Origin of the sequence: Vibrio sp. J502, assembly GCF_025397955.1 — a bacterium.
In the GTDB taxonomy this organism is placed as follows: Bacteria; Pseudomonadota; Gammaproteobacteria; order Enterobacterales; family Vibrionaceae; genus Vibrio; species Vibrio anguillarum.
Map to the genome: position 1 here is coordinate 1845487 of NZ_CP104554.1, position 57671 is coordinate 1903157.

Here is a 57671-nt window from a genome sequence, read left to right on the forward strand (position 1 = left end):
TTGAAAAATTTAAAATTATCTAATTCCCATAAATTTATTTTGGTAAAACTAAACAATAGTAATATAAATTGGATAAAGGCTTGTAATGGAATAAAAGCAATAACCCAATGATAATCAAATTCACTGAACACCGAAAACATCATATATAGAATAGCTATAACTCTTGAAACCAATGCAGATGAAGCAATTACTTCTGGTTTATTAATCGACTGGAAATATAATTTTAGCATTGTTGCTCTAGAAAAATAGACTGAAAGCAAAACTAAAAAAGTTATAATGATAATATCATTTTCTATCTTACCATTATAGATATAACAGAGTATAGAATATACAGCAAACATATGTATAAGAAAGCCGATGAATTGCATTGTCAGAACTGTAGATATATAGGTAATGTTTTTCCTGTCATTTGTTAAGTCACGGATAATGATATGATCTAAACCGAGTACAACTAAAAATAATGTGACGGATGATATTGCTTGTATCATACTCAATTTACCTAGGTTCTCCGGACCAAAAATCCTAGCTACTATAACAACACTGACTAAACCAAAAATAATTGTGGTTATATTTTCTACAGAATACCAAGCTGCCTTTTTTAAGTTATATATTTTAGACATTTACTCACCAAGTCTTGTCTTAGATATTGCCAAATTTGTTATTAAAATAAACAAGAACCATAGAATATTAATAGATAAAAGAAAAGTTGTTTCACTCACATTATGCAACAGAATAAAAGTTAATGTTGTAATCATGAAAAATTTAGAATTAACATTCTTTAACATTAAAACTCTTAAAAAAGAATTTGTTGTATAAAATAAAAATAGGAATAATCCAATAATTCCTATGGATATTATCAAATCTATATATCCACCATCCGATGCAGCCAAAGCCTCAACCCAAAGCGGGTTGTGCAAATAAAGATCTGTATCATATATTTCAGACCAATCACCCTTCCCCCAAACTGAATTAAACCCAAAGCCACTAATCAACTTATCTTCAGCATGAAGCAACATTGTTAGCCACAGTTTTCCTCTACCCGTCAAAAAATCATCATCAATATGATAATAAATATAATCCATAATATTAAACCTGTAATAAACCACAATGGAAAATAGTATTATTAGTAATATCATCCATGATAATGATGCCGAAAAAAAACTGTGACTGCTAATTTTAGATTTAGAAATTAAAAAACCAGAAATCAACGAAATAAAAAACAGTATTATCGAGGTTTTTGATAAGGAAAGCATCAATAGTAAAACAGAAATGATGAGAAAAAAAAGTATTGCTTTTCTTTTTTTCCAATCTTCATTAAATAATATAAACATTGAACATAGCGCCATGGCAAGACCAAAATTATTTTTATGATTATATATTCCTCGCATACCATTTGGACTAATAGCATCATTAAAAAAAACAATTATATAAGCAAAGTTAATCGTAACGACCGTTATCGCTGAATAAAATAAAAACCGAAGCACTTTATCCATAGTGAATAGATTAGATATAAGTAAGCAAGTAAGAAACATCAGCGTCTGTATTAATGTCTCTTCTATACTAGCAAAAGGCCATTGTGACCATGTTGCACTTAATGCACACCATAGCAATACAGATATTAAGGCAAAATTCGATATAAGACCTGAGATGATATAAGGAAGCTCTTTGATATTAGCAATAAGATATATGCAAAAAACAAGAAAAAGAACTTTTCTATCAAATAAGTTATGGCCTAACAACATCAATGTAAAAGTAAAATAAAGCACAATTGACATTAAATCAAGTCTATTAAAAATTCTATATATCACACATACTCTCATTGCTTATCATAATAACAAAATATAAACACTAATTAATCTATATTTATGCAACCACACCACGAGTATCAATCACGACTTTCTTGGCAAACGCCGTTTTATCTGCTTCTTTAAAATCTCGGTGATCAACCAGCACCACAACGATATTGGCTAACTCTAAAGCACGCTCTAGCGAGACTAGCTCAATATCATGTTCTGTTAACTTACCCGGTAATTGGTGGATATTTGGCTCTACCGCTAGAATTTGTCCAATATTGTCTTGTGCTAAATGCAAAGTGATGTCTAAAGCTGGGCTTTCACGTAAATCATCAATATCAGCTTTAAAGGCCAAACCTAAGCAAGCAATAACTGGTTTTTTGAACTGATCTGCCGCTTGTTTTACCTGATCAACGACCCAGTGTGGTTTACCATCATTAACATGACGAGCAGCAGCAATCAGTTTTGCTTCTTCTGGGCAGCTGTTAACAATAAACCAAGGGTCAACTGCAATACAGTGCCCGCCAACACCTGGTCCTGGGTTTAATATGTTGACCCGAGGGTGGCGGTTGGCCAATTTAATTAATTCCCAAACATTGATTTTTAATTTCTCACAAATAAGGGAAAGTTCGTTCGCGAATGCAATATTGACGTCGCGAAAGGAGTTTTCTGTTAATTTCGCCATCTCCGCCGTACGAGAGTTGCTGATGATGCATTCGCCTTTAACAAAGGTTTTATACAGAGCCATCGCTTTCTCGCTACAAGATTTACTCATACCACCAATCACTCGGTCATTACTGACTAATTCTTGTAGTACATAACCCGGTAAAACTCGCTCTGGGCAATGCGCTACTTTAATGTCAGCCGTATCACCTTTATGCTGTGGGAAAGTTAAATCAGGACGAGCCTCTGCTAGCCATGCGGAAAGCTTTTCTGTCGCACCGACTGGGGAAGTACTTTCCAATACCACCAAGTTGCCTTTTTCCAGAACTGGCGCAATCGCTTTGGCTGCGGCTTCTATATAGCTAAGATCAGGCTCGTGATTATCACCTTTAAATGGTGTGGGTACCGCCACTAAGAAAGCATCAGCTGGTTCAGCTGTCACAGTTGCTTTTAGTTTGCCAGTCATCACTGCACTTCGAACTACGATATCTAAATCCGGTTCGACAATGTGAATTTCACCTTTATTGATTGTATCGACAGCGTGTTGATTGACATCTACGCCAATCACTTCAATACCACGCGAGGCTATAACGGCAGCCGTTGGCAGGCCGATATACCCTAAACCAATCACAGAAACTTTATTAAACATCTTATTTTCCTTAAATCTTATCTTGCTAGAATGTCGGCGATACGTTGACAGGCTTTGCCATCACCGTATGGATTGTGTGCTTGACTCATGAGTTGGTAAGCGCGCTCATCACTAAGCAACCGGTCTAACTCTTCACAAATCAGTTGTGTGTTAGTCCCAACCAGCTTGACCGTACCCGCGCTTACCGCTTCAGGTCGTTCGGTGGTGTCTCTCATCACTAATACAGGCTTCCCTAGCGATGGTGCCTCTTCTTGAATACCACCGGAATCGGTTAAGATGATGTGTGCTCTGTCCATCAAATAGACAAAGGGCAAATACTGTTGTGGATCCACTAAGAAAATGTTTTCAATGCCTTTTAAAAGACGATTGACGGGCTCTTGAACATTCGGATTAAGATGTACCGGATAAAGAATTTGACAGTCAGGGTGACGCTTTGCTGTGATGGATAAGGCTTCACAAATACGCTCAAATCCATCACCAAAACTTTCACGGCGATGGCCTGTAACAAGAATGAGTTTTTTATTGTTATCAAGCATCGGAAACTGGTGTGCCAGCGTAGCATTGAGATCTTGCTCGTTGTGAATCTTGTTACGGATCATAAACAAGGCGTCAATGACGGTATTCCCAGTAATATGGATGTTCTCGAGGCAATAATTTTCATCCAATAAATTTTGTTGAGATGTTGCCGTTGGTGCGAAATGGTAGTGAGTCAATGCACCCGTAAGCTTGCGGTTCGCTTCTTCAGGCCAAGGGGAATAAATATTGCCGGTGCGTAATCCAGCCTCAACGTGGCCGACTGCAATTTGCTGATAATAACAAGCAAGTGAAGTCGCAAACGTTGTAGCGGTATCGCCATGAACTAAGACAATGTTTGGTTGAAAGTCTTTTAGAACCGTTTCCATACCGTTCAAGATTTTAGTCGTTACTGTCGTCAGTGTTTGCCCTGGTTCCATGATATTAAGATCAAAATCAGGCACCACTTCAAACAACTCTAAAACCTGGTCAAGCATTTCCCTGTGCTGGCCAGTGACGCATACTTTTGTGTCGAAGCGGTTATCTTGTTTAAGCTGATGAACTAGAGGCGCCATTTTAATTGCTTCAGGTCGTGTACCAAACGCAATGAGTATTTTTTTCACTTTATTTATTTCCTTGGGCTAAACTAAACGACTGTTAAGAACAAACTGTTCAACGCTATTTCTTCAAAAAGTAGATAAAAATGGTGAATAGCAACGGTTAAATACGCTACCGCCACTAGATGTCGCCTCTAGAATGCGCATTTTCTTCACATTTTTTGCTTTATGTATATAAGAGAAAACTTATTAACCACCCACATTTAATCACCTACCTACAAACTATGAGTAGAAATTAATTGCCAAACTGTTGCTTTGTTTTTTGGGGTGGGTAATCAAAAAGTCATATAAAACTTTCTATGTGTTACACACAAAGTTTCATTGCACTTTCCTTTAATTGATATTGTTTAGATATATGTTCGATGATCCCTTGGGCCCCGCTCTCTATCAGTTCCAAAACCCGTTCAAACATATGAATATTTCCTTTGTAAGGATCAGGGATTTCCGTGACACCGATGTGACTATGCGATAGAAACAGTGAAAGTTTCTCTTTATGTCTAGCAGGACAAATGTCAATCAGATCCGCTAAGTTAGCTTTATCTAAGGCAAAAATAAGATCAAATTTTTCGAAATCCTCAGAACAAACCTGCCTTGCTCTTAAATTTGACATTGAATAGCCACGCTGCTCAGCGACAGATATTGCTTTGGGATCTGGTTTTCGGCCCACTTGATAATTCACAGTACCAGCGCTTTCAACAAATAAATTAATTCCATGTTGTTGCGCTTTTTGGCTCAAAACAGCTTCAGAAAGCGGTGAACGGCATATATTTCCCATGCATACGATGAGGATAGAGAGTTTTTTATTTTCCATGGCCATTACTGATGCATTCACTTCATTTTGTCTCTGTATTAAAGAGGTGGATAGAGTATCGCAAGGCGCATTGCAATGGGTGTCTCAAAATTGAGTCTATCTATAATTAATACCTAAGATTTAAATAGGAAAAATGAACTGGCTATTTTGATGGATTATCGAAAATGGCATTAACCATTTGATATCTCGCTTGTATATTCAAATAACTTGATGTGATAAGCCGGCCGCATGTGATTTCATCTAATGGGCATAGATAACGGTGAATGGAATAGGTGTGAACGATGAACAAAGAAGAGCCTGCAGGGCGCAGGCTCTTGATACGTTAATCAGTGAACACTTCTGGTTTTAACATCATGCAGCAGTTCTTGATTAAGTTCAGCTTCAACATGACCTGGAGAGCGTGTTGATGCCGAGACCAAACGATACATAGCAGGGATAACAAACAGAGTGACTAAAGTGGCAAAACCCATACCGAAGAAAATCACTGTACCCACCGCAACTCGGCTTTCATAGCCTGCTCCTGTCGAGATAATTAATGGGATGGAACCTGCTAAAGTAGTAAAGGCGGTCATCATGATTGGCCGTAAGCGCCTTGCTGAAGCATCAATAATTGCTTTTTCAAACTCAACCCCTCGGTCACGCAGCTGGTTGGCAAATTCAACGATCAAAATGCCATTTTTGGTCACCATACCGATCAGCATAATCATCCCAATTTGGCTATAGATGTTGATACCTTGTCCCATAATTGATAGACCAAGAAAGCCGCCAAACACACCCATCGGCACCGTCAACATCACCACTAACGGGTTGATAAAACTTTCAAATTGGGCGGCTAGTACCAAATAAGCGACAAGCAGCGCTAACGCAAATACAATGGCTACGCTCGATTGGTTTTCTTTAAAATCTTTTGACTCACCTGAGTAACTAATGGAAATATCACTAGGTAGCGTTTCAATGGCTTTCTGATCTAGAAAATCAAGCGCTTCGCCCAACGTGTAACCAGCCGATAAATTTGCAGTAACCGTGATCGCCTTTTGCTTATTGTAATGAGACAAGCGGATTGATGATGCCACTTCTTCCACTTTCGCAAGTGCATCCAGTGTAACAAGCTCACCGGATGCGGTTCTCATGTAGATCTGGCTTAAATCGGAGGCGTTATTGAAGCTATTTTCGTCCCCACGGAGATAAACATCATACTCTTCGCCACGCTCAACAAAGCTGGTTTCACTCTTCCCGCCGAGCATCACTTCTAACGTATCTGAAATATCCGCGACACTGATCCCCAATTCCGCGGCACGCTGCCTATCAATCGTCACCACCAGTTCAGGTGTCTTTTCGGAATAATTGGTGTCAGCACCTTCCATAAAGGGGGAACTTTCAGCTTCCGTTTTTAACAATTCAGCCCATTTTTTTAGTTCAGGATAGTCTGACCCACCCAACACAAACTGAACAGGCTCGTTAGAGCCACCACGAAAGCCGGGCATAAAGGGCATAACTCGTACATCGGGAATTCCCGTTAGCGCTTTTTTTACCTGCCCTAATGCTTGTTGAGCGGTGATGCTTCGTTCGTTCCAGTCATCCAAAATCATGATAACAAAACCCGTCTGATCACCCGCTTGCCCACCGAACGCGGGCGATTGAATACTAAACGACTTGAGAAAACCTTTGCCAACCAAGGGCATTAACCGCTGCTCAACAAGATCCATATTGGCCGACATCCGGTTATAACTGGTCGCATCCGCTCCGCGCACAAAGGCAAAAATAACGCCGCGATCTTCTGAAGGCGTGAGCTGAGAAGGCACTTTCTGCATCAGAAAATAACTGCCACCAACGCATGTAAGGATGACGAGCGGTGCAGCCCATTTCCAACTGATAGCAAAACGTAAAGAGGATTTGTAACTCGCTTCTAAACGGCCAAAAACACGATCAACAAAGCGATTAAAACGGTTTGGTTTGACATTGACCTTTAAAATCTTACTACCGAGAACGGGCGTTAAAGTTAACGCTATTAGCGATGAAAAGAGAACCGACATGGCCAAAAGTACAGAGAACTCGGTGAACAACAGGCCGACCATACCGTCCATAAAAGAGATCGGTAAAAAGACCATCACTAATACCAATGTGGTGGCAATCACGGCAAAGCCGACTTCGCGCGTCCCTTTATAAGCCGCCAGCAGTGGCTTCTCTCCCTGTTCTATGTGATGAAATATATTTTCCACCACCACAATCGCATCATCAACAACCAAACCGATGGAAAGAATCAGCGCCATCAAGGTGATAAGGTTAATGGAGAATCCGAAATAGTAAGCGGCAATAAAAGAAGAGATCAATGATACTGGCACAGTAACGGCTGGGATTAGCGTTGCCCGAACTTGGCCGATAAAAATGTACAGTACCAAAATCACTAAACCACCCGTGATAAACAGTGTGCTATACACTTCCGAAATTGAGCGATCAATAAAGACGGTCGAGTCGTAGTCAATGGCCAAGCGCGTTCCTTTGGGTAGAAACTGCTGAATATTATCGACTTCTTGATGGACACGCTGCGCCACATCCAAGGGGTTAGCATCTGACTGTGGCACAATGCCCATGCTCACATTAACCACACCGTCGCTTTTGAAGGTTGAGTTTTCGTTCTCAGCGCCGATGAAGACATCCGCGACATCTTTTAAGTAAATCGGCGAATTGTCACTTGCGCGCTTAACCACCAAATAGTCAAAATCTTGAGCCGTTTTGTACGCTCGGTCGGTACGCACCGACATTACTGTCGAATCGTTACGCACTTCCCCGCCCGGGCTTTCAATATTTTCACTGCGCAATGCACTTGATATATCAGAAGTCGTGACACCACGCCCAGCCATCAGATTCGGCTTGAGCTTGACATACATCACCTTATAAAGACCACCAGACACATCCACAGAACTGACGCCAGAGATTAAACTAAAGCGGTCAATCAAAGCTCGTTCGATATAATCGGTCAGTTGGGTTCGATCCATCTCTGAAGAACTGAGATTAATGTACAAAGAAGCTTCACCAGAGCCATTATTTTTGAATACGGTTGGATCATCTGCTTCATCGGGTAATGAGCGCTGCGCTCTCGCAACGGCGTCGCGGATATCGCTCACACCAGTATTGAGATCGTAACCCAGTTCAAATGTAACAGTAATCCGTGACATGCCATTACGCGTGGTGGATTCAATTTCATCAATCCCGCTAATGCCTGCCAGTTGATCTTCCAATACAGAAGTGATTTGGCTTTCAATGATGGTAGCTGAAGCCCCTGCATAGCGAGTACTGATTGAAACCACCGGGCTTTCAATATCGGGCATTTCCCGGACCGAAAGCTTAGAAAATGACACTAGACCAAAAACGCACAACAGTAAGCTTAATACCACCGCCGCCACAGGGCGCTTCACTGAAACATCGGATAACCACATTATTTGTCATCCTTTTGTATCGGCGAGCCATCCACATTGACTTCAGTAACGACAATGCCGTTTCTCATATTCACGATGCCTTGCACCACAATCTTATCGCCAATGGCTAAACCTTTATCAATCACCACTTGATTGTCGATCCGCGCGCCAAGCCAAACTTCCGTGCGTATTACTTTATTATTGCTATCAATCACATAGACATAGCGTTTAGTGCCTGAATATTCGAGTGCTTGAACGGGGATAATGGGCGCTTCAATCGCTGGGAAATTCAACTTAGTAGAAAGCAACATCCCGGGTTTTAGCTTGCCATCTTGGTTATCGAAATGAATACGGACACGCAAATTCAAGGTTTCACGGTTAATGCGAGAATCAATACCCACAACTTTGCCGGTAAACTCGTTTTTTGCCCAAGCATTACTCTTCGCCGTCACCGTCATACCTTTACTGATTAACGAAAGGTAACGCTCTGGCACTTGGATATCGAGTTGCATCACCGATAGGTCATCTAAAGTCAGCAATTCCGTCCCTGCACTGACCATTTTGCCCAAACTAAAATCAATAAAACCAACGGTGCCATTAAATGGCGCGCTAATGCGCAGATCGTTTAAATTTGCGTTTGCTGCATCTAAACGTGCTTGAGCAATATCAACACTCGCTTTTTGCGCATCGATTTCCGTTTGGGTAATGGCGTTCCGTTTGACCAAACGTTCAAACTCTTTCAACTTACGCTGTTCATCGTTCAAATAGGCTTGAGCCTCTGAAAGTGCGGCTTTGGCTTTATCATCATTAAGCTGAATTAAGAGCTGACCTTTCTTGACCTCTTGATTGGCTTTAATCGCAATATGGCTGACCTTTCCCGAAACTTCAGATGAGATCTCCACTGCTCGTTCAGCTTCTAATTTACCAATCAGTGAAAGAGACTGAGACACTTGATGAGTTGCCACACGCTCTGCGACCACCGCAACGGCTTGTGGTGCTTGCGCAGCGAACGCACTTAACGGTGTGGTAAGCAAGGTAACCAACATTAACGAAAGAATAGACGTGTTTTTCATAGTTTTTATTCAACAATAAATAGACTGATTGAATTGTAACTGCTTATACGACGCTCGAACGTCAAGGAGTGTAAATCTTATTAAATATCTGTAACGTGCGTCATAACTTAGCCTCCTCCAGCTGTTTTTTAGGCGTCACACACAGGCTATACCCAAACAACTTGAAGTTGCAGGTAGGCGGCAAGTAAGTTCATCCCCATGAGCATAGATAAACTATGTGATTGAGGTGAGCGAACGTAGCCAACACCGCTGCAGCTTCAAGTGGGAAGGGTATAAATAGAGCAAAACTATCCATTCCTCACCCCTTTGCCCAAAAAGGCAGCATTCAATTCAAAATCATAAGAAAAAGGCTTTACAGAGAGAGCGAGTTTGCTATCATGCGCTCCGCACTTGAGCAATGCGTTGGGAAAACGTTGTTTAAGCATACTGTGAGCCAATAGTGTCCTTATAAGCACTATAAATCACATTGTATGAAAACCCTCTGGAGGGGTTCCCGAGTGGCCAAAGGGAGCAGACTGTAAATCTGCTGGCTCCGCCTTCGATGGTTCGAATCCGTCCCCCTCCACCATATTCTCTCGCAAGAGAAACCTTGATTGATACGTTGGGAAAACATCATTCAAGCCTATTTTTAGAATAGGAAAACACCCGGAGGGGTTCCCGAGTGGCCAAAGGGAGCAGACTGTAAATCTGCCGGCTCCGCCTTCGATGGTTCGAATCCGTCCCCCTCCACCATATTCTCTCGTAAGAGAAACCTTGACTGATACGTTGGGAAAACATCATTCAAGCCTATTTTTAGAATAGGGAAATACCCGGAGGGGTTCCCGAGTGGCCAAAGGGAGCAGACTGTAAATCTGCCGGCTCCGCCTTCGATGGTTCGAATCCGTCCCCCTCCACCATATTCTCTCGTAAGAGAAACCTTGATTGATACGTTGGGAAAACATCATTCAAGCCTATTTTTAGAATAGGAAAACACCCGGAGGGGTTCCCGAGTGGCCAAAGGGAGCAGACTGTAAATCTGCCGGCTCCGCCTTCGATGGTTCGAATCCGTCCCCCTCCACCATATTTTCTCGATTGAGAACGATAAAAAGCCAGCTTTCGAGCTGGCTTTTTCGTTTCTTTACATCATAGCTCTATAAACTGACGTCACTAAGTAGTCTAGTTAACCCTCAATATACTGAAGTAGAGCGGTAACACAGCTTTGTGCATCACTGCAATTGATACTCTCTGGCAGTTCAGTCTGCAATAAAAACCCTTGTTCCAAAGAGTGGCAAGATGAACTTTCACTTAAACAAATCGGAACTCCTTGAGCAGAAAGGGCATTTAATAACAACAAAGCCGTTTGTATATTTCCCCCAGCATTGGCGGCAAAATTCAGCTCAAACTCAGCAGCGCTATTGAGTGAGGCCAGCGCATGCTCTAATTGAGTGTCCACTTCGGTTAAAGAAACCGAATCTAAATCACTAAAGATCAGCATGCCTTGGTTCCTATCAGCATACTGCCAAGCAACGACATCAACCTGCTGCATATAGGCTCGCTGCATGCTTTGCGCGGCCGCCTGAATGATCACCTGCATTTGGTCACTGTTGCTTCTTCCACCACTGTCTTTGACTGATAATTCAAAAATATACGTGCCAGCAATCGTAGGATAAAACGCCGTTGCTTTCAGAGAATCTGCATTGATCAAAGTAAGCGATTGAGGCCCAGAAACTTGACGCCAAGACTTCGTTTTAATTTCATATATTGATAACTCAGATTTCGCCGTTCCGCTCAACGTAATACTATTTACTGGCAGTATTAACATCTGATCAGCACCAGCATTAACCGTAGGCTTAGTCAGCTTATCCGCATCTTTCAAATCATCGGCTTTACATCCCACGATAAGTGCGAGCACACTCAGGATCACGAACAACTGGTTTAACTTAAACATAATATTTTCCTGTGATTAAGCATTAGAAGAGGTAACTGGTACTGATGGAAAGAAAGGCGACTTCACTACCGTCCAAATACATTGCAGCATCTTGTTGCGCGTAATCCATCATCACATTCGATTGCGCATTGGTTTGGCTGAGCTGGTCATTTAAGCGAACCCCATCGCTGAAGGCTGAGATCCATTCCATCGGTTTAGTGGCACTGGTGGATGAGAAAAATACGCCGCTTAAAAACAGCGCTAATAGTTTGGTATTCATGCTTACTCCTTGTGAGCGGTCTGATTCACCGACCCATTCAAGGTAGCATTCCCAATACAAATAAATCGTCAGCAGTTTATTGACCATTTGTATCCAGTTTGGTCACATTAGGTAAAGAAATCTGTTTCGGCCATTGCAGTTCAAAACATGCGCCCCCTAATGCTGAACCATTTACTTTTACTCTAACCTTGCCTTGATGCCAACGAGTGATCTGTTTGACAATCGCCAGCCCAAGACCATGGCCTTTTTCACTATTACGCTCTTGATTATTCACTTGAGTAAAGGGCTCAAAAATACGTTCAATATCATCTGGCGCAATACCGGGGCCATCGTCTTCGACCACCAAAAAAAGTTGCCCATCAGATTCGTTCAACGAGAGATGGATCTCTTGCTGCGCAAATCGCGCGGCATTACTCAGCAAGTTTTTAACGGCCCGCAATAAAGCTCGATTATCGACAAATATCGTTTGCTGTCGCAACGAATCCAACACGCTGACACGCAATGTGAGTTGCGGGTTTTCAAGCTGGAAATGCTCCGCTTCTGCAACCAAATTGTCGGCAAAGTGGCAATAAGAAAAATGGCGAATATCCGTGATGCGGTTATAGCGCGACAAAACAAGTGTCTGGTTAATCAAATGATCGAGATCTTCAATACTGGAGTGAATCACTTGGCGGTATTTTTCTTTCTGGCTTAAGGCAATGTCTTCATCCTCAAGCATTTCAAATGCAAAGCGTAAACGGTAGAGCGGTGTTCGTAAATCATGCGCCACGGCGTTGGTTAAGGTTCTTTGGCTGGCAATCAGCTTTTCGATGTTATTTGCCATGTTATTAAAAGAATGACTGAGCTGAGAGACCACGGACAGCCGAGATGTCGTCGCTCTACGAGATAATACTCCTTGGCCAAATTCATTCGCCGTTTTTACCAGACGTTTCAGATCTCGCCATAAAGGATAAATCCACATAACTAAGGCCACAGAAATGGCTAAAAAAAAGAAACCGCCGATAGCCGTAGTGAGCTTTAATTGGGTTTGGTAGGAAATATTGTCCTCGACGCGTAACCACGTATTCTCATCCACCGCAGCCAATAAGATCATGCTGCCTTGTTGATTGATATAACTGGTCATCTGCTCTTCATCAGCCAACAATTTACTTCGCTCGATGGATGACAAATCTTGCTCTTGCAATAGACTCAACTCTAAAGGTATTCGGCTATTTTGCTCAGCAATACTAGTTTGCCATTGAGTACGGGGTTGGCTACGGAGATCTTCTACCGCGAGGTATAATGTGCCTCTGGACTGGTTAAGCGCAGCGAGCTCTCTCGGTTCATTGATCGCGAAATAGAGCACTTTGTCACTCTTCAACACTCTTTGCAAAAGTGCCATAGGATCACCATCTTGAAAAATGATCTCGCCTTTTTGCAACGCTTGATAAACTTCTGGGGAGGCGTGGTAACGGTCTAATGCCTCTAATCGAAGTGGGTAACTGAAATGCTTAGCATAGCCATCAATAATCGTTGTCCACTCAGCTTGAGGCACTTGACGTAATTTTTCAGATAGAAACGTAAAGTTACTCTGATAGACAGGCTTATAAAATTCTTCAGAGATACTGCGGCTAAGATATGGGATCGGATTAAATTGCGTGGGAATACTGAGTAATAAGATCGGCAGAAACACAGCTACCCAGAGTACCCAAAAAGATCGAATCATGACCACTTCCCTTCCGATACAGCGCAGAGCTGATATCCTTTACCTCGAACCGTTTTTATCAACTTAGGTTCATTAGGATCATCTCCGAGCGCACGCCGCAAGCGTGATATACGACGATCAATTGAGCGATCTAAACCATCATATTCAAAACCACGCACATGCTGAGCGATATCATCTCTCGTGACAATGGTGCCGACATGTTGGGCGAGTAGATACAAAAGCTCAAACTCGCTGGTCGTGAGTTTTATGGGCTGCTGCTCAAGTAATACCGCTCGATGCTGTAAATTCATCCACAAGTTACCTATGCACAATTCGTATTTGTCACTTTGACTTCCTCTTGCTTGCCTCCGAAGTAAAGCTCGAATACGTGACAGCAACAAACGGGGCTTAACCTGCTTAACAACATAGTCATCGGCACCCAGTTCCAGCCCCATCACCTGATCAATATCGTCGTCTAACGCCGTTTGCATTAAGATCATACCGTGGTATTGATCTCGGACAGCGCGGCAGACATCCATACCACTTTGCCCTGGTAGCATAATATCCAGAATGACTAAATCAGGTTGCTCATCCAAAATCCGATCAACGGCTTGAATCCCATCCGCAACCGTTGAGACACAAAATTCATAGTGGTTGAGAAAGTCTTTGATCAGTTCCGAGAGTTCTAAATCGTCTTCAACGAGAACCACTCGATAAGAGGGGGAGAGAGTACTGTTCATTGTGTTTCACATCCGTTTGCTAAGAACGCAAACTATAGCGGATTGTGTTTCATCTTTGTGTGACTAATTGTGACCAAGCAACAAAGTTGTGGTGTTGTTAAAACATTAAACAAATCATCAACAGCAGAGCCTACTGCGTTGAATCAATAAGAGTACGAAGAAAGTACCATTGGGCCGTGACTCATAAACAGAGTCGATAAAAAAGCCCCGAAAATTCGGGGCTGAAAAATGACTGAACCTATAGGGGTAGGACTCAATCAGGATACTAAATCGAACAAAATTACGCGTGTTTCATACGGACGAAGCACTTGATGTTCCAAAACTTTGAGTGGTTTTATATCTGTATAGTTGCCTAACAGGTATTTTGCTTTCTCAATCGGTAACTCTTTTGGCAGCACGCATTCGGTGTCAACGCCATAATAGTTATTGATACAGATCAGCACCTGTTTCGCGTTGCGTCGCTGGTAGGCAAAAATCTCTTTATGATCGGGTAGCAAATCGGTGTAATCACCATCGGTAATCACTCCTATTTTTTTGCGCAGCGCTATCAATTCTTGGTAGAAATAGAAAACCGATTGCTCATCAGCTAACGCGCATTGCGCATTCAATTCTTGATAGTTTTCTGCGATATCTAACCAAGGCTTACCTTGGCTAAAACCAGCAAAGCGCTCTGCATTCCACTGCATTGGCGTGCGAGAATTGTCACGGGATTTTTGTGCAAGAATGGCCATCATGGCTTCATGACTTACCCCTTGCTGGTTCACCATGATGTCGTAAATGTTAGTACTTTCCACATCTCGGTACTGTTCAATAGCGGTGTAGCCGGGATTGGTCATGCCAATTTCTTCGCCTTGATAAACATAAGGCGTGCCTTGCATCATATGAATCGATGCGGCCAACATTTTTGCCGACTCAACACGATAACGTTGATCATCCCCTAAACGACTCACAATACGTGGTTGGTCGTGGTTACACCAAAAAAGCGCTCCCCACCCTTTACCATTTAAGCCCGTTTGCCAATGGTTGAAAATCTGCTTCAATTGCAAGAAATCAAATGGCGCTTTCGTCCATTTTTCACCGTTCGGATAATCCACTTTTAAATGGTGGAAGTTAAACACCATCGACAACTCTTTGCCGTCCAAGCGTGAATATTGTTGGCAATGTTCAAGCGTTGTTGAGGACATTTCCCCCACGGTGACACTGCCGTACTGTTGGAAAACCGCTTGGCTGATCTCTTGTAAAAATTCATGCACGCGCGGGCCATCGGTATAAAAACGGCGTCCATCACCTTGGTGATCATCACTGAAATCCTGCGCTTTTGAGATTAAATTGATCACATCGAGACGAAAACCATCCACCCCTTTTTCGGCCCAAAAACGAATCACTTGCTTCACTTCCTCACGAACTTGAGGATTTTCCCAATTTAGATCCGCCTGCTCTTTGGCAAATAGGTGCAGATAATATTGCCCTGTTGCGTCATCTAACGCCCATGCACTACCACCAAACTTTGACTGCCAATTATTTGGAGCCTGACCATTAATCGGGTCTTGCCAAATATAATAGTCACGATACGGGCTTGATTGATCACCCAACGCCGACTGAAACCAAGCGTGCTCGGTTGAGGTGTGGTTAACCACAATATCCATAATAATACGGATACCTCTTTGATGAGCTTGAGTCAGCAGTTCATCAAAATCTTGCATGCTACCGAATTGAGGATTGACACTGTAATAATCCGAAATGTCATAACCGTTATCAACCATCGGAGATGAATAAATGGGTGTCAGCCAAATGGCATCAATTCCCAAGCGGTGCAAGTAATCCAGTTTAGAGATGATCCCTTTGATATCTCCCGTTCCTTTATTGCCGCTATCACAAAAACTTTTGGGATAAATCTGATAGATGGTCGCAGTTTTCCACCACTGACTATCACTCTTGGTTATAACCATATTGACAACTCACTTACCAAAATGAAAATGAGTGGTGAAAACTCACCACTCGAATGAAAGGTTATGCACTTGCTGGCTCTAGCTCGCCTTTAGCTTGAGCTCGTTTGTATAAAAACAGAGTAAGCAGAATTGGGACGGCCATCGCCACCAGCATCGCGATGCCGTAAATACCCCAGTATTGTGGTTGAATCGAAAGAATACCTGGTAAACCACCCACACCGATGCCATTCGCCATCACCCCTGCACTACCACAAATTGCGGCTGCAATAGCACTACCAATCATGGCGCTTAGCATTGGGAACTTGTACTTTAAGTTGACACCATACATCGCTGGCTCTGTCACACCCAAATAAGCCGAAATAGCCGCAGGAACAGAGATGTCTCGCTCACCGTGTTTTTTACTGATAAAGATGATACCGACGACCGCAGACGCTTGAGCAATATTTGACAGTGCAATCAGTGGCCAAATTGGCGTACCACCCATTTCTTGCATCAATTGCAGATCCACCGCGTTAGTGGTGTGGTGAATCCCGGTAATGACCAGTGGCGCATACAAGAAACCGAACACCATTGAACCGATAACCGCAAAATCGCCAGTCATTGCAGCTTTAGCCGCAAACGCGACGCCATCGCCCAATACGCGACGACCAAATGGACCAATTAAAGCGTGGGCCAAAATAACGGACAATATGATAGAGATAAACGGCACAACAACGAGGTAAAGATAAGAAGGGATGATGCGCTTTAAGTTTGTCTCAATAAACGCCAGAGCAACACCCGCCAACATTGCAGGAATCACCTGAGCTTGATAGCCGACTTTCTCTATCACAAACAAGCCAAAATCCCACACTTCGGGCATCTGCTTACCGATCAGATAAGCATTCATTAATTGAGGCGAAACCAGAGTCACACCCAAAGTAATACCTAGTATCGGTGTTCCACCCAACTTTTTCACCGTTGACCAACAAACACCAACCGGTAGGAAGAAGAAAATAGCCTCGCCAATTAACCATAAGAAAGAATGAACCGTGGCCCAAAATTGGCTAATTTCAACCAAGGTTTTGCCATCGAACATACGAATGTCGCCAATGACATTACGAAAACCGAGGATTAAACCGCCAGTGATGATCGCTGGCAGCAAAGGAACAAAGATTTCCGCAAGATGCGAAATGCCACGTTCTAAAAAATTCATGTTTTGGCGAGCGGCTTTCTTCGCTTCATCTTTAGAAACGGCTTCTTTGCCTGAAAGCCCGATTAAGATGGCGTAAACTTCGTCCACCTCAGTACCAATCACAACTTGAAACTGCCCAGCATTGGTAAAACACCCTTTAACCATGCTCAGCTGTTCTAGCCCTTTTTTATCCGCCTTGTCTGTATCATTTAGAACAAAACGTAAACGAGTCAAACAATGACTCACACTGGCGATGTTCTCTTTACCACCTACCAGCTCGATAAGACGTATCACGTCTTGCTTCGCTATCTTGGCCATACTTTTGTCCACCCTATATTGGAATACTGTCTGTTTTTCTTTTTCAATGGGAACATTCCCAGATACAAATGCAATATTGACATAAATAATAAAAGGTAAAAATGGGAACAATCCCATTAATTGAATAAGATCACAGACTAATTGTAATTCACTTTAAGAAATAAGGAGTTATATTGTCAGCGGCTGTTGAGTGATGTGCGCAGGTTCCATATCAGAATTTAATTGTAAAATCAAAAGATTAGCAGCTTTTTCTCCTGCTTGAGCATAACCAGGATCAATGCTGTAAATATTAGGAAAAAGAAAAGAGAACAGCTCATTACCACCCACACCAGTGACGGCAATATCATCTCGGCCCAATTCTTGGAGACGTTTAATCACGCCAAGCGCCAGAGTATCACTGGCACACACAATCGCTTGAGTCTGCTCATTCAGCACATCATCAACCAGTTGATAGGCACTTTCATGATGCAAACGTCCAGTACGATAGTTAGGAATGCACCCGCTTTGCTTACACCAATCTAAGTACGAATCTAAACGTAATTTACCTGTCGTTTTATCGCTAGGATCAACTCCAATGTAGGCTATATTGGTTCGATTTTGCTCAGTCAAATGAGCAAGCGCGCCTTGAATAACACCATAATTGTCATAGTTAATCGATGAGACTTTATCGGCATCCATCGCAATCACAACCGCTCGCGATGCCCATAGGTTGAGCTGTGTGATATCGAGATCGGTAAAACCAAATACAATTACACCATCCACATTACGCTTATGTAAAACCTCAAGGTGCTCGTTCGTTTTAGTGCGATCAAACTGGCTTTCCATAATCACCACATCGTACCCATTTTGATACAACACCTGTAGCATTCGCCCCACGGCACGGTTTTCAGACGGTGACTCAAGGCGTGAGATAATCACGCCAATCACTTTTTCACTGCCACCACGCATTAACTGAGCCGATTTCAGTGGCACATACCCAGAATCTTGGATAACGCGTTCCACTTTTGCTCGTGTTTCAGGCTTCACTTTTGGGTCGTTCGTCAATACACGAGAAACCGTCGATTTACCAACACCAGACAGTTTTGCAATATCCAAGATAGTCAGTTTTCTGCTCATGCGAACCTATAGCGTAAATAAAAATGGAAGATAGCATGCGCTTATCTTAAATGAATTATTGAGTGGTACAGCCTTGATAAGTCGTTGATCCCACTTCGAGCAAAGCCTCATCGCCTTTCGTATGTAAAAGCACGGTTTGAGGCTGAGTTTGCTCGCTATCGTCGATCACATACTTTGCGCCAGAGGCGGCTGGAATTTGTATTAATGTATATTCGCGATCGGCAATACGGAGAACGGCTGACTGTTGCTCAATATACGCAACATCAAAATGCTCACCAGAACGGCATTGATAATGCTGGAACAGGTTCTCACTTTCAACGCGCGAATCGTTCGCGTAATGTGGTGAGCATGCTGCTAAAAAACCAACACTGAATCCAACAAAAAGAAATGATTTATTCATATTGCCTTCCACAAAGGGGGGAATTTTTACGGTGCAAGAAAAGCAGGGACATCGCGAATACTATCAAGTACCACGGTGGCGAGTAATTCACCCTGCTCAGTAACTGGCTTACCCGTACGCACTAACACACGAGTACCAACACCTGCGGCTTGTGCAGCCATCATATCTTCAGCTTTATCGCCTATCATCACGGATTTTTCCATATCGATATCAAGAAAGTCCCGTGCGGAGATAAACATACCAGGCTTGGGTTTGCGGCAATCACACTCTTCTTTATACTTACCTTCACCGTGCTCAGCATGGTGCGGGCAGTAATAAATACCATCAAACTCGACACCGTGATCGGCAAAATTCCAGTCCATCCATTGCGTTAAAGATAAAAAGCGCTCTTCACTAAATTTCCCACGAGCGATACCTGATTGGTTGGTCACCAAAACCAGCAAATACCCCATGTCTTGAAACTTCTTAGTGGCTTCAAATACACCATCAATAAACTCAAAATCATGCTCATCATGAACATAACCATGGTCAACGTTGATCACACCATCGCGATCTAAAAACACTGCAGGTTTAGCCAAAATAACTCTCTCATATCACGCCAGATATGATGATTATTACACGCTTTATTTTTTTCATCACTACCTAATTCACCAAAGCGTTTAGACGTCTAGACGTAAAAATATCTATTGACTTAAATCAAGTTAAGCCATAGCATCGTCCAACAAGTGAGAGAGAGTTCAACATTTTATTCTGTTATCCCTGCACAGGTTTTCCGATGATTCAAATTAATCAAGTAAATAAAGTTTTCTATCAAGGCAATAAGGAAATTCATGCTTTGAAAGAGATTAATCTTCACATTAAGCAAGGCACTATTTTTGGTGTAATTGGCTCGTCAGGTGCAGGGAAAAGTACGCTGATTCGCTGTGTCAACATGCTGGAAGCTCCAACAACAGGTTCGGTTGTGGTTGATGGCGTTGATTTAACTCAACTGAGCAAATCAGAACTCAGCCAAGCTCGTCGCAACATTGGCATGATCTTTCAACACTTCAATTTGCTTTCATCACGTACAGTATTTGGCAACATTGCTCTGCCACTTGAGCTGGCTGGTGTCGAAAAAAATAGCATTGAAAAGAAAGTGTCAGAGCTGTTGCAACTGGTCGGCCTGACGGATAAGCGCGAAACTTATCCTGCAAATCTGAGTGGTGGTCAAAAGCAACGTGTTGCAATAGCGCGAGCACTCGCCTCTGATCCCAAAGTATTGCTGTGTGACGAAGCCACCAGTGCGCTTGATCCTGCGACGACTCAATCGATTTTAGAGCTATTGAAAGAGATCAACCGCACACTCAATATCACCATTTTGCTAATTACTCACGAAATGGATGTGGTAAAAAGTATTTGCCACGAAGTGGCGATTATTGGCGACGGTGAACTGGTTGAAAAAGGCACAGTTGGCGAGATTTTTGCTCACCCTAAAACCGCCTTGGCTCATCAATTTATTCGCTCAACGCTCGATTTATCAATTCCGGAAGATTACCAAGCTCGCCTGCAAGCCACTCGCGTAAAAGGTAGCTACCCGCTGGTGCGATTAGAGTTTACAGGCGCAACGGTTGATGCTCCCTTGATGACACAAATTGCCCGTAAATTTAATATTGATGTCAGTATATTAAGTTCTGACCTTGATTACGCTGGTGGCGTTAAATTCGGCATGATGGTCGCTGAACTGTTTGGTAATGAGTCGGATGATACGGCTGCTCTTGAATTTCTTCGCGAAAACAACGTAAAAGTAGAGGTACTTGGTTATGTCCTTTAACACCATCACCGCTTGGTTAAACCTGAATGGCGATCTTCTACTGATGGCAACCTGGCAAACACTCTACATGGTCGCTGTCGCGGGCATCGTCGGTTTCGTGGTTGGTATTCCACTAGGGGTTATTTTACATACCACCAAAAAAGGCGGCCTTCTCGAAAACACTCAGCTGAACCGCATTCTTGGTGCCATCGTCAACATTGGTCGCTCTGTGCCATTTTTGGTGCTTATGGTGGCCATTATTCCGGTGACAAAACTGCTTGTCGGTACGTTTATTGGTACCACTGCGGCTATTGTTCCGCTGACGATTGGCGCAATTCCATTTGTCGCTCGTTTAATTGAAAGTGCATTGCTGGAAGTGCCCACTGGTTTGGTCGAAGCTGCGCAATCAATGGGGGCTACGCCGATCCAAATTATTCGTAAAGTGTTGCTTCCTGAAGCGCTACCAACGATTGTCAACTCAGTCACCATCACTATGGTCACTCTAGTAAGTTACTCTGCCATGGCCGGAACCGTTGGCGGCGGTGGATTGGGCGATGTCGCTATTCGTTACGGCTTTCATCGCTACGACTTAGGCATCATGACGGTCACCGTGGTGATGTTGATTGTCTTAGTACAAATTATTCAATCGATTGGCGATAAGTTTGTCCGCCGTGTCGACCACCGTTAAATCACAATAAAGTTAAAACACAGATTCGTTTTATAACAAGGAGTTAATCATGAAATTTAGCCTTAAAGCTCTACTTACCCTCGCCGTTAGCGCTTCAGCACTCGTGCTGGCAGGCTGTGGTGAAAAAGCGGTCGACAACAATAAAATCAAAGTGGGTGTCATTGCCGGTGCTGAAGCACAAGTTGCTGAAGTTGCAGCAAAAATTGCAAAAGAAAAATACAACCTAGATGTAGAACTCGTAACGTTTACCGACTATGTTACCCCTAATGCGGCACTGGATGATGGTTCGATTGATATCAATGCATTCCAACACAAGCCATACCTTGATCAACAGATCGCTGACCGCGGTTACAAATTAGCGATTACAGGTAACACCTTTGTTTACCCGATTGCTGGCTATTCAAAACAAGTGAAATCGGTTGATGAGATTCAAGATGGCTCTCGTATTGCGGTACCTAACGATCCAACCAACCTTGGTCGCTCTTTACTGCTGCTAGAACAGCAAGGCCTTATTACTCTACGTGACGGTGCAGGCCTGCTGGCAACGGTACGTGATGTGGTCGCCAACCCAAAAAACATCACTATTGTTGAGTTAGATGCCGCGCAACTGCCTCGTTCACTTGACGACGTCACGCTCTCTATCATCAACACGACCTACGCCAGCTCAATCAATCTAACGCCTGAAAAAGATGGTGTGTTCGTTGAAGATAAAGAGTCACCTTATGTCAATATCATTGTTTCTCGTGCAGAAAATCTGAATGCTGAAAACGTGACTAACTTTGTTAAAGCCTACCAAACAGAAGAAGTGTACCAAGCCGCTTCGAAAATTTTTGACGGTGGCGCAGTAAAAGGCTGGTAATTAATAAGCCTATTACCTGTGCAAAAAAGCCTATAAAAATAGAAAAGCCGATACGCGATGTATCGGCTTTTTCGTATCAACAACACGCATCTGTCTACTTAATATGATCCCAAGACATATTGGACACAATACGGCACGGATCGCACTTAAAATGGAAAATGTCGTGCAGCGGTTCATCGAGTAGCCACTCTCCCCCACATTTCGGGCATTTTCTGGCTTGTTCGTCCGCTAGGCTCTGGCCGCCAACTCGATATTGATAGTAATAAGTAGGGATGTGAGTCAAAAACTCAATTCGTCCTCGTAAATCCCATCCTCGAATAAACAGCACACTGTCCACATCGCAAATCTCGTGCAGTGCAGCGTGTTCTGCTCGGCAACCACCCGCCATCTGAAGTTCATCACACGCCTGCCACTCTGTTTGCCATTTGATCACTGCTTTATGATCGCCATTTAAGGTCGCAGAATTACGATATAAAGGGATCGGCAGCAATGTGTCACCACTGCGCAGCGGAGAACAAGTGTGTACATAAGTGGTGTAAAGTATCTGCCAGCTAGGCAAAACATCATCAGCGGCTTGCTCGGAATTAAGATCGCGCCCCAACAAACGGGCTTTCGGAGCCAGCAAACTAGCCTCCGTCAAGCGACTCAGGCACACCCTAACAAAATCAGAATGATACTTAGGGTGTAAGCTTTCTTGCTCTGGGCAAACCACCCGCACAAAGAACTCGCCCTCTCCCATCACGATGGGGAATTCACGCCCAAGCACTTGACCGTTATAGCGTAAAGCATCCATTAGGCCATTAATCGCTTTATCTACCGCCGAGATAGTCGTGTTATCAAAACACTCAAACTGCAATTCAACCACGTACATCGTTACACCACAGGTTCTAAATTAGCGAAAAACTCGGCCACACTTTCGGCCAGCACGTCGCGTTTATCGGTACCTAAACGTTCTAATAACACATGGCCAGAAAGGTTACAGATCGAAATTACATCCATCTTCGCATCGGTTGCACCAATAAACACGGTTGGTTTGAGTTTTAGTCGGCGCTGAGTTACCAAATGACCGAGGATATTTTCCTGCAAACGAACAAAATCATCCTCACTCCACACTTGCAATAGAGCGAGCTCGTTGCCTTGCCATTTAGCGGGCATGTCCGCACAAAACTGTACGCCATAAAAGGCTTTAATATCAGAATGTAGAGTCAATTCAATCGCTGCTTCTACGTTAGAAAAATCAGCTGCAACCGATCTGACGACGGGCTTCCACAGCACACTGTCTTGGTCGTTCATCACTGCGCAAGGGGAATCCAACTCAGCCAACTCATCATTACGAGGAGACTCGCCATGCTTTGTTTGGTAAGCGTCAAGATAACGTTGAGTAAATGAAAGTAAGGCTTGCTCGGCAGTTTGTGCCATGAAGTGCTCCAAAATTGATGAGTCGCTGCCTTGTGTGATGACAGCAACCCTAGGATTGCGTAAAATTCTGCTTATTCTAATCGAATTGACGTGAAAGTATGAGCAAATATTCCGATGCCAAAGCGCTGGCAGGGTTAACCCTTGGCAAAAAAACCGACTACGCCAAACAATACGATCCAAGCTTACTGCAACCTGTCCCTCGTAGCTTAAACCGTGATGATCTGCATTTGGGGGATAGCTTACCGTTTAAAGGCTGTGACATTTGGACTTTGTACGAGCTCTCTTGGCTCAATGAAAAAGGGTTACCACAAGTGGCAATTGGCGAAGTTTCTATCCCTGCGACAAGTGCTAGTTTGATTGAATCTAAATCCTTTAAGCTCTACCTCAATAGCTATAACCAAAGCAAAGTAGCCAGTTGGGATGAAGTAACGCAGCGCTTAACCAACGATTTATCGGCCTGTGCCGGAGCGCAAGTCAGTGTCACTCTCAACCCGGTGACCGATTACACTGGCCAAGCGATTGTAACTATGCAGGGTGAATGCATTGATGGACAAGATATTGAGATTGAAAGTTACCAATTTGATGCCAGCTTACTGAAAAGTGCCGCGCGTGGTGAGCAAGTCAATGAAACACTGCACAGCCATTTACTGAAATCGAACTGTTTAATCACCAATCAACCCGACTGGGGCAGCGTCGAAATTCATTATCAAGGTCCACAAATTGATCGAGAAGCACTGTTACGTTATCTCGTCTCATTTCGTGAACATAATGAGTTCCACGAACAGTGTGTAGAGCGCATCTTCACCGACATTATGCAATACTGCCAACCGACAAAGTTAACGGTATACGCTCGATACACTCGCCGCGGCGGTTTGGATATCAACCCATTTCGCTCAACCGAACAAGAACGGCCAACACATAACCAACGTATGGCCCGTCAATAAGGATTAGCATTAGGATGATCAACGTGCGCTGGACACTTTTGCTCAGTTTAACTCTGGCTCTGTTTTCATTGGCTTCACAAGCCACTATCTACTCGTCGCCAATGTTAAATGAAGCCAATGGGTTGATTGATATCTCACCGAATCAAGCCAAAACCCTAGCCACTGAGTATCTGACTCAGCGCAAGTTGGCCGAAAAATCAGAAAAATCATCATCAGTGATGGCGCGCGATGAAAGCGACAGTCGGATTCGAACACCGGGCAGCAGCGTTGATGCGTTAAAGATTTTAGCCAAAGCAGAGTTCCAGTTGCACAATATGGATGCCGCACTGGCCGCGTTAAAACTTGCTGAAGAGCTCACGCAACACTATCAATTGCCTTATTTAGCCACGGATGTACAAATACTCAAAACTCGTCTAATTTGGCTCAATAATAATAATGCAAGCGCCGCTCGGCAAGCGCTACGCGCGATCAGCATTCAATATGATGCCATCAAAAATGCGGATCAAGTGGCAAAAGGTCTCGATTATAAAATTACCCTGCTCAAAGCAGAAATTGCCTCAAAAGCCAATGATATCGAACTGGCCAATAAGCTTTTTGCTGACCTAAAGCCTTACATTGATTCGATCTCCTCACCGAAAACCGTGATTGAATATCAGATTGTTATTGGTCAACATTTTCTCACTCATGGCTTTTACAATCGCGCTTTATCTGAGTTGCTAGTTGCCTATTGGGGCGCGATTGAAAACAACTCAAGCGCCCTACTCGCTAAAACTAATACCTTACTGGCTCAGCTTTTTTTTGAAAGAAAAGTGCTCGATAAGGCTTTAGAGCATTTGTCTCAAGCCGCCGATTTTTATGACGGCTATAACAAGTCGCCAGCCTTGGCTGATGTATTGCAACGTATGGGCGATGTCTATTACCAGCAAGGTAAATACAATCTAGCGCTCGTTCACTACTTCAACGTGATCGATCACGAAACGAGCCGCAATGATCTGGAAAAAATCATTGAAGTGCGTATTAGTTTGGCAGCGACCTACCTTAATCTCTATAACTACCCATTAACTGACCAATATCTCACTCGCGCTGAAGACTTGCTTGAGCTGAAAGATTATCCTCGTTTAAAGGCACAGGCTTATTTACTGCATTCAGGATTAGCCTTTCACCAAAAGCAAGCCGATGTGGTCATCAGCAACGCTCAACATGCTTTAAGCGTTGCTAAAACGATGCAAGATGAAGAGATTGAAGAGCATGCCTATCGGTTACTGGCCTTGGGTTATGAGCAAAACGGTCAGTACGCACAGGCCTTAGAGAACATAAAACGCAGCAATGCACTATCGCAAATACGCCAAGAAAAACTCAACCAAATCAGTGAAGATGCTTTTCGTCAACAAAAAGAGTTTGTAGAACAAACCTTACATCTGGTCGGGCAAGAAAAAGCGCTGCTCAAAACTCAAGAAGAGTATAATAAGTTCAAAAAGATCGCCTTTATTCTGTTTATCATCTCCATTATTTTATTTTTACTGCTACTGCGTAGAGGCTACCTTATCCAGTTGCAAAATGAAGAAATCGATGAACTCAACAGCACGCTCTTTACCCATTCTCGCTCTCGCTTACGTAACCTGCGCATGCTCAATGCTAAGCTTCCTTCAGCGATGCAAAAAAGCAGCCGTCATTTTGAGCCGTGGTATATTGGTGAACTCATCCACGAGCCACTGAGTGATCGCCTCCGCTTTGTGATGATTGATATTCCCTTTCTGCGCAACATGTACTTAGAACATGGCTATTCAGCTGGCTTAGAATTGGAGCATCAATTTGGTCAGTTTTTAAAATCGAAAATCAAAGAACCGAATCGGATTTATCACTTTTCAGATTCCAATCTGCTCTATATCGAACCGAATGCCGATCGCAATACACCGCCTGAAATCGCATTCGATCAAATTCAGCAATGGATAGATGAATTTCAACCTGAACGTCGCTTAAACCGTACAATACGGATGGGCATCGCCGACTACCCATTTTTGCCAAGAGCTTATATGGCGATTAATGATAAAGAGCTGCTCGATATTCTGCTGATGGCAACCAACACGGCTCGTGAGCTAAGTATGAGAGAAGAAGCAAGCCATTGGGTCTACTTAAAAGCGATTGATAACGCTCCAGCCGCTAGTTTTGCCTCCAACAATATTCGCAAATCATGCAAGCACGCCATCAATCAAGGGTTGATAAAAGTGCATTCTTCTTATAAGAATGAGGAGAGCATCAAAAAACTCCTAAAAGATGGGTAATTACTCGGCATTCAATGTGTTAAAGCAGTGACGTGGGCAATTAATTTGTTATTATCGATAAATCAATTAATAGGATCCTAACGATCCTCGCAGTTTAGTTTAGTTGTACATGGGCGCTCTCGAACAGGATATTCAAACACAGTTACAGCAGCTGAAAACTCAGTTGGAACAGGTTCGTTTGACACACAGGGACACTTCGTTCAAATTTAAACGAGAACATACTGTCCTAAAACGGATCGTCGCATCATTAAGCTTGGCGTGTCAGGGTAATGATCATCAGCTAAATATTAATTTATCGGATCTTCGTGAAGCTCTAGAGCAACAAAAAGATGTAAGCACGCTCATACCTCGCTTAGCCGTATTGGAGCGCATGTTGAAGCAACAAACTTTGGTTATGGAAAAAGAAAACTCTCATTTGGACTCTCAAATCAAACATTGTGGGGAAACATTACTTCGCGTTGCTGGCCTACCCGCCAAACTTAAGCGTGATTTGCGTGATCTGCTCAGTTTTTCAGAAGCTCAGCCTAAAGCCGAACAAGCGATTCAACTGCTTGGGATTTATGAACGTGCAATCAAAATAATAACAGCGAACCCGAATACGGCCATCAGCGAGCTGCATGTCGCGGATAGAGAGCTATTGACCAAGCTATCCGATGAACTGCAACACCTGATCACTGAATTGGATTTTGAAGGTGAATCAGGGGAACTACTGGTAGATATTCGTGCCAAGCTGTTGATTGGCGTATCGACATCAACGCTCTTAGAGTTAACGTTAGAGATTCTAAAACTGGTGATTGATGGCACCAACAGTGAGCGAAAAACATCTGAGAAGTTTTTAGAACAGGTCAACTCATCACTCACAAAACACATTAAAAGTAGCACTCACAACGCAGACCAAAGCCAGAGTTACTTTGAACATCGCCAAGAGATGAATGCTGAACTCGCCGCTTTGATTACCCAAAGCCAAACCCTAATCAAAGATTCTGTGGCGATTGACGATCTTAAGCTCTCCGTTTCACCTATATTATGCGAAATGGCGTCACTTTCTGAACGCTTAAGTCATGCAGAGCAACGCGAGCAGGCACTGATTGAACGCTTAAATTATGGCAAAAATCAAATGGAAGCTCTGTTTGAGCTCACCCAAGATTATCGCCGTCGATTGGAAGATCAGTCTCAGCGCTTGCTGCTTGATCCACTGACAAAAGTCTATAATCGCACGGCCTTTAATGACCACCTTGAGCTGGAATATCGGCGCTGGATAAGAGCTCAACACACTTTCCGAATCGTAATCTTTGATATTGATAAGTTCAAAACTATCAACGATAGCTTTGGCTATACGGCAGGTGATAAAGCCCTTAAAATTATTGCCCGCACCATATCCAAAGAAGCATCCGATACGGATACCGTGGCACGTTTCTCTGGTGAAGAATTTATTATTTTACTTCCCGATCAAGAAGATAATCACTGTTTCAAGGTGGTAAAAAACATTCAACGTCATGTATCGAGGCTCCCTTTCAAGTTCAGAGACAAGAGTATTACGATTACACTTTCAGCCGCGAGTACCTGTTTTAAAGACTCCGATACGCCAGAGGAAGTACTTGAACGTTTACGCCGCTCGTTACTAGAAGCCAAGAGTTTCGGCCCTAACCAAGTGGTTTGGAAATAAACACAAGTCCAGATCGGATGTAGACAAAAGAAACCCATTCAAATCGCGGCCTTAACTGGTCGCTATTTGAACAAAACCAAACTAAAGCGTGCTTAACATCACACTCTGCTTGCATAAACATTTCCTAACAATCGAGAAAAGAACTAGATTGATACTGTAATTTCAATCAGTTATGTCGTCCTATCGCACATCCGTCACTAAACGAACCATGACCTATACTCCATACTAAGCGGGTATATATAAAAACCAACTTTAGTCGTAGCGTGGACATTTTCCTTACTTCTCAACTAAGGAGGCCAGTATGATTACTCATATCAGCCCTACAGGCAGCATGGATCTGCTTTCTCAACTTGAAGTTGAGCGTCTAAAAAAGACCGCGTCGAGCGATCTATATCAACTGTACCGCAACTGCACTTTGGCGGTACTTAACTCTGGTAGCCATACGGATAACTCAAAAGAACTTCTTGAAAAATATAAATCTTTTGATGTCACTGTCATGCGCCGTGAACGCGGTATCAAGCTAGAGCTGACGAATCCACCAGAACATGCCTTTGTTGATGGGCAGATCATTAAAGGAATTCAAGAACATCTGTTTTCGGTCCTGCGCGATATCGTTTATGTCAACATGCATCTGGCGGATAATCAGCGCCTAAATCTCACCAATGCCATTCACATCACCAACTTAGTATTTGGTATTTTGCGTAATGCCGGTGCCTTGGTTCCCGGTCTTGAACCTAACTTAGTGGTTTGTTGGGGTGGACACTCTATCAACCCTACTGAGTACCAATATACGCGGGAAGTGGGCCATGAACTGGGCTTGCGTGAACTGAACATTTGTACAGGCTGCGGACCAGGCGCTATGGAAGGGCCAATGAAAGGAGCCGCTATTGGACACGCTAAACAGCGCTATACCGCACAACGCTATCTTGGCTTAACCGAACCGTCGATCATTGCCGCCGAGCCACCAAATCCGATTGTGAACGAATTGGTGATTATGCCGGATATTGAAAAACGCCTAGAAGCTTTTGTGCGAATGGCGCACGGCATCATTATTTTCCCCGGTGGAGCAGGAACAGCGGAAGAACTGCTGTACATTTTGGGTATCATGATGCACCCAGATAACGCAAGCCAACCAATGCCAATTGTACTGACTGGTCCAAAAGAGAGCGAAGCCTACTTCCGTTCAATCGACACATTCATTGCCGAAACATTAGGTGAAAAAGCACGCCAACATTATCAAATCGTCATTGATGATCCAGAAAAAGCGGCGCGTATCATGAGCCAAGCGATGCCGCTGGTTCGTCAGCATCGTAAAGATAGTGGTGATGCTTATAGTTTCAACTGGTCCCTCAAAATCGAGCCTGAGTTCCAACTGCCTTTTGAACCGACTCACGACAGTATGGCCAACTTGGATTTACACCTAAACCAAAAACCAGAAGTACTCGCTGCTAACTTGCGTCGCGCCTTCTCTGGCATTGTCGCTGGTAATGTGAAAGCGGAAGGCATTCGAGAAATTGAACGTCACGGCCCATTCATCATTGATGGCGATGCCCAATTGATGAAAAAAATGGATCTATTGCTAAAAGACTTCGTTGCACAACACCGAATGAAGCTGCCCGGCGGCAGTGCTTATGAACCTTGCTATAAAATTGCAACCAATAACCATTAACCATCAAAGGCAAAAATAACTTATGCCGGGGATGAGTGGCAATATTAAGTGAGATCATTACAATAAGGGCTTATTAAGCCCTTATTTTTTGGTCGTTATGTCTTTACACCTTGTCATCATTGATGCTTTGAATTTGATCCGTCGGGTGCACTCCGCACAACCCGATCCTAACGATATGGCAAGAACCATAGAGACAACCTCGCGCACCTTGCACCGTATCATCAATGAAGCTCAACCGACCCACATCATCGCCGTGTTTGATCATCACTTACAAGACCGGGGCTGGAGAGCACAACTTCTACCGACTTATAAGCAGAACCGGAAGCCGATGCCAGAAGCACTGCAACTTGGCTTAGACGCCATTCAGCAAGCATGGTGGGAATTAGGGATTGATTCACTGCTCTCGGAAGGTGATGAAGCCGATGATTTGGTGGCCACCTTAGCCACGAAAGTGGCAAGCCACGGTGAAAAAGTAACGATCATTTCAACCGATAAAGGCTACTGCCAACTACTCTCCCCCACTTTACAAATTCGTGACTACTTTCAACATCGTTGGTTAGATCAACCCTTTATTGAACAGGAATTTGGCGTAAAGCCGAGCCAATTAACCGATTTTTGGGGATTAACCGGTATCAGTTCAAGCCAAGTTCCCGGCATTGCCGGCATTGGTCCCAAAGCAGCAAAAGAGATATTAACGCAATTTCCCGACATAGAAGCGGCCTACGCCAGTGCTGATTTGGCCAAGAAATACCGTAAAAAATTTGATGAGCAGATCGATATGGCGCGAGTCTGCAAACACATTGCCACACTAAAGACCGATATAGAGCTCGGTTTTAACTTGCAAGACATTCGCTTTTCAGCGCAAGTATCCCATCCAGAATAGCAAAACGCTCCTAGAAAGGAGCGTTAAATTAACCTATTGGAGCATTAGTGCGGAGAGATGTTCGACAAGCATTGGACATGCACTGTGATCTCTTCACGATCATGATACAAATGCTTTGCCTGCATGCGGAACTTTACATCATTTTTAATCAGAAAAACTTTTAGGTTTTCAATATCTTGTAAAACTTCATCATAGCGCCCTTTCATTGGCAGCTTTAAGTTGAAGATGGCTTCTTTCGCCCAACCCTTGAGGATCCACTGCCCCATTAAATGCGCAACACGAGCTGGCTTTTCAATCATGTCACACACAATCCAAGTCACGTTCTTGCGTGGCGGCTCAAATTTAAAACCATCCTCGGCATGGTGTTTCACTTGTCCTGTGTCCATCAAACTTTCAGCCATTAGACCGTTGTCGATAGCATGAACAAACATCGAACGCTTCACCAGTTGGTAAGTCCAGCCCCCTGGGCATGCGCCCAAGTCTACCGCCCACATTCCCGGAGCCAAACGTTCATCCCACTCTTCACGAGGAATAAACACATGGAAAGCCTCTTCCAACTTCAGTGTGGAACGACTTGGCGCATCGGCTGGGAATTTCAAACGAGGAATACCCATGAAAAAAGGCGAGTTATTGTTGGTGTACGAATACCCGACGAAGCAGTGGCCGGGTTGAATAAAACAGACATGTAGCACAGGTCTCTTCGCCGACTCTTTGTTAGATAGAATCCCCTTGCCACGTAACGCTTGACGCAATGGCACGGTAAACTTACGACAAAATTTGAGCAACTCTTTCGCTTCATTGGTATCTGGCGTTTCAATGCGAATGTCACCACAACGCGGAAAACCCTCAAGTTCGGCGAGTTCAGATAAGATAGGCGAAATACGATCATCTTTAGGTAAATCGCTAAATTCCGCCGCTACCGCAAACATCTGACGAGCAAAAATAAGCGATTGGAAATCGATCTCTTTAATCAGCTTATCAGCATCACCGGCCTGATAGCACTCAAACAAAACGTAACCCGTATTGTTTTTCAAACGAGGAAAACCAAAAACCTCTAGCTTAGTCGCTTTATCTTGGATCTCTCCGGCACACTCTTTTTCAAAGCCTGCACGACAATAGAGCATTACGTGTTTCACTGGTCCACCTCTTGAATATTAAGTGCTGCATAGCCAAACACTCCCCACCCTAGCATAAAGAACACGCCACCAAATGGCGTGATCGGGCCAAACCACTTGATGCCCGTGAGTGCTAAAGCGTAAAGACTGCCGCTAAAACAAAGGACGCCGATGATAAAGCAAATTGCCGCAATGAAAAAATATTTTTGTGCTTTCGATCCCAAACGACAACGCAGCAAAATACCACACGCTAATATGGCTAAAGCGTGAATCGATTGGTACTGCACTCCCGTTTCAAACACCGAAAGCAAGTAAGGGGTTAAATACGCTTTTAGGCCGTGCGCCGCAAAAGCTCCTAGAGCGACACCAACGCCCGCCATAAAAGCCGCGATAGTGAGCAATAGCTTACTCTTCATCTAGCAATACCTCTTGTTCCCTTCTGGCTTTTTTGAGCATCCAATCACGGAAAGTGGCGATGCGCCCCATATCGGCCTGCTTCTCGTGACAGACCACATAGAAAGCATTTTTAGTCATCAGCACTTCGTCAAAAGGCGCAATCAAGCGACCCGCTTCCAGCTCTGGCTGAGCTAACACGTTATTCCCCAGTGCGATACCTTGCCCATGCGCCGCCGCTTGCAGCACCATGGTCGAATGGCTAAAGATGGGGCCGTGGTTGACATTCACCCCTTCAAGATCGTTCTCTTTGGCAAACTGTTTCCAATCTTTACGTGAAGTATCGTGTAGCAGAGTATGGCGTGTTAGATCGTCCAGTGTTTCTAAAGGCTTAGGGCCTAGCAGCAGTGAAGGAGAACAAAGCGGGATCAAAAACTCTTGATACAACTTATCCGCGCGTAAACCAGGCCAGTTACCTCGTCCATAATAAATCGCCACATCCACATCATCGGTTAACGACCCTTCATCCATATCAACCGCTTTGATACGCACATCAATATCCGGCTCTTGCTGGTTAAAATCGGCCAGACGCGGCACGAGCCACTGAATCGCAAAACTCGGCGGTAAACTAATGGTTAATGCTCCTTTCTCACTGCGCTCTAGTACCTTATCGGTGGCTTCAGAGAGTGCGGTGAAGATATCTTTAATGTCGAGAAAGTAACTTTGCCCTTCTTCTGTCAATAGCAGAGAACGATTACGACGGCGAAATAGCTTTAACCCTAAAAATTCCTCTAACGCTTTGATTTGATGACTGACTGCGGCTTGTGTCACAAATAGCTCTTCCGCAGCGCGAGTAAAACTCAGCTGGCGAGCTGCCGCTTCAAACACTTTCAGCGAGTTTAATGGTGGCAATCTTCTGGACATAGGTACACTCAAAAATTAGATTAGTTTTTTTAATCTGAAACATTATAAATTGTCCATTGCCGAGCGGCTAGAGAAATTCTATATTTCACCCCGCAACAAGGCCTGAACGGCTTGATTCAGTTATGAATCAATTGGCTTTTGTTGCGATGTTGTGTTTGCAAACTCGTATTTCGAGTGAGGTAGAATTCTACCATCCTGTTTTGTGCAGTTATCCCCTGCACCAAAACATATACTTCCTGTATTTATTGTTTGACCTGTCTGTCAAATTCTTTAGCACCGCCCTTGGGCGGTGTTTTTTTATGTCTGTGATTAAGTCGGAGCCATAAAAAAACCGCTCACGAAAACGTGAGCGGTCGATTCTGTATCGAGATAACGATTAAGGTCGATATACCTTGATGTTGTTAAAGCCTTGCTCTTTCAAATACAGAGCTTGAAGCCGGCTCATCACACCGCGCGCACAATATAAGAGATATGTTTTCGATTGATCCAAATCGCCAAACTGAGTCGATAACTTGTAGAAAGGCAAATGTTTTACTTCCACACCTTCAATCAGCAGTGGCTTGTCATCTTCTTCATCTGGGCTACGAATATCAAGTACCACCGCATCTTTTTCGATAGCGGTCACTTGTTCAACTTCAGGTGCTTGCTCTTGGCTCTCTTTCTCAATATCACGAATATCCATTTGACGAGCGTTGTAAACAACGTGCTCTAGGATTGAGAAATCAAACTTCGCCTCTTCGGCTTCTAATTTCGCTTTCACCGCTTTAACTGTTGGGCTTTTTGAAATAACCCCACAGTATTCTGGCATCGTTTTGGCGAAATCTTCTGTTCCAATCTCGCGCGCCACTTTAATAATCTCTTCTTTGTCCCAGTTGATGAGAGGACGCAAAATTAGAGTATCTGTCACACCATCAATATGACGAAGATTAGTTAGAGTTTGGCTCGAAACTTGACCCAACGCTTCTCCGGTCACTAAAGCTTCAATATTTAACTTATGAGCTATCATGCCTGCGGCGCGCATAAACATACGTTTTAGCACCACACCCATTTGACCATCGTCTACTTTTTCTAAGATTTCAGCCACCACAGGCTCGAAATCGACCGAGATAAAACGCACTTTGGCTGAAGAACCGTATTTATTCCACAAATAATGGGCCACTTGCTTTACACCAATTTCATGCGCAGGGCCGCCTAAATTGAAGAAGCAATAATGCACTTTTGAGCCACGTTTGATGTGTAAATAGCTTGATACACCCGAGTCAAAACCACCAGAAATCAAACTCAATAAATCTTCTTGAGTGCCAAGAGGGAAACCACCTAAACCTTTATAACGGGCAATCACTTGATTGAGCAATTCATCGGCTATTTCAATGTTGATGGTAACGTCTGGGTTTTTTAGTTGAACTTTTGCACTCTCAACTGCTTGGTTTAAACCACCACCAACATAACGCTCAACATCGATTGAGGTAAAATCATGCTTTCCTCGACGCTTAGCACGCACGACAAAAGTTTTTCCTTCGATGTTATTACGGCTGAGTGCTAACACTTGCTCGTAAATGTCATGCATATCCTTAAACTCAGATTGCTGCACTTCGAGCACTTGCTGGATGCCAGGAGTGTGAGTCAGAATTTCAAGGACTTCTTGATAGTATTGGTCACTTTGCGCAGCCACTTCAATGTGATCGCGACGGTTAAATACCGCGACTGACTCTGTTCTTCGTTTGATGACATTACGAATATTGGACTCTAAAATTTTTGTGAAGCGCTTGCGTACTGAGTCACTTTTAACAAAAATTTCCGGATGGGGCTTAACAATAAATTTCATAGTTCTATTCGCAATCTGATTGGGCAACGTGGTGAATCAATGGGTCGCATTCTACTTGCTACTGATACACCGCTAAGGGCGCAGGATTATACACGAGGTGATAACCATAAAAAAGACGAGCCTTAGCGCTCGTCTATGTGTTTTTACATAATCCAACGTAACTTACTGAACGGATGGAACTTCATCGCTGTACAGCGGTTCACCTTGCATGATACTGATTTCTACTCGGCGGTTGCGTGAACGTTCACTTTCCGTATCGTTAGAGCCGACTGGGTCGGTATCGGCCATACCACGCACCCTGAGTCGTTGATGAGAAAACCCACGAACCTTTTCCATCTCTTGCGCCACAGAAACCGCTCGTTGAGCCGAAAGATCCCAGTTTGAGCGATACAATTCAGAATCGACACTTTGATTGTCGGTATGGCCAGAAATACGCACAATGCCCGGCACATCTTTAACCAGATCGGCAATTTGACGAACCAATGGACGAAACTTAGGTTGTAGAAATGCAGAACCTTCGGGAAACGCACCTTTTTCACGAATACGGATCACCAATTGCTGACCTAAGTTTTCAACTTCAATAGCGCCTTGTTCGATTTCTCTTGCTAACGCTTTTTTGATGTCCTGTTCAACAATTTCCATCTCTTGCGACATAGATTCTGCTTGCTGTTGTTGCATTTCCGATTGAGTATTTTGATTATTCTGCGTTGAAGTTTCAGGGGATTGCCCCCCCGTCAATTGACCTTCTTCACGCTGAACACCACCCGCTCGATCTGAATCCCCTTCTTGAAACTCAAGTGTCTGCTGCGTGATATCAATGGTTTGTTGCATGATGACATCAATCGGTGTCGGTTCGGGGCGGCCTGGGCGAAACTCTTGTGCAATGATGCTTGTCCCTTTAGGAATGTCTTTCACTTCCAAACGATTTTGCACACCAAAAGCAAACTTCATCGAGCCCGCTATCTGTTTAAACTTCAGTACGTCCATCTCGGAAAAAGAGAGCAGTAGTACGAAGAAACACATCAACAGCGACATTAAATCGGCAAAGGTTCCCATCCACAACGGCAAGCCGGGAGGTGGGCATTTACAGCCTTCTTCATCATCCATTACAGGCTCCGTTATTCGCTATCAACATCTAAAACACGCTTGCCTTCATTGAGGTAGTTTTTCAGATAACTATCAATGACCCGTGGGTTTTGTCCATCCTGAATGGCCAGAACGCCATCCATGATTAAACGACGGTTAAGCTTTTCTTGATCTCGGCGCAAAGCAAGTTTGTCTGCAATCGGGAAAAAAATCATGTTCGAGAGAACAGCGCCATACAAGGTAGTTAATAAGGCAACGGCCATGGCGGGGCCAATTGATTTGGGGTCATCCATGTTAGACAGCATGGCAACCAAGCCCACCAAAGTACCGATCATGCCCATCGCTGGCGCTACGTCACCAAAAGCACGAAATACGCCAGTTCCCTGTGAATGACGCTCATCAGTCAATACAATGTCTTTTTGCAACGCAGAACGCACCACGTCAGCATCATGGCCATCCACCAGCAAATCGATCCCCTTTTGCATGAAGCTATTGGTAATTTCCATCTCTTCTAATGCAAGAAAACCACCTTTCCGCGCCGCATCAGCCATTTCTACAATTTTCGCGATCAAATCTTCAGGTTCATCGGATTTGAACATAAATGCCTTACCTGCCACCTTGGCTGCACCGAAGAATTGTCCCATCGTGAACTTCATCAATACAACAAACATTGACCCACCCACTACGATCAAGATGGATGTGACGTCGAAGAACATCATTAGGCTTCCGCCTAAAATCATCGCCATGATAACGAAAGCGAGGCCTCCGATCAGGCCTATCAGCGTTGCTAAATCCACAAAGCACTCCTCATGCTGCTTACCCGCGATAATGAGTTTAAACTCGTTATCGGCAATAGATTCAAATCTTTAAGTAAATTATTGGATCATACAGAAATTCTCTCTATTCAGTTTATACCTAAACTGAGCAAAGATGCACTGTTGCCAGCACACTGATATGGTCAAGATTCTGAGTCACCGTCACTATTTCAGTAAATATCGGCCTGGTTGCTAAGTATCGTATTATTATTTTTATTATTTGTGATAGTGACAGTTCCAAAAGAGGGACTTTTCAGACAAAAATCGTTGGTTAAATTTGACCATCACTACGCCCTAAGGTAACTTTCGTGCATATTTACCAAGATAAAAAGATTATGGCGAGCAAGAAACCTGAAAATATGTCCTTCGAAGCGACAATCGAAGAACTTGATAGCTTAGTGGAACAGCTAGAAAATGGCGATTTAGCCTTAGATGATGCGCTAAAAAAATTCGAGCGCGGAATATCCCTTGCTCGTGCTGGACAAAGTAAGTTAAGTGAAGCGGAACAGCGAGTCAGTATTTTGCTCAGTGCGAGCGATGACGCGCCACTCTCTGACTTTACTGAACTACCTGAGTAATAGGCACGTATTACTGATACATACTTATTACTGACTCATATTTATCGATCTCATCGCTCGCTATGTGACATGAACCTGTCAATTAAGTCACAGGGAAACGGTCGATCGTAACCTAGTAGATACCACAACTTAGTAGAAAGAGTGCCCTATGATTGAGGCTCTGAGCTCCTATCAGCAAAGAAATATTGACCAATTAAACCTTTGGTTAGGCCGTTTACCGCACCAAAAACAACCGTTGATTGACGCGATGCGCTACGGTTTGTTACTTGGCGGCAAAAGAGCTCGACCTTATTTGGTGTATATCACAGGGCAAATGCTTGGTTGTACGCCAGATGAACTCGATACCCCAGCCTGCGCAATAGAATGTATTCATGCTTATTCATTGATCCACGATGACCTTCCCGCGATGGACGACGATGAATTGCGTCGCGGTAAAGCCACTTGTCACATCGAATTTGACGAAGCCATCGCGATTTTAGCGGGCGATGCCCTGCAAACACTGGCCTTTACTATTTTGGCAGAAGGTCAACTCGCCGAACATGCGCAAGTCAACCGCATTAAGATGGTCCAAATGTTGGCTCAAGCTTCCGGTGCTCAAGGTATGTGTATAGGGCAAGCGTTGGATCTGCAAGCGGAAAATCGTCTGGTTTCAGTGCAGGAATTAGAAGAGATCCATCGCAATAAAACGGGAGCCTTGATGCGTTGTGCAATCCGTTTAGGTGCGCTTGCGGCGGGTGAAAAAGGGCTTGCGGTACTACCACAATTGGATCGCTATGCCGATGCCGTTGGTCTCGCATTCCAAGTTCAAGATGATATTTTGGATATCGTTAGCGATACAGAGACACTAGGTAAACCTCAAGGCTCGGATCAACAACTCAATAAAAGTACCTACCCAGCGCTGCTAGGGTTACAAGGTGCTATTGATAAAGCACAAAGTCTGTTACAGGAAGCTCTTCAAGCCTTGGAAGCAATACCCTACAATACAGAATCACTCGAAGAGTTCGCCCGATACGTCGTCGAGCGCAAGAACTAAACTATAAGCGCGCAAAATTATGACTCTTGATATTTCAAAATACCCAACACTGGCTTTAGCAAATACACCCGATGAACTGCGCAGTCTGCCGAAAGAGGTTCTGCCAACGTTGTGTGATGAATTAAGAAACTACCTTCTTAATTCCGTCAGTCAGTCGAGTGGCCACCTTGCGTCAGGCTTAGGCACGGTTGAATTAACGGTTGCCCTACACTACGTCTATAACACCCCTTTCGATCAGCTGATTTGGGATGTAGGCCACCAAGCTTATCCGCACAAAATATTAACTGGTCGCCGCGAGAAAATGTCGACCATTCGTCAAAAAGACGGTCTTCACCCTTTTCCTTGGCGTGAAGAAAGTGAATATGACACGCTCTCTGTCGGCCACTCGTCCACCTCAATCAGTGCCGCCTTAGGGATGGCGATCAGTGCAGGTAAAGAAGGGAAAAATCGCAAAGTAGTGGGCGTAATTGGTGATGGTGCTATCACCGCAGGCATGGCCTTTGAAGCAATGAACCATGCTGGCGACGTTCATCCGGATATGTTAGTCGTGCTCAACGACAACGAAATGTCGATCTCTGAAAACGTGGGCGCACTGAATAACCATTTAGCGCAACTGCTTTCCGGTAGCCTTTATACCTCGATCCGTGAAGGGGGCAAAAAAGTGCTCTCTGGCATACCGCCTATTAAAGAGCTGGTACGCCGCACAGAAGAGCACTTGAAAGGCATGGTCGTACCCGGCACCTTGTTTGAAGAGCTTGGATTTAACTATATCGGCCCAGTCGATGGCCATGATGTGATTGAACTTATCAAGACATTACGCAACATGCGCGAGCTCAAAGGCCCACAGTTTTTGCACATCATGACCAAAAAAGGCAAGGGTTATGAGCCCGCCGAAAAAGATCCGATTGGTTACCATGGCGTTCCTAAATTTGATCCGAGCCACACTAGCCTGCCAAAAAGCAGCAATGCTAAACCTACTTTTTCTAAAATCTTTGGCGATTTTTTATGCGACATGGCCGCGCAAGATCCAAAATTAATGGCGATTACACCCGCGATGCGCGAAGGCTCTGGCATGGTTCGCTTTTCAAAAGAGTTCCCACAACAATATTTTGATGTGGCGATTGCTGAGCAACATGCCGTCACCCTTGCGACAGGTATGGCGATTGCGGGAGATCATCCGATAGTGGCGATCTACTCAACCTTTTTACAACGGGGTTATGATCAACTGATCCACGATGTTGCCATCATGAATTTACCGGTTATGTTTGCCATTGACCGTGCAGGGTTAGTCGGAGCTGATGGCCAAACTCATCAAGGTGCGTTTGATTTAAGCTTCATGCGCTGCATTCCCAACATGGTGATCATGGCACCCGCCGATGAAAATGAGTGCCGACAAATGCTCTATACTGGCCATAAACACACAGGGCCAAGCGCAGTGCGTTATCCTCGTGGCAATGGCATGGGAGTCGAAATTCAAACCCAATTTAGTGCGTTAGAGATTGGCAAAGGACGCATTATGCGCCAATGTGACACGGCTATCGCGAATGAAAAAATCGCGATCCTCAACTTTGGCACTTTCCTACCAAACGCGCTTGAAGCAGCCGATAAGCTAAATGCAACAGTGGCTGACATGAGATTTGTTAAGCCCCTTGATGAAACACTCATTCGCCAACTGGCTGCGCAACATGATGTGCTAGTGACCTTGGAAGAGAATGCGATTGCAGGTGGTGCGGGTGCGGGTGTCATTGAATTGATGATGAAAGAGAAAATCCTAAAACCGGTACTCAATTTAGGTTTGCCTGATCAATTCATCGCTCAAGGTACACAAGAAGAGCTGCATGCAGAATTAGGTTTAGATGCCAAAGGCATCGAGCGTTCCATTCAAGAGTATCTAGCGAAGTAGCTCGTTTTTTTTGTTCGCTGTCGGCTTTTATGAACTGAATGTCTTGATGAACTACACCACTTTCAGTTACATCCCAATACTCAAAACCCTCGCATCGCGAGGGTTTTGTTTTTATATCGGCTGGCTCCACTCAAACTGAGTAAACAGCCTTTGCCATACCTCATCAAAACCAGCTTTAAGCACTAATGCTTGGCCAGTAAACGGATGAGTAAAACGTAATTCAGAGGCATGGAGCATCAGACGCTGCGCGTCATAATGATCGCGAAATAGGCGGTTGTGCTTGCCATCACCATGAGTGGTATCACCAATAATCGGGTGACTCAAATGGTGCATATGACGACGCAACTGATGTTTACGGCCCGTTTGCGGTTTCATTTCCACCAAACAGTAGCGGCTGGTTGGGAAACGCCCGGTTGAATACGGCACTTCTACTGTCGCTAATGGTTGATAAGCGGTGATCGCTTCTTGGGCTTCTTTATCTTGTTTGGCAAACTTATCGGCAATTTTATCTAGCTCGATTTTGAGTGGATAATCAAGCACATCCCCTTGTTCAATCCAACCACGCACAATCGCATGGTACGTTTTTTCCATTTGATGGTTGGCAAACATCGGCATCATTTGCGCCGCCACTTCACTGGAGAGCGCAAACACGAGCACGCCAGAAGTTGGCCTATCTAATCGATGTAGGGGAAACACATGCTGGCCAATTTGATCGCGCAGCGTTTGCATCACAAATTGCGTTTCGTGTTTATCTAGCCATGAGCGATGCACCAGCATTCCTGCGGGTTTATTCACGGCGACCAAATCATCGTCCTGATACAGAATCTCTAACATGGTTGGCTTACCTCATCAATCAAACGTAGCAACGCAATCACCTCAGCCAATTCCGCTTGATGTTGCCATGCCTCTTCAAAATAGGGAGTGAGCGAAAACCCTTGAGGAAGCTCTGTTTGCTGCTCAATTGCCAATAACATTTTGGGGATGAAAATCCACTGCAGCCACTGCTCCGGAGTGAGGGTATCGATGGAGAAAGGCTCTGTGCTCATCAATGCGCTTTCGCTTGGCGGCTGAGATTGCCAGCACTGAGAATTGCGTAACTGAGTTTCTAGTTGCTTCAACAGGTGGGTCAGTTCTGTGCTTACTGTCATTATTCACCAAGTTAATTTGCTAAGTGACCTTGAAAATGGGCTATAGAGTACCATTTATTGTTCAAAGAGAGTTATTGATCAAAAATAGTTATTCAAGAACACAAGTTAAGGCCACTTTATCCATGGATACCATTCATACGCTTAGCCAATTGCTCACTAATAGTGGTAGCCAATATCGGATCTTTGATTTAGGAAGACGCATCTGCCCGATTGAAAATACACACTTTTCTCAAGTAGAAAAAGGTCAACAACCGTATCCCTATCCATTGCAGCGTCATGCTCATCTTGCCATCGCGTATTGGAACCAAGCCCAACAACCTTGGATCTGGTTTCTTAAATTCTCTTTGGATGAACGCGGCCTACTCAAACAAGCTGAGATAGGTAACTTCATCAAGTTTGTACTTGAAGCGATGGGGTCACGTTTGCATCAAGACCTCAGCGATGAGCAGCAGCAAAAGCTTGCCAATAACCCTTATACCTTTAAACCGAGCGACGACAAAATGGCAATATTCCACAGCCAAATACGCGCCCAGTTGAACCTACCATCAAGCCAATATTATGAGCATGCGCAACACTATTTTAGTGGGGATTTAGGCTGGGAAAACTGGCAGACGGTCGGCTTACAAGGCATTACTGATATTTGTGCTCGTTTAAGCAAAGAACAAAATGGCGTGTTATTAAGGAAAGCATTAAACCACCTACCAGCTCAGCCTTTGTATGCCCTGCTTGGGGCACTCGAACATAGTGCACCGTTGAATGATAAGTTGGCGCTGCGTTTGCAAGAGATGGCAATGTTGCACATCGAAAGCCACGAACCTGATCTGTTCTTACTCTCTGCTTTAATACGAGCCTTATCAGGTGCGAATAATGCACTCACCGCGACCTTGGTTGAACGTATTCTGCAAAGCCCACGCTTGAGCCATCAAGAGATATTAATTGCCATTGCAGGGCGCTCGTGGCATGTATTGTCTAACCCATTGCTTGCCGAAACGTTTTTATTACGCTTGGCGCAAACAGGCAATCAAACCCTCTTTAACCAGCTCTTTGCTGATTTAGTGATGCTGCCAGAACTGCGAATGGTACTGCTGCCACTGCTGCATTCTAGCCCTTCGATCGAATTAGCCGATGCCTTAATTCGCTTACAGAAAGCGACCAAAACTCAATAACTGGAATGTTTATGCTAGGCGATCTATTGGCTATTTTATTACTCAGCTTGGGCTGCTTTCTTTTCTGGCAACAGCGTCGCCAAGCCGAATTGGCAAAAGCGGCGATCAGTCGAAAATGCGAACAACTCGATTTACAGCTGATCAGCGTTGCTTTTGGACGCCACAAATTCAAAACGCCAGAAGGACTCTGGCGTTGGCATACTGTTTATTGGTTTGAGTTTTCTGCACTAGGTGACGACTGCTACCAAGGTGAATTACAAATGGTAGGCTTTAGGCCATCTGCTTTTCGTTTGCCGCCTCATCGTATGTGAACTCAAATTCCCAATAAGGGCCAAAAACATCTTCTTTCTCACCCAACAGCTCAAAGCCGAGTTTTTTGAGTACCGCAATAGAGGCATGGTGGCCAATATTAGCAGTGGCTGTAATTTTTTGTCGTTGCAATTGGTAGGCCGCTTTAGGTAAAAAAGCCTTCAATGCCTCAGTTGCAATGCCTTTGCCCCAATACAATTTATCAAACAGAAAACCGAGTTCTGCTCGCTCTTCGTCAAGTTCAATGAACAAATGCCCCATATATTCGCGGTTATAATTATCTAACACCGCCATTGCGTACAAATGAGGATCATGAAGCACTCGTTGAAAAAGCTGTTTTGCTGAAGCGACCGTTTTAGGGCCATTCATCTGTGCCCGATTTTTGGCGCAACAATTGAGCATCAAAAAATCAGACTCTAACGAATCGGTGTAAGGGAGAAGAAGCGTTCTTCTTGTTACGGTTGTCACGTACAATCCTTGTTAGCCGCAAAATAATACCGAAAGACTCAACTAGGCTTAGGGCAATACGCCTTAGCCCAGATAAAATCTGGTACTCTATTTTTGCAAAGAAGCCGAAAATTAAACCAACCGAACGATGAGGTAATTGATCTAGATTGTTTTTTTGTTGTTATTATTTTGCTGCACTTATCATATGAACTTTTTTTGAAGCAACAACACGCTAAAGCCAGAATGCAAGTAATAAGAAAAGCCTCAACACGCATGTGTCGAGGCTTAAAGTCTTACTCGCAGCAGTCCAGCTACTAAATTGTGTGCTCCATGCATCATCCATAATAGTGGCCAATTCTTCGGCTCATCCTGCATCGCCATCCTAGCGGTGTCCAAACTTTCCATGGTACTAACACTCCGGTCAATACTCATCACTTGTTCCTTGAGCGGTGTCCATAACATCATCCTGATGTTGTCCTGCCTTATCCACAAGGTGTCCATCGCCAATCCATGCAGCTCGCATCCTGCCAACTGTTGTATCCTTACGCTGTCCTAGCATCCTGCGTGGTTATTCTTCGTGAACAACCTTGTCTTCTTCCTGAAGAGACCAAACCTTGGTGCTTTGTAATTCCTTGTCAGAATCCTTCCGACAGGGTTCAATTTACTCGTTTGGCTTTAAGAAACAATCACCTAAAAATATCATTTTTAAAAAAACAACCTAAAGAAATAGATATATTAATTAAAAACAAATAGTTATAAAAAAATCACCACCAAACACTGCGTTAAACACTGTGATTTCTTACAAACAATGTGCGAGATCTCTTACATCACTTCGCCACTTTTGCTCTTGGTAAATAAAAGGTAAGATCACAGCAACTCACAAAAAGGACAACCTATGCTCACAAAAGATGTCACTCAAGAACTAGAAAGCATCTTGACTCTCTTACAACAACAGGGAAAGGAACCGAGTGTGGCCTTAGTAAAGTCACGTCTTAGCACCTCAGTGCCAATGCCAGCCTTGATTGCAACCATCAAAAGTTGGAAAAATGCACACCGAGTTCCCAAAGTAGAAGTGAGCGTTAGTACGGAAAATAGCGCGAACAAGGTAGCCGAACTTGAAACGCAACTAGCCGCTTTGTCAGCCCGAGTAGCAGCCCTAGAGGCACAACTAACCGAGAAGTAATTGAATGATGAAAATTTGGGTGGACGCCGATGCATGTCCGAAAGTAATTCGTGAAACCATTGTCCGCGCAGCCGAAAGGACGGGCGTTGAATGTACTTTTGTGGCCAATCATGTTGTTCCGATTCCGCAACGATCTAACATTCGTTCACTGCAAGTCCCCAGTGGTTTTGATGTTGCCGATAACGAAATCGTCAAACGGGTAGAAGTGGGCGATTTGGTCATTACTTCCGATATTCCACTGGCCGATGAAGTGATAACCAAAGGTGGCTTGGCGCTCAATTCTCGTGGTGAGCTGTATACCAAAGAGACCATCAAGGCACGCCTCAATATTCGAGATTTTATGGACACAATGCGATCAAGCGGTATCCAAACTGGCGGACCAAGTGCGCTTTCTCAAACAGAACGGCGCGAATTTGCCAACCATTTGGATCGCATTTTGGCTAAAGCGAACAAATAACCACGTTTTGACGGTTGGACAATCACTAGCCTGTCCAACCGTTCCTCTTCATTAGCGCTGAACCGCCTTAAATCTTGGATTAGTTTTACAAATTACATATAAACGACCGCGTCTTTTGACGATTTGACAATCTGGATGACGTGATTTTGCGCTTTTTAATGAACTTAATACTTTCATAGTTTACTCCTTACCAAACTGAGCAAAGCGACGATTGAAATTCGCCACTCGTCCTTCTTTTTGAACAACTCGCTGCTTACCGGTGTAATAGGGATGCGATTCAGACGACACATCTAAGGTGAAATAAGGATAGGTGTTGCCATCTTCCCACTCGATCGTCCGATCAGTTTTTAGCGTTGAACCCACAATAAAATACTTATCCACACTGGTGTCGTGGAAAACCACTTTTTGGTATGGCGGATGAATTCCGTCTTTCATCAATTTCCCCTCACTTAAATTGTTATGTTATAACATACCAATTAATAATCATTACCAAGAAGAAAAGCAAGCTTAAATATGATATTTTTCTCAACCAACGTGAAAAAAGACGGATACGGATATGCACACCATTGCTCCGATTGGCACTATTGAAACGCCTTATAAAGAAAAATTTGCCGTTCCTCGCCAACCTCGCTTAGTGGCGAGCGCAAGCGCGAGAGTCAAGCTCATCGGTCACGCTAATTGCTTAGAGTCGGTGCGAGGCATCGAACAATTTAGCCATGTCTGGTTACTTTTTCTGTTTGACCAAAACCTCGATGCCGGTTGGAAACCGACGGTGCGCCCACCGCGCTTAGGCGGAAATGAGCGGATCGGCGTATTTGCTTCACGGGCCACGTTTCGACCTAACGGCATCGGTATGTCTGCCGTTGAATTGAAAGGCGTCACTCAACAAGGTGATCAGGTTTATTTGGAACTAGGCAGCGTAGATTTAGTCGATAACACACCGATCATTGACATCAAACCCTATATTCCCTATTCCGATTCGATAGCCACAGCCAGCGGTGGCTATGCCGAGAGCGAGCCCGACAAGATCGCAGTGACCTTTAGCCAAGCGGCGTTAACGGTACTGAATGCGCGGGCAGATCACGACATGGTTAAAGCCGTCATTGAGCAAGTGCTGGCTCAAGATCCTCGCCCAGCCTATAAAAAACATAAAATCGATCATAAAGAATATGCGGTAAATCTGTTCGATCTGAACGTAAAATTCACTATCGCAAACAACTTAGTCTCAGTAACCGCAATAGAACGCTTTTGACAAAGCCGATTGGCTGATATTATTAGCGGCTTAATTCTAGCCTCTCATTGGAGAGCGCTTTTAACTATCATGAAACGGATACCATAGAATGCGTACCAGTAAATATCTTCTTTCTACTTTGAAGGAGACTCCAAACGACGCAGAAGTCGTGAGCCATCAGCTCATGTTACGTGCAGGTATGATCCGTAAGCTGGCTTCAGGTCTTTATACCTGGCTGCCTACTGGTCTACGTGTGCTGCGTAAAGTCGAAAACATCGTTCGTCAAGAGATCGACAATGCCGGTGCAATCGAAACCTTGATGCCCGTTGTGCAACCGTTTGAACTGTGGGAAGAGACAGGCCGCTCTGAGAAAATGGGCCCTGAGCTACTTCGCTTTACTGACCGCCATACTCGTCCGTTTGTGCTTAGTCCAACAGCAGAAGAAGTGATCACCAGCTTGGTACGCAACGAAGTCAGCTCTTACAAGCAATTACCGCTGAACCTGTACCAGATTCAAACCAAATTCCGTGATGAGAGACGTCCTCGTTTTGGTGTGATGCGTGCTCGTGAATTCTGCATGATGGATGCCTATAGCTTTGATATTGATAAAGCAGGCTTAGAGAAATCTTACCAAGCGATGCACGAAGCTTACTGTAAAGCCTTCGATCGCATGGGGCTTGATTACCGCCCAGTATTAGCCGACACCGGCGCTATCGGTGGTAACGGCTCGCATGAGTTCCATGTATTGGCTGAAAGTGGTGAAGACATCATCGCCTTCTCAACTGAATCGGATTACGCCGCCAACATCGAAAAAGCAGAAGCCATTGCGCCAGCCGTTGAGCGCGCCGCGCCAACTCAAGAGATGACGCAGGTTGATACGCCAAACGCCAAAACCATCGCTGAATTGGTTGAGCAGCATGGCCTACCGATTGAGAAAACAGTTAAAACACTGTTTGTAAAAGCATCTGATGAGATCGATGCCTCTATCGTGGCACTGATTATCCGTGGTGATCATGAACTCAATGAAATCAAAGCCGAGAAACTCGCTGAAGTTGCCGCTCCGCTAGAAATGGCTAGCGAAGAAGAGATTCGCGCGCTGATTGGCGCAGGCCCAGGCTCTCTTGGCCCTGTTGGTCTTGAATTGCCGTTTATCGTTGATCACAGCGTAGCCGTCATGAGCGATTTTGGCGCAGGAGCCAACATCGATGGCAAACACTACTTTGGCATCAACTGGGGCCGTGACGTTGAGCTAGCGAAAGTGGAAGACCTCCGTAACGTCGTTGAAGGCGACCCAAGCCCATGTGGCAAAGGGACACTAATGCTCAAACGCGGTATCGAAGTGGGTCATATTTTCCAATTGGGTACTAACTACTCTGAGAAAATGAACTGTGGCGTTCTTGATTCCAATGGTAAAAACACCATTTTAGAGATGGGTTGTTACGGCATTGGCGTATCACGCGTTGTGGCATCAGCCATCGAGCAAAACAACGATAAATACGGCATCATCTGGCCTGACGCGATCGCACCTTTCCAAGTGGCGATTGTCCCTATGAACATGCACAAATCAGAGCGCGTCCAACAAGCTGCTGAAAAACTGTATACGGAACTGACCGCTGCTGGTATTGAAGTGCTATTTGATGATCGTAAAGAGCGCCCGGGCGTAATGTTCTCAGATATGGAACTGATCGGTGTACCACATACCATCATTATTGGCGATCGCAGTATGGATGAGGGCAACTTCGAATATAAACATCGCCGCAGTGGTGAGAAGTCGGCCGTCGCTATGAATGAAATAGTCTCCTTTATTAATGCTCAAATCGCCTAATAAAGTATGCTCTTGAAAAGGTTGCCTAATGCCTAAATGGCAACCTTTTTTATTTTGTCACCAGCCACAAAAGCTTTTTCAAGCATATTAATCTTCGATTCATCTACGGTGATCTATTCTTTAATCCATTATTAATGGAGGTGACCTATGGATCTAAAAAGTTTACTTAACCAAGCATTGAATTCAGACATCGTAAAACAAGGTTCAAGCCAACTCGGCGCTATCACACAAGATTCAAGTAAACTCAAAACCTTAGGAGCAGGTGCACTCGGTGGTGGCCTAATCGGTTTATTGATGGGCTCGAAGAAAGCAAAAAAAATAGGCACTAAAGTGATAGGGATTGGTGGAGCAGCGGCGCTCGGCGCACTAGCCTATAAAGCGTATAATGACTGGCAAGCAAAACAAACGACCACTCAACCGCAGTCTAGCTTTGACCCTAATGATGCTAGCCACAGCACGCTGATCCTAAAAGCGATGATTGCCGCCGCAAAAGCTGATGGCCATGTGGATGAACAAGAAATGGCGAAAATTGAGCAAGCCATCTCTGAAATGGGCGCAGATAACCAATTGCAGCAGCTGGTAAAAAATGAGCTGCATAAACCGCTCGATCCCGCGGCTATTGCACAGTTAGCCACAACGCCCGCACAAGCGAGTGAGCTTTATCTGGCCTCTTTACTTATCGCCGATGAACAAAATTTCATGGAAAAAGCGTATCTGAACGAGCTCGCTAAGCAACTACAGCTAGCCGACGATCTGGTCATGGCGCTAGAGCAGCAAGTGAATGCTTAAAGTTTCATCACATGCAATCAGAGCTTGCGCAAACGCAAGTTCTGATTTTGTCTTTGCCAAACGTAATGTGTATATTGAGAGCCATTATCATTAGTTAGGATTTAATCTATGCAAGTTTACGGTTGTTGTGAATTAGTGCGCGAGCTTTATGCGCAGATAGGCAGTGGTGATCAAGCTTATATTCCTCAAGCAATCTCCTGCGCCATCAAAACTTTGAATGATGTCGCAGCAGACGAATCGCTGCCAAAAGCGGTTCGAGAGCAAGCAGCCTTTGCGGCAGCTAACTTGCTGATTTCTGATTTCGAGGATAAGTGATGAATTTAGCCAATTTTGCCTCGATGGATCCAATCATGCTGATGAGCATCATCAATATGAAGCTACGTGATGATTTTAATGGCGATCTTGATAGGCTGGCGGACGACTTTGATATCGATCGGGCGGCATTAGAGGCTCGCTTAGCCAGTGCAGGTTTTGAGTTTTTACCGCAAATCGGTCAATTTCGTTAAGGCATAAAAAACCCGCTAATTTAAAGCGGGTTTTCGTTCAAGTAACAGTTCTTAAAGCACAGCACTCAGATTTTTTGTACTAAGCTTTTTTCTCTTTTCTTGCCAGAGCCTTACGCTCATTGCGTTTCGCTTGGTTCTCAATAAAGCCACTGAGCTCTTTTTCCGCCCAAGCTTGTGCTTGTGCTTCGCTTTCAAAACCCATTTCGCGCTTTGAAACAACACTTCTGCGAGAGGTCACTTGACGTACGATTTCCGCCGCCCAACCATTGCGCTTTTCAGTCACTTTGATGGTGAATTTTTTACTTTCTGACATTTTCGTTTTCCTAAGGGAATAATAAGGGATTACTCATCAACGTTTGTCGCGCGCCATTATATTATATGGCGGCGGATGTTGAACACCATCCCTTGGTAAGCGCGGCATTAGAGCACAAATTACAATTTTTTTCTGCATTTTTTACAAAAAATTCATCCTCAAAGTAAACAAAAAAGCCGCTGAGTTGCAGCGGCTGGAATAACAAGACTAAGTCGTTTCTCTCACTGGCGACAAGGTGAGTTACCCTAAGTTCTTACGTGCATTTTGGAACATACGCATCCATGGACTGTTTTCCCCCCAAGAATCAGGATGCCAAGAGTTCGCTACCGTGCGGAACACGCGCTCTGGGTGCGGCATCATGATCGTCACACGGCCATCTTGAGTCGTTAAGCCTGTAATGGCATTTGGTGAACCATTTGGGTTGTTCGGATATTGCTGCGTGGCATGGCCGTTGTTATCCACAAAACGCAGCGCAACGGTGCCTGATTGTTCAATCGCCGTTAAATGTGCCGTATCACGAACTTCAACGCGCCCTTCGCCATGCGAAACCGCAATCGGCATGCGCGAGCCAGCCATCTCATTAAAAAACAGTGAATCAGATTGCTGCACTTCCACTAAGCTAAAGCGCGCTTCAAAACGCTCTGATTCATTGCGCACAAAACGCGGCCATAAATCCGCACCAGGGATTAACTCTTTCAAATTCGACAGCATTTGACAGCCGTTACACACTCCTAGCGAGAAAGTATCTTCACGTTGGAAGAAACTTTGGAACTGTTCACGAGCTTGTACATTAAACAGCACTGATTTCGCCCAGCCTTCGCCCGCGCCCAATACGTCACCATAAGAGAACCCACCACATGCGACGAGGCCTTGGTACTCTTCAAGCACCGCTTGACCCGTTAAGATGTCGCTCATGTGTATATCGGTTGTTTCAAAGCCTGCGCGATCAAACGCTGCCGCCATTTCAACGTGTGAGTTAACCCCTTGCTCGCGCAAAATAGCCATTTTTGGCTTCACGCCTTTAGCAATATACGGTGCCGCAACATCTTGTTGCACGTCAAAGCTCAAACTGACGTTAAGACCTTTATCACTGTTATCTTGTTTTGCTGCAAACTCTTGATCCGCGCACTGCGGGTTATCGCGTAGCGCTTGCATCTTATGCGTAGTTTCAGCCCAAATGGTGCGAAGTTCGGTGCGGTTACGCACAACAATAGGTTGTTCACCAGCGGTAATGGCTAGTTCATCAGAAGCGTCAACACGACCGATAACGTGTGAACACGCTTGTAAACCATGCGCCGTTAGCGTCGAGATCACCGTCTCTAAATCGTGGTGACGAACTTGAATGACTGCGCCCAGCTCTTCATTAAATAACGCGGCCAATGCATCACCCAGCGCGGCAATATCGGCTTTCACGCCACAATGACCAGCAAAGGCCATTTCAGCTAGAGTGACGAATAAACCACCGTCACCTTTATCGTGATAGGCGATAATCTGCTGATTGGCGACCAAGGTTTGGATCGCCTCATAGAAGGCTTTAAGCTGCGCCGCATTATCTACGTCTGCGGGTTTATCACCCAACTGTTTGTAGACTTGTGCTAACGCCGTTGCGCCCAAGCGATTCTTACCATTACCTAAATCAATCAAAACCAGGGCGGTTTCACCCTTATCGGTTCTTAACTGAGGGGTGATGGTGTTACGCACATCTTCAACACGAGCAAATGCCGTGATCACCAATGATAGCGGAGAGGTCACTTCTTTTTGTTCGCCATTCTCATCCCACTTGGTCTTCATCGACATCGAATCTTTACCCACAGGGATAGTCAGGCCGAGCGCAGGACAAAGCTCTTCACCGACCGCTTTTACTGCCTCATACAAACCAGCATCTTCACCTGGGTGACCCGCTGGTGACATCCAGTTCGCCGACAACTTAATGTGTTTGATATCACCGATATGGGTAGCGGCAATGTTGGTGATCGCTTCGCCCACGGCTAAGCGTGCCGATGCCCCAAAATCCAGCAAGGCAACTGGCGTGCGCTCCCCCATCGACATCGCTTCGCCATGGTAAGTATCATAACTTGCCGCGGTAACCGCGCAGTTTGCTACTGGCACTTGCCATGGACCAACCATTTGGTCACGAGCAACCAAGCCAGTGACGGTTCGGTCACCAATGGTGATGAGGAAGGTTTTTTCTGCAACCGCAGGGAGACGCAGTATACGATCAATCGCTTCGTTCAATTCGATATCACGGCGATCAAGTGCTGGATTATTAACTTTCAGCGTCTTCACATCGCGATACATTTTAGGTGTTTTGCCAAGCAATACGTCCATCGGCATATCAATTGGCGTATTACCGAAATGTGAATCTTCCAATTTCAGTTCACGCTCTTCAGTGGCAATGCCCACAACAGCATAAGGCGCGCGCTCACGTTGGCAAATGGCATCAAAGCGCGCCATGTTTTCTGGCGCTACAGCCAGCACGTAACGCTCTTGTGATTCATTACACCAAATTTCAAGCGGGCTCATTCCCGGCTCATCGTTAGGCACATCACGCAGTTGGAAAATACCGCCACGTTCGCCATCATCAACAAGCTCAGGCAATGCGTTTGAGATACCACCAGCGCCCACATCATGGATAAAGGCGATCGGATTCGCCTCACCGAGTTGCCAGCAGCGATCAATCACCTCTTGGCAGCGACGTTCCATCTCTGGGTTTTCACGCTGTACCGACGCAAAATCAAGATCTTCCGCAGATTGACCAGATGCCATAGAAGAAGCGGCGCCCCCACCAAGGCCAATGTTCATTGCCGGACCACCGAGCACAATTAAGCTCGCGCCAACAGGGATCTCTTTTTTCTGCACATGCTCGTCGCGGATATTCCCCATCCCACCAGCAATCATGATTGGTTTGTGATAACCACGCACTTCTTCACCAGCGTGAGAATTGACTTTCTCTTCGTAAGTACGGAAGTAACCTAGCAGGTTGGGACGACCAAATTCGTTGTTAAAAGCCGCCCCACCGAGCGGGCCTTCCAGCATAATATCGAGTGCCGTGACAATGCGTCCCGGTTTACCAAAATCCGTTTCCCAAGGCTGTACAAAATTAGGAATACGCAAGTTTGAAGTAGTAAAACCGACTAACCCGGCTTTAGGTTTTCCACCAATCCCCGTTGCACCTTCGTCACGAATTTCACCACCGGAACCCGTTGAAGCGCCCGGCCAAGGAGCAATCGCCGTCGGGTGGTTGTGTGTTTCCACCTTCATTAAAATATGCGCTTTTTCATGGTGATAACCATATTGGCGTGTCTCTGGATCAGGGAAAAAACGCCCAACTTCCGAACCCACCATGACGGCGGCATTATCTTTATAGGCAGACAGCACATGATCAGGAGTCACTTCATAAGTGTTTTTGATCATCTTAAACAGCGATTTATCTTGCTTAACGCCATCAATAGTCCAATCGGCATTGAAGATTTTATGGCGACAATGCTCAGAGTTTGCTTGAGCAAACATCATTAATTCGATATCGGTTGGATTACGCTCAAGCTTAGTGACGAAGCTTTCGAACAAATAATCAATTTCATCGTCAGCCAATGCAAGCCCAAGGGTAACGTTTGCTTTTTCAAGCGCTGCGCGGCCGCCATTCAGCAAGTCAACGTACGCCACTGGGGTAGGTTCTGCGACTTTGAACAGTGCTGTTGCCGATTCGAAATCGGTAAACACGACCTCCATCATTCGGTCATGAATAATTGTTTGGATCGTGTTGATTTGCTCGGCAGAAAGTGCGACTTCGGATTCAATATAATAAGCCGTACCCCGCTCTAAACGCTTCACATCCACTAAACCACAATTGTGTGCAATATCTGTTGCTTTGGAAGACCAAGGAGAAATAGTGCCCGGACGAGGCGTCACAAGCAGAAGAAGACCTTGTGGCTCATGGTCTTGAATGGTTGGACCATAAGTGAGTAGTTTCTCTAATTTTTCAAGGGATTGAGTGTCTAAATCCGCAGAGAGATCAGCAAAATGCATAAACTCCGCGTAAATACTCGATACAGGCAGTTGCTGTTCACGACAAAGTTCAACGAGTTTGTTAACACGAAACTCAGAAAGCGCTGGGGAGCCACGCAAAATTCTCATGTGCTTAGGTCTCTTATACAGTGGGTTGAAGTGTAATTGGAATAAATTCAAAATCATTAAAATACAATAATTTAATAAAATAAAACCGAATACATACCAATTTCACCTCGTCATTTCGGACGCATTATAAAGGAATTCTTTTTGTGACGTAACACCAAAAGCAACCGTTTGCGTCTTTTTTTGTCAAATTTGAAATACAGCCACATTAGCGTGGTCGCCGACACTTTTTCATCCGTTTTTGATCTGAAACTTTGCCAATATGGCCGCCTTTGATATAAAGGCAGTAATTGATGTAAGAGATCGCTCATAAATGCCAAAGTATTATCTGATTCAGCTTCATCGCTCATTGTCCATTTTCCTACTCACTCTTTTTGTCGTCGGTTGCCAAATCGATTCAGATCCTAAAAGCGAGCTTGACCATATTCGTGAACGTGGCGTATTGCGAGTGGGTACGTTGAACAATCAACTCTCCTACTACATTGGCCCAGATGGCCCTGCAGGGCTGGACTACGAACTAGCACGCGAATTTGCCAATCAGCTTGGGGTTAAACTAGAGATGAAACCCGCTTATCGGTTGTCTAGTCTCTTTCCTGCACTGAAAAATGGGGAAATCGACGTTGTTGCAGCGGGGTTAAGTCAATCGAATCAACGCTTGAATGAGTACAGAACAGGGCCCGCTTATTACTATGTCAGCCAACAAGTCGTCTATAAGAAAGGCAACTGGCGTCCAAGAAATTTAAAACAATTACTGGAAAAACAACCGGAACTGATTGCTGGGCATGAAGGTGACAGCGTTTTTTCTATCGTGAATGAATCCCACTTTGAAAATACGCTCAGCGACATTAAACAGATCTACCCAGAGTTTCAGTACAATGTGAATAATAACGCCGACGTTAACGACCTTTTAAAACAGGTTTCGAATGGCGAACTGCTATTTACCATGGCTGATTCGGTCGAAGTCTCGTTGTCGCAGCGAATCTACCCTGACTTAGCCGTCGCCTTTGAATTAACTGAAGATCAGCCTATCGCTTGGTATATGCGTCGTTCTGAAGATGAAAGCTTATACGCCTTGATGATTGAGTTTTTTGGCAACCTTAAACAATCTGGTCAATTAGCGGCCTTGGAAGAGAAATATATTGGTCACGTGGGCACGTTTGATTATGTCGATACGCGCGCCTTTATTAGAGCACTCGATGTCCGCTTACCAAAATGGGCCCCTCTTTTCCAACAATATTCTGACGAGTTTGATTGGCGATTGATTGCCGCCTTAGCTTATCAAGAGTCTCACTGGAATCCGTTAGCTAAATCCCCCACTGGGGTCCGCGGTATGATGATGTTGACTCTCCCTACGGCAAGAAGTGTTGGTGTCGCCAATCGACTCGATCCGGAACAATCGATTCGTGGTGGTGTCGAATACCTGCGTCGGATGGTACAGCGTATACCAGACTCCATCCCAGAACATGAGAAAATTTGGTTTGCTCTCGCTTCCTATAACGTCGGCTATGGGCATATGATGGATGCAAGACGCTTAACCAAGCAACAAGGTGCGAACCCTGATTCATGGACTGAAGTCAAAGAACGCCTCCCTCAACTGAGACAAAAGAAATACTTCAGCCAGACTCGATATGGCTACGCGCGAGGTGACGAAGCCAAGGCCTACGTTGAAAATATTCGTCGCTATTATCAAAGCATTATTGGCCATGTTGATCAACAAAAGCAGATAGACAATAGTTCAGGTACTGATGATTTGGTTGTGATCAGTATTGAGGAGGAGGAAGCCGCGTTAGAAGCTATGGAATCGGCCGATGAGGCGCAGGATAATCAGTATCTCGACCCCATAGCTCAATAAGCATAACAATAGCTAAATCTTCCACGTTGAACAAAAATTGCACACTTGATTTCCAAGTGTGCAGCCCATACATCAAAACGTGAAAAAGATCGTTCCCTAAGTTTCATATTATGGTAACAATCCTGCACTATAAAGGCAGATTAAGATTGTCATAAGGCACCCTAAACCATTAGGGATCATTGTCAAAACTCAGCAGTAGGAGGTTGTTTATGCTTAAACGTAAAAAGCTATCAAAACACCTTAATAAAACGGTGGCAGCGAACCGTCGTAAACGTATGTTATCCAATAATAAAAAGAAAATTATCTGGCGTAACCGTGCATTTATGCAATTAATCTCTGCTTAACCTTCAGCGGCAAACATCTACTCAAAGTGGATGTTTGCTAAAGCCCATCACTCTGTTGCTTATTCCGCTGTTTTTCCGCCTGTATCTCTGCGCGTCTTCGTCTAAAAAAAGATTGCAGTTGCTCCCGACACTCCTCTTCTAACAATCCTTTATCGACCGTCGCGTAATGATAGGAGGCTTGGCTTTCAAATAAATTCAGCACCGTACCGGCCGCCCCAGCTTTGAGATCTGGAGCGCCAAAGACAATCCTTTTGACTCGGCTATGCAGCAGTGCGCCTGCGCACATTGGACAGGGCTCTAAAGTGACGTATAAGGTAGTATCTAGCAAACGATAATTTTGTAACCGTTGACCTGCTTGACGCAAAGCCTGAATTTCAGCGTGCGCTGTCGCATCATGTTGACCAATAGAGGCATTCCAACCTTCAGCAATGATTTCGCCATCTTTAACAAGCACAGCGCCCACAGGCACTTCACCTGCTTGTTCTGCAAGATTGGCAAGCGCGATGGCTCGGCGCATAAACTTTTGATCTTGAACGGTAAACTGTGTATTCATATATCCTATTTTCTCTTTCACTAGCCTTTGCCGTTAGCGGACGATAGCCGTTCTGCCAGAAAATCCACCAGCAGCCTAACTTTTGAGGACAAATGGCGATTTTGTGGGTATAAGGCCCATACACCTTCACGATCATCTCGGTACTGATGCAACACTTCTTGCAACTCACCCGAGAGCAAATACGGCTCTACATAATAGTCGGGCAATTGTACGATTCCAATCCCTTGCAACGCGGCATTCAATAACGCCACACCGCTGTTGCATTTAATTTTTCCTTTAACACCGATTTCACGAGAGCGTTGCTGATCCTTAAATCGCCAATAGTTCATAGTACCTTGTAAACATTGGTGATGAACCAACTCTGACAATGAATAGGGGGTGCCATATTTCACCAAATAGTCAGGGCTAGCGCAGACAAACAGTTGTCGGTTGGATAACTTTTTGCCA

At 44.4% G+C, this 57671-nt stretch carries 55 protein-coding genes and 4 tRNA genes (2 of these 59 only partly in view); 26 read left to right on the top strand and 33 right to left on the bottom strand.

Features of this window, described 5'->3' with window-relative positions:
* The 7 genes from N5E84_RS08475 to N5E84_RS08505 form a co-directional block, all read right to left on the bottom strand.
* Positions 1-620, bottom strand: the start of a protein-coding gene (locus tag N5E84_RS08475; protein WP_019281711.1) for a flippase. 709 nt of this gene lie to the left of the window's left edge; only the first 620 of its 1329 coding nucleotides appear in the window; the start codon lies at positions 618-620; its stop codon lies beyond the left edge, outside the window.
* Entirely contained in the window at positions 621-1775 is a 1155-nt protein-coding gene (locus N5E84_RS08480) for an O-antigen ligase family protein (protein ID WP_157731296.1), read from the bottom strand. It lies immediately after the preceding gene.
* Positions 1776-1863: 88 nt separating this feature from the next.
* On the bottom strand, positions 1864-3105 hold the full coding sequence (vpsB, locus tag N5E84_RS08485) for a UDP-N-acetyl-D-mannosamine dehydrogenase VpsB (protein WP_019281709.1): 1242 nt from the start codon (positions 3103-3105) through the stop codon (positions 1864-1866).
* A 17-nt stretch (positions 3106-3122) separates the two neighbouring features.
* Positions 3123-4241 (bottom strand): non-hydrolyzing UDP-N-acetylglucosamine 2-epimerase, encoded by a 1119-nt coding sequence (gene wecB / locus N5E84_RS08490; protein ID WP_081245367.1) that lies wholly within the window; start codon positions 4239-4241, stop codon positions 3123-3125.
* Between the two features lie 298 nt (positions 4242-4539).
* Positions 4540-5067 (bottom strand): low molecular weight protein-tyrosine-phosphatase, encoded by a 528-nt coding sequence (locus N5E84_RS08495; RefSeq protein WP_019281708.1) that lies wholly within the window; start codon positions 5065-5067, stop codon positions 4540-4542.
* Between the two features lie 305 nt (positions 5068-5372).
* Positions 5373-8483 carry a vibriobactin export RND transporter permease subunit VexH gene (vexH, locus tag N5E84_RS08500; protein WP_019281707.1) on the bottom strand — a complete coding sequence of 1037 codons (3111 nt, stop codon included), beginning with the start codon at positions 8481-8483 and terminating at the stop codon, positions 5373-5375.
* On the bottom strand, positions 8483-9535 hold the full coding sequence (locus tag N5E84_RS08505) for an efflux RND transporter periplasmic adaptor subunit (protein WP_019281706.1): 1053 nt from the start codon (positions 9533-9535) through the stop codon (positions 8483-8485). Before N5E84_RS08505 ends, vexH begins: the two co-directional genes overlap by 1 nt.
* 483 nt (positions 9536-10018) lie before the next feature.
* Between N5E84_RS08505 and N5E84_RS08510 the strand changes: the two genes are divergently transcribed.
* The 4 genes from N5E84_RS08510 to N5E84_RS08525 all read left to right on the top strand — a co-directional run bounded on the left by N5E84_RS08510 (position 10019) and on the right by N5E84_RS08525 (position 10595).
* Positions 10019-10103, top strand: a tRNA-Tyr gene (locus tag N5E84_RS08510).
* Positions 10104-10182: 79 nt separating this feature from the next.
* Positions 10183-10267 (top strand) — tRNA-Tyr (locus N5E84_RS08515).
* Between the two features lie 79 nt (positions 10268-10346).
* Positions 10347-10431, top strand: a tRNA-Tyr gene (locus N5E84_RS08520).
* Positions 10432-10510: 79 nt separating this feature from the next.
* Positions 10511-10595 (top strand) — tRNA-Tyr (locus tag N5E84_RS08525).
* A gap of 99 nt (positions 10596-10694) precedes the next feature.
* Here the strand turns inward: N5E84_RS08525 and N5E84_RS08530 are convergent.
* The 9 genes from N5E84_RS08530 to gmhB form a co-directional block, all read right to left on the bottom strand.
* A complete protein-coding gene (locus N5E84_RS08530; RefSeq protein ID WP_019282939.1) occupies positions 10695-11462 on the bottom strand; it encodes a PKD domain-containing protein in 768 nt (255 codons plus the stop codon).
* A gap of 22 nt (positions 11463-11484) precedes the next feature.
* Positions 11485-11721: a hypothetical protein gene (locus N5E84_RS08535; RefSeq protein WP_029388385.1), complete on the bottom strand. Its 237-nt coding sequence runs from the start codon at positions 11719-11721 to the stop codon at positions 11485-11487.
* Between the two features lie 76 nt (positions 11722-11797).
* Entirely contained in the window at positions 11798-13432 is a 1635-nt protein-coding gene (locus N5E84_RS08540) for an ATP-binding protein (RefSeq protein ID WP_019282941.1), read from the bottom strand.
* Entirely contained in the window at positions 13423-14145 is a 723-nt protein-coding gene (locus N5E84_RS08545) for a winged helix-turn-helix domain-containing protein (RefSeq protein ID WP_013857376.1), read from the bottom strand. The genes N5E84_RS08540 and N5E84_RS08545 overlap by 10 nt, the downstream gene beginning before the upstream one ends.
* Positions 14146-14402: 257 nt before the next feature.
* Positions 14403-16094 (bottom strand): alpha,alpha-phosphotrehalase, encoded by a 1692-nt coding sequence (gene treC, locus N5E84_RS08550; protein ID WP_019282942.1) that lies wholly within the window; start codon positions 16092-16094, stop codon positions 14403-14405.
* Positions 16095-16155: 61 nt separating this feature from the next.
* On the bottom strand, positions 16156-17583 hold the full coding sequence (gene treB, locus N5E84_RS08555; protein ID WP_029388386.1) for a PTS trehalose transporter subunit IIBC: 1428 nt from the start codon (positions 17581-17583) through the stop codon (positions 16156-16158).
* A gap of 168 nt (positions 17584-17751) precedes the next feature.
* Positions 17752-18699 (bottom strand): trehalose operon repressor TreR, encoded by a 948-nt coding sequence (gene treR, locus N5E84_RS08560; RefSeq protein WP_019282944.1) that lies wholly within the window; start codon positions 18697-18699, stop codon positions 17752-17754.
* A 55-nt stretch (positions 18700-18754) separates the two neighbouring features.
* A complete protein-coding gene (locus tag N5E84_RS08565; protein ID WP_017044208.1) occupies positions 18755-19099 on the bottom strand; it encodes an MliC family protein in 345 nt (114 codons plus the stop codon).
* A 26-nt stretch (positions 19100-19125) separates the two neighbouring features.
* Positions 19126-19677, bottom strand: a complete 552-nt coding sequence (gene gmhB, locus N5E84_RS08570) for a D-glycero-beta-D-manno-heptose 1,7-bisphosphate 7-phosphatase (protein WP_013857382.1) — start codon at positions 19675-19677, stop codon at positions 19126-19128.
* A gap of 197 nt (positions 19678-19874) precedes the next feature.
* Between gmhB and metN the strand changes: the two genes are divergently transcribed.
* The 3 genes from metN to N5E84_RS08585 are packed head-to-tail and all read left to right on the top strand — an operon-like array spanning position 19875 to position 22435.
* Positions 19875-20909: a methionine ABC transporter ATP-binding protein MetN gene (gene metN / locus N5E84_RS08575; RefSeq protein ID WP_069212020.1), complete on the top strand. Its 1035-nt coding sequence runs from the start codon at positions 19875-19877 to the stop codon at positions 20907-20909.
* Positions 20899-21576 (top strand): methionine ABC transporter permease, encoded by a 678-nt coding sequence (locus N5E84_RS08580; RefSeq protein ID WP_017044205.1) that lies wholly within the window; start codon positions 20899-20901, stop codon positions 21574-21576. Before metN ends, N5E84_RS08580 begins: the two co-directional genes overlap by 11 nt.
* Before the next feature lie 49 nt (positions 21577-21625).
* Positions 21626-22435 (top strand): MetQ/NlpA family lipoprotein, encoded by an 810-nt coding sequence (locus N5E84_RS08585; protein ID WP_019282946.1) that lies wholly within the window; start codon positions 21626-21628, stop codon positions 22433-22435.
* Positions 22436-22529: 94 nt separating this feature from the next.
* Here the strand turns inward: N5E84_RS08585 and N5E84_RS08590 are convergent, their stop codons facing one another.
* Positions 22530-23306, bottom strand: a complete 777-nt coding sequence (locus N5E84_RS08590; RefSeq protein WP_019282947.1) for a Zn-ribbon-containing protein — start codon at positions 23304-23306, stop codon at positions 22530-22532.
* Between the two features lie 2 nt (positions 23307-23308).
* A complete protein-coding gene (gene syd, locus N5E84_RS08595) occupies positions 23309-23854 on the bottom strand; it encodes a SecY-interacting protein (protein ID WP_026028468.1) in 546 nt (181 codons plus the stop codon).
* 98 nt (positions 23855-23952) lie between these two features.
* Between syd and queF the strand changes: the two genes are divergently transcribed.
* The 5 genes from queF (at position 23953) to xni (ending at position 31298) form a co-directional block, all read left to right on the top strand.
* On the top strand, positions 23953-24798 hold the full coding sequence (gene queF, locus N5E84_RS08600) for an NADPH-dependent 7-cyano-7-deazaguanine reductase QueF (RefSeq protein ID WP_019282948.1): 846 nt from the start codon (positions 23953-23955) through the stop codon (positions 24796-24798).
* A 14-nt stretch (positions 24799-24812) separates the two neighbouring features.
* Complete coding sequence (locus N5E84_RS08605; protein WP_019282949.1) at positions 24813-27080, top strand: tetratricopeptide repeat protein; 2268 nt, start codon at positions 24813-24815, stop codon at positions 27078-27080.
* 109 nt (positions 27081-27189) lie between these two features.
* Positions 27190-28746, top strand: coding sequence for a GGDEF domain-containing protein (locus N5E84_RS08610; protein ID WP_017044199.1), 1557 nt, complete (start codon positions 27190-27192; stop codon positions 28744-28746).
* A gap of 301 nt (positions 28747-29047) precedes the next feature.
* Positions 29048-30415 (top strand): nucleotide 5'-monophosphate nucleosidase PpnN, encoded by a 1368-nt coding sequence (gene ppnN / locus N5E84_RS08615; protein WP_019282950.1) that lies wholly within the window; start codon positions 29048-29050, stop codon positions 30413-30415.
* Between the two features lie 97 nt (positions 30416-30512).
* Complete coding sequence (gene xni, locus N5E84_RS08620) at positions 30513-31298, top strand: flap endonuclease Xni (RefSeq protein WP_026028115.1); 786 nt, start codon at positions 30513-30515, stop codon at positions 31296-31298.
* A gap of 44 nt (positions 31299-31342) precedes the next feature.
* Here the strand turns inward: xni and rlmM are convergent, their stop codons facing one another.
* The 6 genes from rlmM to pomA all read right to left on the bottom strand — a co-directional run bounded on the left by rlmM (position 31343) and on the right by pomA (position 37438).
* A complete protein-coding gene (gene rlmM, locus N5E84_RS08625) occupies positions 31343-32434 on the bottom strand; it encodes a 23S rRNA (cytidine(2498)-2'-O)-methyltransferase RlmM (protein ID WP_017045575.1) in 1092 nt (363 codons plus the stop codon).
* Positions 32431-32829, bottom strand: coding sequence for a DUF423 domain-containing protein (locus N5E84_RS08630; protein ID WP_013857395.1), 399 nt, complete (start codon positions 32827-32829; stop codon positions 32431-32433). The genes rlmM and N5E84_RS08630 overlap by 4 nt, the downstream gene beginning before the upstream one ends.
* Positions 32819-33730, bottom strand: a complete 912-nt coding sequence (locus N5E84_RS08635; RefSeq protein WP_026027676.1) for a transcriptional regulator GcvA — start codon at positions 33728-33730, stop codon at positions 32819-32821. Before N5E84_RS08635 ends, N5E84_RS08630 begins: the two co-directional genes overlap by 11 nt.
* A 376-nt stretch (positions 33731-34106) precedes the next feature.
* The gene (gene thiI / locus N5E84_RS08640; RefSeq protein WP_029388387.1) at positions 34107-35555 is read right to left on the bottom strand and encodes a tRNA uracil 4-sulfurtransferase ThiI; all 1449 of its coding nucleotides are present in this window, start codon (positions 35553-35555) and stop codon (positions 34107-34109) included.
* A gap of 162 nt (positions 35556-35717) precedes the next feature.
* Entirely contained in the window at positions 35718-36662 is a 945-nt protein-coding gene (locus N5E84_RS08645; protein ID WP_017044193.1) for a flagellar motor protein MotB, read from the bottom strand.
* An 11-nt stretch (positions 36663-36673) separates the two neighbouring features.
* Complete coding sequence (gene pomA, locus N5E84_RS08650; RefSeq protein ID WP_013857399.1) at positions 36674-37438, bottom strand: flagellar motor protein PomA; 765 nt, start codon at positions 37436-37438, stop codon at positions 36674-36676.
* A gap of 353 nt (positions 37439-37791) precedes the next feature.
* On the opposite strand from pomA, the gene xseB reads away from it, so the two are divergent.
* The 3 genes from xseB (at position 37792) to dxs (ending at position 40970) form a co-directional block, all read left to right on the top strand.
* The gene (gene xseB / locus N5E84_RS08655; RefSeq protein ID WP_010319093.1) at positions 37792-38034 is read left to right on the top strand and encodes an exodeoxyribonuclease VII small subunit; all 243 of its coding nucleotides are present in this window, start codon (positions 37792-37794) and stop codon (positions 38032-38034) included.
* A 148-nt stretch (positions 38035-38182) separates the two neighbouring features.
* A complete protein-coding gene (gene ispA / locus N5E84_RS08660; RefSeq protein WP_013857402.1) occupies positions 38183-39067 on the top strand; it encodes a (2E,6E)-farnesyl diphosphate synthase in 885 nt (294 codons plus the stop codon).
* A 19-nt stretch (positions 39068-39086) separates the two neighbouring features.
* The gene (gene dxs / locus N5E84_RS08665; protein WP_017049457.1) at positions 39087-40970 is read left to right on the top strand and encodes a 1-deoxy-D-xylulose-5-phosphate synthase; all 1884 of its coding nucleotides are present in this window, start codon (positions 39087-39089) and stop codon (positions 40968-40970) included.
* Positions 40971-41081: 111 nt separating this feature from the next.
* Here dxs and truC read toward each other — a convergent pair whose 3' ends face one another.
* On the bottom strand, positions 41082-41804 hold the full coding sequence (gene truC / locus N5E84_RS08670) for a tRNA pseudouridine(65) synthase TruC (RefSeq protein WP_017045581.1): 723 nt from the start codon (positions 41802-41804) through the stop codon (positions 41082-41084).
* The gene (locus N5E84_RS08675; RefSeq protein WP_019282952.1) at positions 41798-42118 is read right to left on the bottom strand and encodes a YqcC family protein; all 321 of its coding nucleotides are present in this window, start codon (positions 42116-42118) and stop codon (positions 41798-41800) included. The genes truC and N5E84_RS08675 overlap by 7 nt, the downstream gene beginning before the upstream one ends.
* 122 nt (positions 42119-42240) lie before the next feature.
* Here N5E84_RS08675 and N5E84_RS08680 point away from each other — a divergent pair, with 122 nt between their 5' ends.
* Together N5E84_RS08680 and N5E84_RS08685 are read left to right on the top strand one after the other, a co-directional pair.
* Positions 42241-43284 carry a DUF3549 family protein gene (locus tag N5E84_RS08680; RefSeq protein WP_029388388.1) on the top strand — a complete coding sequence of 348 codons (1044 nt, stop codon included), beginning with the start codon at positions 42241-42243 and terminating at the stop codon, positions 43282-43284.
* Positions 43285-43295: 11 nt separating this feature from the next.
* A complete protein-coding gene (locus N5E84_RS08685) occupies positions 43296-43595 on the top strand; it encodes a DUF3301 domain-containing protein (RefSeq protein ID WP_019282954.1) in 300 nt (99 codons plus the stop codon).
* Here the strand turns inward: N5E84_RS08685 and N5E84_RS08690 are convergent.
* Positions 43555-44067: a GNAT family N-acetyltransferase gene (locus tag N5E84_RS08690; protein ID WP_013857407.1), complete on the bottom strand. Its 513-nt coding sequence runs from the start codon at positions 44065-44067 to the stop codon at positions 43555-43557. The two genes, N5E84_RS08685 and N5E84_RS08690, sit on opposite strands and share 41 nt — an antisense overlap.
* Positions 44068-44935: 868 nt before the next feature.
* Between N5E84_RS08690 and N5E84_RS08695 the strand changes: the two genes are divergently transcribed.
* Together N5E84_RS08695 and N5E84_RS08700 are read left to right on the top strand one after the other, a co-directional pair.
* Complete coding sequence (locus N5E84_RS08695; RefSeq protein WP_013857408.1) at positions 44936-45223, top strand: hypothetical protein; 288 nt, start codon at positions 44936-44938, stop codon at positions 45221-45223.
* Between the two features lie 7 nt (positions 45224-45230).
* The gene (locus N5E84_RS08700) at positions 45231-45680 is read left to right on the top strand and encodes a YaiI/YqxD family protein (RefSeq protein ID WP_026027673.1); all 450 of its coding nucleotides are present in this window, start codon (positions 45231-45233) and stop codon (positions 45678-45680) included.
* Positions 45681-45731: 51 nt separating this feature from the next.
* On the opposite strand, the gene ykgO is transcribed toward N5E84_RS08700, so the two are convergent.
* Entirely contained in the window at positions 45732-45857 is a 126-nt protein-coding gene (ykgO, locus tag N5E84_RS08705; RefSeq protein WP_010319082.1) for a type B 50S ribosomal protein L36, read from the bottom strand.
* 3 nt (positions 45858-45860) lie between these two features.
* Positions 45861-46115, bottom strand: coding sequence for a type B 50S ribosomal protein L31 (locus N5E84_RS08710; RefSeq protein WP_010319081.1), 255 nt, complete (start codon positions 46113-46115; stop codon positions 45861-45863).
* Between the two features lie 121 nt (positions 46116-46236).
* Between N5E84_RS08710 and tsaA the strand changes: the two genes are divergently transcribed.
* The 5 genes from tsaA to N5E84_RS08735 all read left to right on the top strand — a co-directional run bounded on the left by tsaA (position 46237) and on the right by N5E84_RS08735 (position 50031).
* Positions 46237-46932 carry a tRNA (N6-threonylcarbamoyladenosine(37)-N6)-methyltransferase TrmO gene (tsaA, locus tag N5E84_RS08715; RefSeq protein WP_017045586.1) on the top strand — a complete coding sequence of 232 codons (696 nt, stop codon included), beginning with the start codon at positions 46237-46239 and terminating at the stop codon, positions 46930-46932.
* Positions 46933-47020: 88 nt separating this feature from the next.
* Positions 47021-48736: a proline--tRNA ligase gene (locus N5E84_RS08720; protein WP_017044181.1), complete on the top strand. Its 1716-nt coding sequence runs from the start codon at positions 47021-47023 to the stop codon at positions 48734-48736.
* A 147-nt stretch (positions 48737-48883) separates the two neighbouring features.
* The gene (locus tag N5E84_RS08725) at positions 48884-49525 is read left to right on the top strand and encodes a tellurite resistance TerB family protein (RefSeq protein ID WP_013857413.1); all 642 of its coding nucleotides are present in this window, start codon (positions 48884-48886) and stop codon (positions 49523-49525) included.
* Positions 49526-49633: 108 nt separating this feature from the next.
* Positions 49634-49840, top strand: a complete 207-nt coding sequence (locus tag N5E84_RS08730; RefSeq protein WP_010319078.1) for a YaeP family protein — start codon at positions 49634-49636, stop codon at positions 49838-49840.
* The gene (locus N5E84_RS08735; protein WP_026028975.1) at positions 49840-50031 is read left to right on the top strand and encodes a DUF4250 domain-containing protein; all 192 of its coding nucleotides are present in this window, start codon (positions 49840-49842) and stop codon (positions 50029-50031) included. The genes N5E84_RS08730 and N5E84_RS08735 overlap by 1 nt, the downstream gene beginning before the upstream one ends.
* 79 nt (positions 50032-50110) lie before the next feature.
* On the opposite strand, the gene N5E84_RS08740 is transcribed toward N5E84_RS08735, so the two are convergent.
* Positions 50111-50344 carry a DUF3622 domain-containing protein gene (locus N5E84_RS08740; protein ID WP_010319076.1) on the bottom strand — a complete coding sequence of 78 codons (234 nt, stop codon included), beginning with the start codon at positions 50342-50344 and terminating at the stop codon, positions 50111-50113.
* Between the two features lie 240 nt (positions 50345-50584).
* Positions 50585-54478: a phosphoribosylformylglycinamidine synthase gene (gene purL, locus N5E84_RS08745; RefSeq protein ID WP_069212018.1), complete on the bottom strand. Its 3894-nt coding sequence runs from the start codon at positions 54476-54478 to the stop codon at positions 50585-50587.
* A 310-nt stretch (positions 54479-54788) separates the two neighbouring features.
* Here purL and mltF point away from each other — a divergent pair, with 310 nt between their 5' ends.
* On the top strand, positions 54789-56327 hold the full coding sequence (mltF, locus tag N5E84_RS08750) for a membrane-bound lytic murein transglycosylase MltF (protein WP_019282955.1): 1539 nt from the start codon (positions 54789-54791) through the stop codon (positions 56325-56327).
* A 209-nt stretch (positions 56328-56536) separates the two neighbouring features.
* Complete coding sequence (locus N5E84_RS08755) at positions 56537-56671, top strand: hypothetical protein (RefSeq protein ID WP_254917022.1); 135 nt, start codon at positions 56537-56539, stop codon at positions 56669-56671.
* Between the two features lie 37 nt (positions 56672-56708).
* Here N5E84_RS08755 and tadA read toward each other — a convergent pair whose 3' ends face one another.
* Both tadA and N5E84_RS08765 read right to left on the bottom strand, forming a co-directional pair.
* Positions 56709-57224, bottom strand: a complete 516-nt coding sequence (gene tadA, locus N5E84_RS08760) for a tRNA adenosine(34) deaminase TadA (RefSeq protein WP_170888572.1) — start codon at positions 57222-57224, stop codon at positions 56709-56711.
* A 20-nt stretch (positions 57225-57244) separates the two neighbouring features.
* A protein-coding gene (locus N5E84_RS08765) for a LysR family transcriptional regulator (RefSeq protein WP_017045589.1) crosses the window boundary here: on the bottom strand, positions 57245-57671 show its final stretch. Its footprint extends 461 nt past the window's final position; only the last 427 of its 888 coding nucleotides appear in the window; the start codon falls outside the window, past its right edge; the stop codon is at positions 57245-57247.

Bases quoted from the DNA above. Each gene is read 5' to 3' on its own strand.
- N5E84_RS08480 (WP_157731296.1), bottom strand. From the start codon at position 1,775: ATGTCAATTGTGCTTTATTTTACTTTTACATTGATGTTGTTAGGCCAT.
- vpsB (WP_019281709.1), bottom strand. From the start codon at position 3,105: ATGTTTAATAAAGTTTCTGTGATTGGTTTAGGGTATATCGGCCTGCCA.
- vexH (WP_019281707.1), bottom strand. From the start codon at position 8,483: ATGTGGTTATCCGATGTTTCAGTGAAGCGCCCTGTGGCGGCGGTGGTA.
- N5E84_RS08505 (WP_019281706.1), bottom strand. From the start codon at position 9,535: ATGAAAAACACGTCTATTCTTTCGTTAATGTTGGTTACCTTGCTTACC.
- N5E84_RS08530 (WP_019282939.1), bottom strand. From the start codon at position 11,462: ATGTTTAAGTTAAACCAGTTGTTCGTGATCCTGAGTGTGCTCGCACTT.
- N5E84_RS08535 (WP_029388385.1), bottom strand. From the start codon at position 11,721: ATGAATACCAAACTATTAGCGCTGTTTTTAAGCGGCGTATTTTTCTCA.
- N5E84_RS08545 (WP_013857376.1), bottom strand. From the start codon at position 14,145: ATGAACAGTACTCTCTCCCCCTCTTATCGAGTGGTTCTCGTTGAAGAC.
- treC (WP_019282942.1), bottom strand. From the start codon at position 16,094: ATGGTTATAACCAAGAGTGATAGTCAGTGGTGGAAAACTGCGACCATC.
- treB (WP_029388386.1), bottom strand. From the start codon at position 17,583: ATGGCCAAGATAGCGAAGCAAGACGTGATACGTCTTATCGAGCTGGTA.
- treR (WP_019282944.1), bottom strand. From the start codon at position 18,699: ATGAGCAGAAAACTGACTATCTTGGATATTGCAAAACTGTCTGGTGTT.
- N5E84_RS08565 (WP_017044208.1), bottom strand. From the start codon at position 19,099: ATGAATAAATCATTTCTTTTTGTTGGATTCAGTGTTGGTTTTTTAGCA.
- metN (WP_069212020.1), top strand. From the start codon at position 19,875: ATGATTCAAATTAATCAAGTAAATAAAGTTTTCTATCAAGGCAATAAG.
- N5E84_RS08580 (WP_017044205.1), top strand. From the start codon at position 20,899: ATGTCCTTTAACACCATCACCGCTTGGTTAAACCTGAATGGCGATCTT.
- N5E84_RS08585 (WP_019282946.1), top strand. From the start codon at position 21,626: ATGAAATTTAGCCTTAAAGCTCTACTTACCCTCGCCGTTAGCGCTTCA.
- N5E84_RS08590 (WP_019282947.1), bottom strand. From the start codon at position 23,306: ATGTACGTGGTTGAATTGCAGTTTGAGTGTTTTGATAACACGACTATC.
- syd (WP_026028468.1), bottom strand. From the start codon at position 23,854: ATGGCACAAACTGCCGAGCAAGCCTTACTTTCATTTACTCAACGTTAT.
- queF (WP_019282948.1), top strand. From the start codon at position 23,953: ATGAGCAAATATTCCGATGCCAAAGCGCTGGCAGGGTTAACCCTTGGC.
- N5E84_RS08605 (WP_019282949.1), top strand. From the start codon at position 24,813: ATGATCAACGTGCGCTGGACACTTTTGCTCAGTTTAACTCTGGCTCTG.
- N5E84_RS08610 (WP_017044199.1), top strand. From the start codon at position 27,190: ATGGGCGCTCTCGAACAGGATATTCAAACACAGTTACAGCAGCTGAAA.
- ppnN (WP_019282950.1), top strand. From the start codon at position 29,048: ATGATTACTCATATCAGCCCTACAGGCAGCATGGATCTGCTTTCTCAA.
- xni (WP_026028115.1), top strand. From the start codon at position 30,513: ATGTCTTTACACCTTGTCATCATTGATGCTTTGAATTTGATCCGTCGG.
- N5E84_RS08630 (WP_013857395.1), bottom strand. From the start codon at position 32,829: ATGAAGAGTAAGCTATTGCTCACTATCGCGGCTTTTATGGCGGGCGTT.
- N5E84_RS08635 (WP_026027676.1), bottom strand. From the start codon at position 33,730: ATGTCCAGAAGATTGCCACCATTAAACTCGCTGAAAGTGTTTGAAGCG.
- thiI (WP_029388387.1), bottom strand. From the start codon at position 35,555: ATGAAATTTATTGTTAAGCCCCATCCGGAAATTTTTGTTAAAAGTGAC.
- N5E84_RS08645 (WP_017044193.1), bottom strand. From the start codon at position 36,662: ATGGATGATGAAGAAGGCTGTAAATGCCCACCTCCCGGCTTGCCGTTG.
- xseB (WP_010319093.1), top strand. From the start codon at position 37,792: ATGGCGAGCAAGAAACCTGAAAATATGTCCTTCGAAGCGACAATCGAA.
- ispA (WP_013857402.1), top strand. From the start codon at position 38,183: ATGATTGAGGCTCTGAGCTCCTATCAGCAAAGAAATATTGACCAATTA.
- dxs (WP_017049457.1), top strand. From the start codon at position 39,087: ATGACTCTTGATATTTCAAAATACCCAACACTGGCTTTAGCAAATACA.
- truC (WP_017045581.1), bottom strand. From the start codon at position 41,804: ATGTTAGAGATTCTGTATCAGGACGATGATTTGGTCGCCGTGAATAAA.
- N5E84_RS08675 (WP_019282952.1), bottom strand. From the start codon at position 42,118: ATGACAGTAAGCACAGAACTGACCCACCTGTTGAAGCAACTAGAAACT.
- N5E84_RS08680 (WP_029388388.1), top strand. From the start codon at position 42,241: ATGGATACCATTCATACGCTTAGCCAATTGCTCACTAATAGTGGTAGC.
- N5E84_RS08685 (WP_019282954.1), top strand. From the start codon at position 43,296: ATGCTAGGCGATCTATTGGCTATTTTATTACTCAGCTTGGGCTGCTTT.
- N5E84_RS08695 (WP_013857408.1), top strand. From the start codon at position 44,936: ATGCTCACAAAAGATGTCACTCAAGAACTAGAAAGCATCTTGACTCTC.
- N5E84_RS08700 (WP_026027673.1), top strand. From the start codon at position 45,231: ATGAAAATTTGGGTGGACGCCGATGCATGTCCGAAAGTAATTCGTGAA.
- ykgO (WP_010319082.1), bottom strand. From the start codon at position 45,857: ATGAAAGTATTAAGTTCATTAAAAAGCGCAAAATCACGTCATCCAGAT.
- N5E84_RS08710 (WP_010319081.1), bottom strand. From the start codon at position 46,115: ATGAAAGACGGAATTCATCCGCCATACCAAAAAGTGGTTTTCCACGAC.
- tsaA (WP_017045586.1), top strand. From the start codon at position 46,237: ATGCACACCATTGCTCCGATTGGCACTATTGAAACGCCTTATAAAGAA.
- N5E84_RS08720 (WP_017044181.1), top strand. From the start codon at position 47,021: ATGCGTACCAGTAAATATCTTCTTTCTACTTTGAAGGAGACTCCAAAC.
- N5E84_RS08725 (WP_013857413.1), top strand. From the start codon at position 48,884: ATGGATCTAAAAAGTTTACTTAACCAAGCATTGAATTCAGACATCGTA.
- N5E84_RS08730 (WP_010319078.1), top strand. From the start codon at position 49,634: ATGCAAGTTTACGGTTGTTGTGAATTAGTGCGCGAGCTTTATGCGCAG.
- N5E84_RS08735 (WP_026028975.1), top strand. From the start codon at position 49,840: ATGAATTTAGCCAATTTTGCCTCGATGGATCCAATCATGCTGATGAGC.
- N5E84_RS08740 (WP_010319076.1), bottom strand. From the start codon at position 50,344: ATGTCAGAAAGTAAAAAATTCACCATCAAAGTGACTGAAAAGCGCAAT.
- purL (WP_069212018.1), bottom strand. From the start codon at position 54,478: ATGAGAATTTTGCGTGGCTCCCCAGCGCTTTCTGAGTTTCGTGTTAAC.
- mltF (WP_019282955.1), top strand. From the start codon at position 54,789: ATGCCAAAGTATTATCTGATTCAGCTTCATCGCTCATTGTCCATTTTC.
- N5E84_RS08755 (WP_254917022.1), top strand. From the start codon at position 56,537: ATGCTTAAACGTAAAAAGCTATCAAAACACCTTAATAAAACGGTGGCA.
- tadA (WP_170888572.1), bottom strand. From the start codon at position 57,224: ATGAATACACAGTTTACCGTTCAAGATCAAAAGTTTATGCGCCGAGCC.